This window comes from Acanthopleuribacter pedis (genome assembly GCF_017377855.1).
Classification (GTDB): Bacteria; Acidobacteriota; Holophagae; order Acanthopleuribacterales; family Acanthopleuribacteraceae; genus Acanthopleuribacter; species Acanthopleuribacter pedis.
In genome coordinates this window covers 1-50193 of record NZ_JAFREP010000052.1, presented here as the reverse complement: position 1 = coordinate 50193, position 50193 = coordinate 1, and the positions used below count along the sequence as shown (strand labels likewise).

Sequence of the window (50193 nt, the reverse complement as noted above, 5' to 3'; positions counted from 1 at the left end):
CGCGGCTTTCAGCTTCCCTATGCATTTGCCAATGAGCACGAGACCTTCAACCTAATCTAGCGTTGGCTCGTGGTTCTAGCTTAACCGAAGCGAGGGCGCGTTTTTGCCTGCTCGTTGGTAGGCTTACAATCTTCCTGGCCAATTACACCGATACCGGGATCACCATTTTGGAACTGCAACGGGCCTGCGCACCCGCGATCGAAACCCAGCCGGGTGACCTTGTCGGCTGTCTGGGCGAAACCCTGACTTTGGAAACCGTGGCAAGCGGTTCACCACTGAGTTACCAATGGTTTAAGGACGGGGTGATGATTAACGGCGCCACCCAAAGCCAGTACCAGCTTTCGTCCTTGGCGACCGGCGATGCGGGACGCTATACCTGTCTGGTTACCGGTGACTGCGGTTCGCTGGAAACCCGCGCCGCCGAGGTGACCCTGCACACGGCGGTGGCCCTGGAAAGCGAACCGGCCGGCGTGGTGTCCTGTGACGGCGGCCCCGCGCGGCTCGAGGTCACCGCGAGTGGTTCGGTTCAATCCTACCAGTGGTACAAAGGCAATGACCCGCTACCCGGCGCCACCGACGCGGTGCTCCCGTTCGAAGCCGTAACCAACGACAACAGAGGCATGTACTTCTGCCGCATCACCGGGAACTGCGATGACGTGGTGGATACCGCCTCGGTCGAGGTGCTGCTGGACCTGCCGGCTTATGACGAAATGTTGTTACCGGACTGGACCGGCCCACCCAGCCGACCCTGCACCGATCTGGACAACAACCAAGTGTTTGAAGTGCTGGATTTGGTGGGGCTGATTAATCGGGGCTGATGTTTTTTCTGTGATCGTTTGTTGCAGGGTTACGGGAATGGGAACTGAAAAAGATCAGCAGTGTTATGTGATTCTTGTAGAGGTTACCAGAGGGAATCGGTGTTTGCAGTGTTAGAAAATCTATTTAGATATTAAAACTGCATATTCGTTTTCTTCTGTTGGTTTAATGACCTTTTGGACCGAGAATGTTGGGGTATCATTATTGTCTTCATGGATAAGAGTGTGCCCCCATGTTCCTTCAAGCCATACGCGACATGGATTATCTTTAGTGATGGATTTTAAATGAAAAGGAAGGTCAATCGACATTTTCCCGGTATCCAGTGTGATTTGGGTCTTGAAATTGGGGCCGATCAGAAAAGCGTTTTTTATGCTGAGCAAGCTAATGTGGATTTCGACAGGGAGACGTATTGTTTTATTGTGTGCATTTTTGTCAAGCCAAGAGATTACGTCCTTGTCGATAGGAGGGCCTTTCCTGAAGGTTTTTGAGTTGTTGTTCTGCTTTTTCTCTTTCATAAGAGGTTCTTCCTTGGGGTTCTCTTTTCGGATCACTCTGTGCTAGGTTCCTCTGGAGGCGGTAGTGGACCAATTGAGGGCGGTGATACGTCGAGTTCTGGGTCGACCAGGTATTCGAACTTCTGGCTTGCTGTATCGCTATGATTCCAGATCCAGCCGTTACCTGAATCCACTTTGTCTTTGGTTTGATCCTCGCTGAGTGATGTTTCGGTACGTTTGGTTCCTTTTTCGTTCAGCGACAGCCCAGCTTCAAACAATTCTTTTCGATAATCTCGGTCGTCATTCTCGGCCTCTGCATGGATAATTGTATCCTCATTCTTGGCATACGCAAAATGATCTTCCCATAAAACTGGCGTGGGGTCTGTTGGCCATGCGTCTGCAACGACTAACTCCGTATGAGTTTCTGTTGAATGGTCGCCAATAATCACGAAGGCATGATCAAGTTCTTTTTTTTGTGCTATTTGGACTTTTACTTCAGGGTAATTTCTTCGGATGTAATCATAAACAACATGTGCATGCTCTCCGCAGTTTCCACCTTTTGTGAGCTCAGCTTTTGCAGCTAAAAAGGCCATCGGGTTTTCTGTCGCAATATCGACTACTTCCTCTGTAATGTTGAACATGCTGTTGTCTCTGCTTGTGGACATTCTGTAGTAGGAATTGAAATTAGTGTCGGTGAGTGCAGGCGACTGATTGCCTGCGCCAAATGAGAAAATATTTTTTGCATAGTTGATTGCCTCTTGAGCTATATCTAATCGTTTTTTTGCATTTGATGAGATGTATTTCTTTGGCAATCCCGAGTCAGATTTTGGGCAGGGCTGTACAACACCGTCTATGTCGCATACCTCATAGCCGCCATTTTCAGCATCCTCTAGTGCACGATAGATTGTCATCCATTCTTGACGGAGGGCGGTATCTGAGGGATTCATTGTGAGTAATCTTCTTTCGCCTGTAGAGGGATTGACTAATTCAGGATGTCTCGAAAAGAAAATGTCATCAGCCTGGGAAAACAAGCTGCTCATAGGGTGTTCTCCGAAAGGTTTGAAAATCTTAATTGTTCAATAATGGTGTTTAGTTTGCCTTCTGACTGGCCTTTTCTTTTGAGTATTGCAAAGATCCAGGTGGAATGTGTTTCGTTCCAGCTTGGCTTTAGCTTGTATTTTAAACTGATATAACGGATTAGGTCTTCTTCTCTGTCGATTTCGTAGAGGAGTGCTTCTGTGATTGACTCTTTAACGAAGGCTTTTAGTTCTGTATGGTCATCGCTTCTGTGTAATTTTTCTTTTAGATGTACTAGAGTAGATGTGGCTCGTGATATAAAGTGTTCTTTTTTTTGTTCTGTTACTTTTGAAAAATCTTTATCGCTTATGGTTATCAAAACTTGCCGCCTTCGACTAACTACCAAGTACCTGCTCGCTCTTTGGTTGTGCGAGGGTTCGCGCACTATAGTGCGGTTGGGTGATTTTGAGAGGCTTTTGAAGGTCTTGGGAATCCTAGCATTAAGTCTTGCGGATATAAAAGGATTTTTTTGTTTTTTTCTTTAGAAATCTCAGGATAGTGCGCTTCGTGAATTAATTGCTAGGGTGAGCGCTAAAGAAGAGAGATGTGTTGTGGTTTTTTATGCTAAGTGTTTGTAATAAATGATTTTGTATTGATGTTGCTCACTTGCGTCTGTTGCTGTCGTTGGAGGCCTCACTCACTTTTTTCAAGGGGGTTGGCATCAATTCTTTGGCTGCATTGCTTTGCACTTACTACGCCTCTATGGTTAGAAGCTAAGAATGGTCATTCAAATATAATTTGAGTTGATGTGGAGGGAAGCCTTGGTTAACCAATGCGATGGTTTGTTAAACGTTTGTATTGGGTGCAACCTAAGCGCGCTCCAGCCAGATCGGGATGAATTTTGAGGTGGGGGTGTAGCTGCGGGCCGCGTAGCTGTCGATGGGGACCAACACGTTGGTTTCCGGGAAGTAAGCGGCGGCGCAACCCCGCGGCAAATCGTAAGCCACGATTTCAAAGCCTTTTGCCACGCGTTTTTTATCGTCGTTTCCACCGCTGATGAGGTTCACCTTTTCGCCTGCTTTTAACGAACGTTCCGCCATGTCTTTTTCGTTGAGGAACACCACGAAGCGTTTGCCTTTGATGCCGCGGTAACGGTCGTCCAAACCGTAAATGGTGGTGTTGAATTGGTCGTGGGAACGCACGGTCATCAGTCGCAACTGGTTGGGTTGCAGGCTGTTCTCTGGGAGCGGGTGGACGCTGAAGCGGGCTTTGTGGGTACTGGTTTTCCAGGTGCGGTCGCGCGCGCTGTTGCCCAGGTAGAAGCCGGTTGGTTCTTTTAAGCGGTCGTTGAAATGGTCGAAGCCGGGCACGACCTCGGCGATTTTGTCGCGAATCAGATCGTAGTTGGCGACCAGGGCCTGCCAGTCCGGGCCTTTCTCTTTGAGCGCCGCCGCGGCGATGCCCGCGATGATCGCCGGCTCTGAGCGCAGTTGCGGCGAGGCCGGTTCGCGGTGCCCGCGCGAGGCGTGCACCATCGACATCGAGTCTTCTACCGTGACCTGTTGCAGCCCGCTCGCCTGGGCATCCTGTTCGGTGCGGCCGAGACAAGGCAGGATCAGCGATTCGTTGCCGATCACCAAATGGCCGCGGTTTAGTTTGGTGCTCACGTGAATGGTCAGTTCCAACTTCTCCAGCGCCGCCTCGGTGTAGGCCGTGTCCGGCGTGGCCGCCGCGAAGTTGCCGCCCATGCTCATGAACACGATGGCGCGCCCGGCGTGCATCGCTTTGATCGCCTCCACCGTGTTGTAACCCTCGCGGGTGGGTGGCTCGAAACCAAAGGTTTTGCCGAGCGCCTTGAGGAAGGCGGGCTTGGGTTTTTCAATAATGCCCATGGTGCGGTCGCCCTGCACGTTGCTGTGGCCGCGTACCGGGCAGGCGCCCGCCCCCGGCTTGCCGATGTTGCCGCGCATCAGCAGCAGGTTCACCAGGGTTTGCAGGGTGCCGACGGCTTGTTTTTGCTGCGTCAAACCCATGGCCCAGCAGGCGATCACCCGTTCCGAGGTGGCGTAAATCTGGGCGGCCTCGGCCATTTGTTCTTTGCTCAACCCGCTGTTGGCGACCAGGTCGTCCCATTTGGACAGGCGCAAGTCGTCGCGCACCGAAAGCCAACCGCTGGTTTCCTTGTCGATAAAGTCCTTGTCCAGTATGCCGCCGCGTTCTTCTTCCCATTCGATCAGGTGTTTCATGATGCCTTTGATCGCGGCCAAATCGCCGCCGACCACGGGTTGGAAATAATGGCTGCTGATGCAGGTGCTCATGCCGGTGGCCGTGGCAATCGCGTGTTGCGGGTGGGTGAAGCGCAACAGGGCCGCTTCTTTGAGCGGGTTGAAGGTCACGATGTTGCAACCGCGTTTGGCTGCTTTTTGCAGTTCGGTCAGCATGCGTGGGTGGTTGGTGCCGGGGTTTTGGCCGAATACAAAAATCGCATCGGCTTTTTCGAAGTCCTCGAGGGTGACGGTGCCTTTGCCGATCCCGATGGATTCGCCCAAGGCGACGCCCGATGATTCGTGGCACATGTTGGAGCAATCCGGGAAGTTGTTGGTGCCGAGCATGCGGCCAAACAGTTGGTAGAGGAAGGCGGCCTCGTTGCTGGTGCGGCCGGAGGTGTAAAAAATCGCCTCGTCCGGGGTGTCCAGCGTGCGCAGGATTTTGCCGATTTTGGCGAAGGCGTCGTCCCAACTGATGGGTTCGTAATGATGGGTGCGGTTGTTGTAGGCCATGGGTTCGGTTAGGCGGCCTTGTTGTTCCAGCCAGTAGTGGTCGCGTTTGCGCAGGTCTTCGACGCTGTGTTTCGCGAAAAAAGCCGCGTCGGCGCGGCGTTGGGTCGCCTCGTGGGTGATGGCCTTGACCCCGTTCTCGCAGAACTCGAAGGAGGAGCGTTTTTTGGGTTCCGGCCAAGCGCAGCCGGGGCAATCGAAGCCGTCCGCTTGGTTGGCTTTGAGGAAGGTTTGCCAGTCTTTGGCCAACCCGTGGGCGCGCGCGTGCTGGAAACTGGAGATCAACGCTCCGAGGCCGCCGGCGGCGGTGGGGGGTGACGAAACCGAGCCGTCTTGTGTCATGAAAGGAACTCCCGCGTGTGGAACCAAGAATGTCCTGAGTCTAGCAAATCCGGCGCCGGTGCGCAGCTTGGCGATCTTCGAAAATCCCACGTTTTTCAATCACATTCGGTTAGAATAAGCCGCTCGCCCAAGGTCCGTCCCTTGACCTGTTGGTGGAAGCAATGTTTCGTTTTGCGGAGGTCGATTGATGCGTGATTTTTTGCCTGAGTGTGCCGAACCGAATGTGCGTATAGCGCGTCATGGCGATGGTGCCGGCGGACCCGAGGCCGGGCCGGTTGAAACCGTGTTTATCCCGCCTTTTGCCAAGCAGCTGGACCATGTGCACGAGCAACACGGGCACCGCCGCAACGATCCTTATTTTTGGTTAAACGAACGGGAGAACCCCGAGGTCATTAAGTATCTTGAGGATGAGAACCGCTACACCGACGCCTACCTGCACGAGGAAGAGGTCGACGCCTTGTACGAGGAAATGGTGGCGCGTTTGAAGAAAGACGACCAGTCGGTGCCCTACCAAATCGACGATTACCACTATTACACCCGCTTCGAGTCAGGTAAGGAGTACGCGGTTTTTTGCCGGCGTCCCGGCGCCATGGACGGCGCGGAAGAGGTCCTTTTGGACGAAAACGTCTTGGCCGAGGGGCACGCCTATTTTAGTGTCAGCGCCCGCTCGCTGACCGCCGACCACCAGATGTTGGCTTTTGCCCAAGATACGGTTGGCCGTCGCATCTACGATATTCGCTTTAAAGATCTGCGCGACGGGCGTCTGCTGGAAGACACGCTGGTCGGTACCGGCGGGGATATTGCCTGGGCCGCCGACGGTACGTCGTTGTTTTACACCACGCAGGATGAAAATACCTTGCGCACCGACCGCGTGTACCGTCACGTGTTGGGGACACCGCAGAGCGAGGATCAGCTCGTGTTTTTCGAGGAGGACGAAACCTATTACAGCTTCGTCTACCGTTCCACTTCCAAGCAGTACATTATTATCGGCAGTTCCAGCACGCTGAGTACCGAATACCGCTTTTTGCGGGCCGACCAGCCCGAGGGTGCGTTTCAGGTGTTCCACCCGCGCGAATCAGACCACCGTTACTCGATTTTTCACGGCAACGATCACTTCTACGTTTTGAGCAATAAGGACGCCGACAACTACAAGCTGATGCGCACCGGTTTGACCGACACCGATGCGGCCCATTGGGAAACGGTGCTGGCCCACCGGGCCGAGGTCTTCCTGGAGGGCATGCAGGGCTTTGTGGATCACCTCGTGGTGCAGGAACGCGAGCAGGGTTTGACCCGCCCGCGGGTGATTGCGCTCGACGGAAGCGACGATTATTACATTGAGTTTGAGGAGCCGACCTACATCGCGGAACTGGGTTTCAACCCGATGTTGGATACCGGCACGTTGCGTTTTACCTACGAATCGCTGACCACGCCGCTTTCGGTTTTTGAATACGACATGGTCGCGAAGACGCGCACCTTGCTTAAGCGCGATCCCGTGTTGGGCGATTTTGATCCGGCTGATTACGTGACGGAACGCGTGTGGACCACCTCGGATGACGGGAAAAAGATTCCGATGTCGGTGGTGTACCATCGCGATACCCCGCGTGACGGCAGCGCGCCGCTGCTGGAATACGGGTACGGTTCCTACGGGATTAGCTGTGATCCGCATTTTAGCCCCGCGCTGCTGAGTTTGTTGAATCGGGGTTGGGTGTATGCGATTGCCCACATTCGCGGCGGCGCCGATTTGGGGCGGCCCTGGTATTTGGACGGCAAACTGCTGAAGAAATGGCATACCTTCGACGATTTCGCCGCTTGCGGCAAGTACTTGGTCAAAGCGGGTTATGCCGCGCCGGATCGTTTGTTTGCGCGCGGTGGTTCCGCCGGCGGCATGCTGATGGGCGTGATGGCCAACAAGTACAATGATTTGTATGCGGGTATTGTGGCGGTGGTGCCTTTTGTCGATTGCGTGACTACCATGTTGGACGATACCATTCCGCTGACGACGTTTGAATACGACGAGTGGGGCAACCCCAACGACAAAGAATTTTACGATTACATGCTGTCTTATTCGCCCTACGACCAGGTGGTTAAGCAATCCTACCCGGCGATGCTGGTCACCACCGGTTTGCACGATTCCCAGGTGCAGTATTGGGAGCCCGCCAAGTGGGTCGCCAAGTTGCGTACCCACAAACAAGACGGCAATTTGTTGTTGATGCACACCAACATGGATGCGGGTCACGGTGGTGCCTCCGGTCGTTTCCGGCGTTACCGCGAAACCGCTCGGGAATACCTGTTCCTGATTCAGACCGCGGAGAAAATCGCCGCGGCCAAGCAGAAGGATTAGGCGCCGTGAGCGGGGAGAGGGGCGAAGGCGCGGGGCCGCCCGTGCATCTCGCGCTGGGCGTGTTGGCCGATTACGCGCCGCTGTGGCGCGAGCCGGATCGACCGTTGCTGCATGCCTACCGGCTCGAGGCCAAGTGTTTTCAAAAAACAAGTTACTCGGCCGGTGCGGTGCTGACCTCGGCGCGCCGCGCCGCCACCGTCTTGCGGCGCTTTGGTTTGCGCGCGGGGGATCGGCAACTGCATGTGTTCGGTGCCAATCAGGCCGACGACCTCATTTTGCGGCTGGCGGCGGTGATGTGCGGCACCGTGCCGGTCACCGTGAACTGGCAGGCGGACGACGCGGCGCGCATTCGCTATAAGGCCGAGGCGGCCGGGGTTGCGCTGGTATTGGATCACCCGAGTTTTGATGGCGCGCGCCGCGCGGCTTTGGCCTGGGACGGCCCGCGTTACACCGCCTTTGATTGGGCGGGGGAGGAGCCGCTCGCTTGGGAAGCGATGACACCGGCGGCGGACCGCGGCGAGACGCGGCTGATCATTTTCACCTCGGGCACAACGGGCACGCCGAAAGGCGTGGCCTTGACCTACCAAAGTTACTTCACCAACCAGGCTACCTTTCGACGTTTTATGCAGGTCGACGACGCGGTGCAGCCGCATTTGGTCACGGTGAATCCTTTGCACCACGCCAATTCAAGCGCGGTGTGCGATTGGGGTTTGCGCGAAAGCGGCGCCCAGATTCACCTCTTGGAACGGTATTCCGGCGATTATTGGCGGGTGTTGTTCGAGGTCGCTGAAGCCAATGAGCGCGTGGTGGCGCCCGCGGTTGCACGTCACATTGATTTCCTCGCGGGTTTGGCCCAGGAGGACCGACTGCCCTGTGAACCGGCGCGATTCCGTGCCGCCTTGCAACGCTGTGATCTGTTGCTGGGTTCGGCGCCGGTTGGGCCGACCACCGTCGCGAGGGTTCGCCAATTCACCGGCCGCACGCCGCTGGTGCGTTTTGGTTCGACGGAAACCTGCTTGCAGGTGATGGGCATTCCGCGCGATCAACCGGCTACCTCCGTGGTCAAAGCCTTCGAACGCGGTTGGGACGGCATGGAAAGCCAAAGCAAGGGTTATTACATCGGCCGACCGCATCCGCCGTTTACCGAGGTCAAGGTGGTGCGTCACACCGACGGACCCGCCGCCCATTGGCCTGAATGCGAGCCGGGCGAATGTGGTTACCTGGTAACCCGCGGCGGCAACCTGATGCGCGGGTACATCGGCAACGCTGAAGCGACGGCCGCGGTTTTGGTCGACGGCTGGTACAGCGGCCTGAAAGACGTGGGTTTCTATTTACTGGACGAAGGTGGCGAGCGCGATTTTTACTGGGCGAGTCGCGCGTCGACCTTGCTGATTCGCGGCGGTGCCAACTACGCCTACGACCAAGTCGCCAACGACATCAAAACATGGCTGCTGCCCCATTTCGGTTGGGACGAACAGGCCTTGGACCTAACCGTGATCGGCCTGCGCGTCGACAGCGAACACGAGGACGCCTGCATCCTGATCCTGCACGACGCGGCGGAGCTGGACGAAGACCGGCGCGCGGCGGTGGCGGCGGAAATCCTCGCCAAAGCCAAAGCGGGTGTCCCCAAGGGTTCGGCACCGGATTATGTGTGCTGGTCGGCGATCCCCCGCAATTTCAAAGGCGCGGTCAACGTCCCCCAACTCAAAAAAGAAGCCCGCGCTTGGTTGGAAGCTCAGGGAAAACAGGTCCTCGGGTAACGGATCGGCGCGTGATCCCACGCTTTGGACAGGGCTGAGGTTGCCCGAGACGACTTGCGAAGCATGCCTTAAGGTCGCTGGTTCCGCACGGCCGGCTTTTAATAGTGCCCGTGCATAGGGTCATTTTCCCGTCAAAAGGTTTAGGTTTGAATTGACATTGAGACGGAGTCTCGATATTGTCTTGCCATTCTTTTGTCCTGGAGATGACTTCATGTTGCGTTATATCCTTGCCGTTCTTTTGGTTCTCCTTATGGTTCCCACTTTTTGGGCCCAGGAACCCCAGCAGCAAGCCGAGGCGGAACCCGACCAGGCAGACCTCGACCAAGTGCTTGAGGATCTGGTGGTTTTTGGTCCCGACGATCTCAAGCTGATTGCCGACGACGCCGCCGGCGCGCTGAAAATCGAAACCTCATTGATGGAAACCCCGCTTTCCGTTTCCGTGCTGACCGGTCAACGGTTGCGCGACTTTAACGCGCAAACCGTGCAAGACACCCTCGTGTACACCGCCGGCGTGCATGCCGGCGCCTTCGGGGTCGACCCGCGCGGCGATTGGTCCTCCATCCGCGGCGCTTCGCCCACGATTTTTGTCGACGGCATGCAATCGCTGTTCGGCAACTACAACAACACCCGACCCAACACTTTTAGCCTCAGCCAAGTGGAAATCCTCAAGGGGCCGTCCTCCGTGATCTACGGCCAAGGTTCCACCGGCGGTGTGATCAACCTGGTTTCCAAACGGCCCAAGGCCCAAACCAGCCGCGAACTCTGGGTGTCCTATGGCAGTTTTAGCCGCAAGCAGGCCAACGTGGATTTCACCGGCCCCTTAACCGAGAACGGCAAGTTGCTCTACCGCTTGGTGGCAACGGCCAAGGACAGCGATTCCCAAACCGATTACGTGCCCGACAACGCCCTGCTGGTTGCGCCTTCCATCACCTGGCTGCCAACGGAGAGCAGCGCGCTAACGGTGTTGTTGAACTACCAAGAAAACGAATCCGGGACCGGCACTCAGTTTTTGCCCTGGGAAGGCACCATCCTGCCCAGCCCCCACGGCCAAATCGATACCGGCGTGTTCCTCAGCGAGCCGGATTGGGACAGCTACGATTCCGATCAAACCGCGCTGACACTGATGTTTGACCAGAAGTTCAACGATACCTGGAAGTTCCATGCGCGTACCCGCTATGCCGACAGCGCGGCCGACTACAACTCGATGTGGCCTTCCTTCCCACCGACTTTCCTGGAAGACGGTCGTTCCGTGGTGCGTACCGCCTATGTCAGCGACGCCGCCTCCGAGGTGTTGGTCGGTGATGTTCAGCTCAAGGGCCGTTTTGAGTCGGGTTTGGTGAAAAGCAACATCCTGGTGGGTTTTGATTTTCAAGAAGCAACAACCGACAACGACTTCTTTTACGGCTACGCCCAGGGCGGCATCATCGATGTGTTTGATCCCGTGTACGGAAACGTGCCCACCAACACGCCGGTCACCGATTTTCCCGAGACCAACACGACCCAGCGCGGTTTGTACCTCAGCGGACATTTTAAATTTGATGAACGATGGATTGTGACCACCGGCTTGCGCTACGACGAAACCGATTCCGAGGTGGACGGTTCCGGCCAAAATCAAAAGGACGATGCGGTGACCGGCCGCCTCGGTTTGATGTACACCGCTTCCAACGGCGTGGCGCCTTATATGAGTTTCTCCCAATCTTTTTTGCCCGTGATCGGCGTTGGCGGCGATGGACAGCCTTACGAACCGCGCGAGGGTGATCAAATCGAGGCGGGTGTGAAGCTCCAGCCCAAAAACGGGCGTGGCCTGTTGACCGTGGCGGCGTTCTCCATCAGCGACAAAAACAACCTGACCCCCGATCTGCAAAACCCGCAACTGCGCATCCAAACCGGTGAGATCGAAATCGAAGGGTTTGAATTGGAAGGCCAGCTCTCCTGGCGACAGATGTCGTTTTTGGCGGCCTACGCTTACACGGATGCCGAAATCGCGGCGGCCAACGACGGCAGCGAGGGCAACCACGTGGCCACCATCCCCGACCAAACCGCCTCGTTGTGGACGACCTACCGGCCCAGCTTCGCGCCCGGCCTGAGTTTGGGCGGCGGTGTGCGTTATGTCGGTCCCAGTTGGGACGGCGCCGAACGTTTCCAGGCACCCAGTTACACACTGGCCGATATCCAACTCGGTTACACCTACCGTTCCATCAACCTTTCGCTGGATGTGGACAACCTGACCGACAAGGAATACCTGTCGTCGGTGTTGGCGCGCGGCGATAGCTTTTACGGTGCGCGGCGCAACATCAGCGCAAGCATCCGCTACCTGTTTTAGGAAGCGATGATGGCACTGAAAAAGAAAAACTTGTGGCGGCTCCATTCGTGGATGGGGCTGCTCGCCGGGGTGCCGATGTTGCTCATCGCGCTCACCGGTAGTTGGCTGGTATTCAAACCGGAACTGGACGCGCTCCTGTTGCCGGAGCGCCATGTGGTTGCCCCGTCGCCCGATGGGCGCTTGGCTTTTGACGAGCTGCTCGCGCGGGTTCGCCAGGCACACCCGGATCAGGTCGTTGTTGGTTGGTCGGTTTCAGAACAGGCCGCCCGCGCGGATGTGCTGTTTTTGGTGGAGCGTGGCCAGGGAATGTGGCGCAAGTTGTACCTGGATGCCCAGCAGGGACGGCTGTTAAGCGGCCCGCTGGCGCTGGAGGACGGCATCAACGATTGGTTGTTGTCGCTGCACTACACCTTGCTCGGCGGCCATCTCGGTATGTTGGTTGCCGGCGTGATTGCGCTGTTGTTGCTTGGGTTAGGGATTACCGGTTTTATGATTTATCGACGTTTTTGGCGTCGGATGCTTCAACTTAACTTCCGCCAGGCTTGGCGCGGTTTGGCGGGCGAGTTCCACAGAAAGTTGGGCGTGCTCGCCGCGCCGCTGTTCTTGATCATGGGGGTTACGGGTGCCTATTGGAACATCACCCATGCCGTGGCTGATTTGGCGGAGCACGGCCTTAGCGATGAACACGAGGTGGTGACGCGGTCCTGGCTGGGCGACAGCCTATCGTTGGATCAGCTGGTGGCGAACAGCGTGGCGGACCTCAAGGGATACCGGCCGTTCTACATTGCCTTGCCTTACCAAGAGCAAGGTGGCTTGACCTTTTACGGGCAGGTCCCGGAACGCGGTTTCTTGCGAGGTCCATACGGGATAACCTTTACCTACCATCGAGAGACCGGGGCGTTGCAAGCGAAGCAGGACATCCGCGAACAGCATGCGGCGGTGCAATTGGTTGATGCGTTCCGTCCGCTGCATTTCGGAAATTTCGGCGGTTTGCCGGTCAAAATTTTTTACTGCGTGTTCGGAATGATGCCGGCATGGTTGGCCCTATCGGGTTTTGCCGTGTTTTTCTTAAGGCGTGGCAAAAAAGGCAAAGCCTCGGTGCCGAAGCAGATCACGGAAGATCGCGCCGAGGCCGCATAGCCGGCCGCGCCGGTACCCGCGGATAAATGCTTGGATGGGGGTGATCCGGCGAACCCTGAAATGGGTTCGCACACCGCCATGCGGGGACCACAACTGATTTTAATCGTGAGCCGGAGGCGAACAACATCTGGTTACACCGAAGGTGCAACGGATTTCAGCCTGGGGTAAATGGTTGCGGAGCAACCGTTTACCCTAGCCCGCATTTCCCACAAGGAATTCTGCTACGAAGCCGAAAGCCATGCGATTACTTCGCTTACTCGGTCGAGCCGCCTTCGCCGTAGCGCTGCTACGCCTGTGCCGTCTCTCGGTCGTAACCTTCGTACTCACAAGGCTTTCTGCTTCTCGCGACGAATCCTTGTGAGAAATGCGGGCTAGGACCCATGGAGTTCCCTTTGTGTAGGCCGCCGAAGGCGCCGGCCTCACAAAAATCAACCGAAACCAAGGGTTCATCCAGGTTCAAAACGATGTGGTCGCCCCTTCGGCGTGCAAACCCTCGTGAGGGAATTCATTTGTAACCTTTGTGGTTTCGGCCCCTTCAGGGCCTCGCCATTCGTGAACTCCATAGACCCAGGGTGCGACCATTTTCAATGGTCGTACCCGGGGCTAACATACGGCATCCCTTCAGGATGCGCCCAGTGTGGCCGGGCGTGGCCCGGCGTTCATTCAAAGCATGGTCCTGAGATGGGGTGGTGCGGCCCCCGCTGGGGCGCGCCGGGTCATCACCCAAACAGGGTGACGACACGCTGTGCGGCCCCGGTTGGGGCGCGCCGAATATCGCCCACCCAAATAGGGCCGCCCACGCGTTGGTGTTTGCGAACGTGTCGCGGGTTAATGCAGCAACGACGGCAACCATTGCTTGGGTGCGCTGTAGCCCAAAATCTCCACGACGGTCGCGGCAACCTGGCCAATCCCCAGCGATTTGGATTGGGCCAGTTCGCCCTTGACCTGTTTGCTCGGATCGTAAAGCACAAAAGGGACGCGGCTTAAGGTGTGCGAGGTTTTGGGTTTGAAATGGCCGTCCTCGTCCTTGACTGGTTGTCCCTTTTTGTCGAATTCGTACATTTCGTCGCAGTTACCGTGGTCCGCGGTGATCAACGCCACCCCGCCCGCTTTTTTGACCGCGGTGAGCAAGCGGCGCAGCTCCAGGTCCAAACAGGACATACCCGTGATCGCCGCGTCCAGGTTCCCCGTGTGCCCGACCATGTCCCCGTTGGCGTAGTTCACCCGCAGGAACCGGTGTTGCCCCGATTGGATCGCCGCGGTTAAGGCGTCGGTGATTTCCGCCGCCTTCATCCACGGACGTTGATCAAAGGGAATCGTGTCGCTGGGGATTTCCTGGTAGGTCTCGATGGTTGCGTCGACCTTGCCCGAACGGTTGCCGTTCCAGAAGTAGGTCACGTGCCCGTACTTCTGGGTTTCCGAGATCGCGAACTGGGTCACCTTCTCCGGCACCAAAAACTCGGTCAGCGTGTGTTTGATGTTGGGCGGGCCCACTAAATAATGATTCGGGCTGGGTAGGTCGCCGTCGTATTGCATCATGCCCGCGTAAAATACATCCGGTTTGGTGCCGCGGTCGATGTGGGTGAAGTCGTCGCCCTCGTCGAAGGCACGCGAGATTTCGATGGCGCGGTCGCCGCGGAAGTTAAAGAAAAACACGCTGTCGCCGTCGTTGATGGCGCCGACCGGCCCGCTTTCATCGCCGATCACAAAACCCGGCAAATCCTGGTCAATCATGCCCGGTGTTTCCTCGCGGAAGGTTTCCAAGGCCTTGAGCGCCGAAGGGAAAACCCGCCCTTTGCCGTGTACGTGGTGGTCCCAGCCGCGCTGGACCATCGACCAATCGGCCTCGTAGCGGTCCATGGTCAGCACCATGCGTCCGCCGCCGCTCGCGATGCGGTAGTCATTGCCTTCTTTATTGCGTTCCGCCAAAAAGTCTTCCAACTGCTGCAGGTAGATCTGGGCGGTGGTGCCGCCGACATCGCGGCCGTCCAGTAAAACGTGCAGCCGCGCGCGGGTCACGCCTTCCTTTGCTGCTTTATCGAGCATGGCGAAGACGTGTTTGATGTGGCTGTGGACGTTGCCGTCCGATAAAAGGCCGATCAGGTGCAGGGTGCTCTTGTGTTCCTTGACGCGGCGCACCGCGGTGTTCCAGGTCTCGCCCGCGAAGATGCGCCCCGATTCGATGGCATCGTTGACCAGCTTGGCGCCCTGGTCGTAGATCTGGCCGGAGCCGAGCGCGTTGTGGCCGACCTCGGAGTTGCCCATATCGCCGTCGGAGGGTAAGCCGACCGCGGTGCCGTGGGCACGCAAGGTGGTGAAGCGTTCGGTGCGTTTGAGTGCGTGCCAAAAAGGCATGTGGGCCAGGCGTTCCGCGTTACCCAAGCTGCGGTCGACCTCGCCGACCCCGTCCAGAACGACCATCACCAACGGACCGTTTATCCCTTGTGCCATAGCGACCTCCTCATCCTGTTCTTTTATGCATCAACCAGAACCATGCTAATCGCCGTAGCCACCGTTCCATTTGGCTTCCCATACCCGCCAGGTCCCGCTTTCGTTGCGGAAGGTCACGTTAAACGAGCCTTTGTCCGTGGGGACGGGGGTTTCGCCCATCATCAATTCCAGCGTGGCTTCCTTGACGTTGGGGTTGGTGCCGTCGTAAATGGTGACGTCGATAATACTAAGATACACCTTGGGATGGCGTTTGTAGATGGTGTTGAGCATGTAGAGCATGGCCTGTTTGCCACGGTCGTTTTCGTCTTTAATATCGTCGCTCAGGTGTTTTTTGAAGGCGTCGAGTTCGTGTTTCTCGGCTGCCGCCACCATCTCTTCAAAAGCCCGATTGATTTGGGTATTCGCGTCGCCCTGATCGGCACTGGGCCAACCGACGAAAACCAGACCGGCCACAATAAACAGAAAAATGACCAGTGATTGCTTTTGCCGCGGTCCAAACAGTTCGCTTTGTTCTGCCATCCCACCATCCTTTGTACTGTGTGAAAGGACATTTTACCCTGAAACAGACACGGGAGGCATGATGCTAGCGTTTGGGCCAGGGGATCGCCAGGGAATATTCGCGGCGTTTCTCGTTGAAAAAGCTGTGGACCCAACCGTTTTGCTCCAAACGGACCAGGATCTTTTTGGCGCGGTGGGTGCCGATATTGCACGACTTGGCCAGTTGGGCACAGGTTTGACGGGGGGTCTCGTTGAGCTTGGTGAGCATGAGTTGGGCGTGGCGGTCGAGGTCCTTGAGGTTGACCTCGACCTCGACCGAGGTGGTTTTGCTCATGGTTTTGAGGCTCTTGCGATCCAGGGGCAGGTTCTCTTTATCCGAGCGGAAAAACGGCCAGGCGTCCTTCGGATTGTTGGGGTTCACCGCGTAAACCGGTTTCACCTCGGCCTCGGGAATCTCAACCACCAAAATGCGTACGTTGCGCAGCGGTTCCCAAACTTTGCACTCGGGTTCAATGGCGGGTTGGCAGTTGAAGGTGGCGACCTGGTCAACCAGTTCTTGGGTGCTCTCAATGCTGTCAACCCCGCACAAATCGCCGTTGTCGCGCACGCCGATGAACACGGTACCCCCGGCGGAATTGGAGAAAGCGGAAAAGGAGCGAGCCAGTCGTTCCAACTTGGGGATTTGCTGCTTGAACTCGACCTGAATGCTTTCGCCGGAGCGTACCAGTTTATGCCATCGTTTTGATTCCATTAAGCCTGTCCCAACTTCTGTAGATCCTCCCGCGTTTGGCGCAAGGTGTCGATTTGGCGTTCCAGTTCTTCGAAATCGCCGCGTGCTTTGGCGACGACGGCCTCGGGTGCGTTGTCGACAAATTTCTTGTTGTTGAGACGGCCGCGCAAGCCACCGATCTCTTTTTCCAGCTTGGCAAGTTTGTTGTCAATCTTACCCAATTCGGCCTCGATATCCAAGTGGCCGCGCAGATCGACGTAGGCGTTCATGCCTTCGACGACAATGGCGGTACAGCCCTCGGGTGCGTTGTCTTTGTCGAGGTAATGGTAGGTGTTGAGGCCGGCCATTTTGAACAGGATCGGCTGGATTTCCTTGAGGTAGCCCTGCTGCTGTTGGTCGACGTACAGGTAGAGGTCGAACTTGGCACTGCTGGGCAAGCCGTAGGATTTGCGGATGGCACGGCAGCCGGAAATAACGCCTTTCACCGCACCGACAAAACGTTCGACATCGGGTTGGATCAAGGACGCATCCGCCTTGGGCCAGGCTTGGTTGACCAGGAACTTGCCCGCGTTGCGGTCGTCCAGGTGGTGCCACAGTTCCTCGGTGACAAAGGGCATGAAGGGGTGGAGCAGGCGCAGGCATTGGTCGATGACGGCGCGGGTGCGGCCGAGCAAAACGGCGCGTTGCGCTTCGTCGGCTTCCTTTTGCAAGGGTTTGAGGAATTCCACGTACCAATCGCAAAAGTCGCCCCAAAAGAAGTTGTAAATGCGGACGGCGGCGTTGGCGAGACGGAACTCGGCCAAATCCTCGGTGATCTCCCCGATGGTGGTGTTGAGGCGGCTAATCATCCAGCGCGCCACCATATCGGGCTGGTGGTCGCCCCATTGATCGTCGGCGGTCACACCTTCGAAGGTCATTTGCAGGAAGCGGTTGGCGTTCCAAATTTTGGTGCAGAAGCCGCGGCCCAGTTCACAGGATTTGTCGGAGTAACGGGTGTCCTCGCCGTAGGGCGTGTTGTAGACCATGGAGAAACGCAAGGCGTCGGCGCCGTACTTTTTAATAATGTCGAGTGGGTCGGGCGAGTTGCCCAGGGTTTTCGACATTTTGCGGCCCTGCTCGTCCCGGACGATGCCGTTGAAGTAGACGTCTTTAAAAGGAACCTCGTCCATGACCTCGGTGCCGCTCATGACCATGCGCGCGACCCAGAAGAAAATGATGTCGGCGGCGGTGACCAAGGTGCTGGTGGGGTAGAAGTAATTGAGGTCTTCGGTTTTCTCGGGCCAGCCAAAGACGCTGAAGGGCCACAGCCAAGAGCTGGCCCAGGTGTCCATCACGTCGGGGTCTTGGCGGATTTCTTCCGAACCGCAGCTACCGCAAGCGGTGGCGGGATCGACCGAGCAGGTTTCGGCGCCGCAACTGTCGCAATACCACACGGGAATGCGGTGGCCCCACTTGAGCTGGCGCGAAATACACCAGTCGCGGATGTTTTCGAGCCAGTGGCGGTAGGTGTTGACCCAGCGCTCGGGGTGGAATTTGATTTCGCCGTCTTCTACCACTTTGAGGGCGCGTTTGGCCATGGGTTCCATTTTGATGAACCATTGTTCGCTGAGGTAGGGTTCGATGACGTCTTTGGTGCGGTAGCAGAGGCCGACGGAAACCTGGTGGGGCTCGGTTTTGAGCAGCAGGCCGAGTTCGTCCATGGCTTTGACCACGGCCTTGCGGCATGCGAAGCGGTCCATGCCGCGGAAGGCCTCGGGCACGTTTTCGTTCATGATGCCGCGGCGGTCCATTACCACCAGCAGCGGCAGGTCGGCGTCTTGCGCCATTTCGAAGTCTTCTTTACTGTGGGCCGGGGTGACCTTTACGCAGCCGGTCCCGAATTCGGCGTCGACCAGGCGGTGGGCAATGATGGGGATCTCGCGATCAACCAGCGGCAGCTTGAGGGTTTTGCCGATGAGGTGTTGGTAGCGTTCGTCATTGGGGTTCACGGCCACGGCGGTATCGCCCAGCATGGTTTCGGGCCGGGTGGTGGCGACGACGAGGTGGTCGCTCCCGTCGCTGAGCGGGTATTTTAGGTGCCATAAAAAGCTGTCGCGGGTTTCCCGTTCGACCTCGTCGTCGGAGAGCGCGGTTTGCAGGGCGGGGCACCAGTTCACGATGTACTTGCCGCGGTAAACCCATTCTTTGTCGTACAGGTGTTTGAAGACCTGGAGCACGGCGCGGGAAAGGCCGTCGTCCATGGTGAAGCGCTCGCGGTCCCAATCACAGGAGCAGCCCAGTTTACGCAACTGTTTAATAATGATGCCGCCGTAGTTTTCTTTCCAGTTCCACACATGCTCTAGGAATTCCTCGCGCGGGAGCAGTTTGGGATCGATCCCTTTGGCGCGCAGGCCTTCTTCTACTTTTGATTGGGTTGCGATTCCCGCGTGGTCGGTGCCGGGTACCCAGCAGGTCTCGTAACCGTCCATTTTCTTATGGCGGATCAAAATGTCCTGAATCGTGTTGTTGAGCACGTGGCCCATGTGAAGCATGCCCGTGACGTTTGGCGGAGGAATCACGACGGTGTAGGGTTCCTTTTCGCTGTTCACCTCAGCGCGGAACAACTTGTTGTTTTCCCATTCGGGATACCAGCGTGATTCGATAGCCTCGTGGTCGTAGTGCTTCTCGAGCATAACTTCTCCTTGAGCAAGTGGATTGGATGCGAGGGACGGCGGAAGGGCGGGGGCGCGCGGCGCGCCCGGAAAATCGCATTATACACGTGCTTCAAGGAGGGAGGAAGGGCGGAGCCCCCGCGCGTTCTGTGGTTTGCGAACTCGGTGGACACGGCGGTCTTGCCACACCGCCGCTCCCTTTGGTTGAGACCTTTAGTTCCAGTCGTAAAGGACTTGGCTTTCGCCACGCTCCTCAATCAGGGTGCTGATGTAGCTGATCAGGTTTTCGCGGCGTTTGTGGAAGGCGGCCAGTTGCATGGGGTTGAGGTGCCCGCGCAGCCTTTTGTTGAGTTCCTTTTTGCTGACCGATTGCAGCTTGTTCCAGAACTTACGCTCCACGATGTGCAACCGTTCCACATTGGGTAAACCGCTGTCGACCTTGAACGACCGCGAGTGGTCGATGTACCACACATACCAATTCTCATCGTAGAGGAAGTTGCCCTCGTGGCGGTCGAAGTTGTAAATCAACAAATCAAAGGCCAGCATGTGCTGTTTGTTTTTGTAATGATCGAAACCCTCGGGAAAATCGAGGTTGTCCTTGCGGCGTTTTTGTTCGGTGACCGCGTTTTCAACCCAAAGTTGCAGGGAACCGTCGCGGCCTTCGATACCGCGCGCCACAACCGGGGGCACGTGACCGATCGCCAGCGTCTGCGCAACCTGATAGGCGGCCAGTTCCAGCTTGTAGCTGTCTTGAAAAAAGCGGTGCAGTTCACCCTTCAGTTTGAGGCGTTCCTTCGTGCTGTGCACGTGGCGAAACACGCCGCGGAATCGTCGACCCTCGTAATCCAGATCGAGGCGCAGGGGTTTCGTGATGCCGCTGTCCAAAACCTTCTTTTTGGTTACGCGTGACTTTATAAGCATGGCTTCCAGCAGTTGCTGGTCATTGAGGGGCATGGCCATGCCGTCGCGGTCGACCAGGCCGGGTTGGGTCTGCCACAAGGCGTGTAGCGATTCGCCCGCGCTTTTGTTGGGCTTCAGCGTGGGACGTTCATTTTCCAATCCGATGCAGGCCCAAGCCGGCATCGCCGCGAGGACGAAGAAAAGGCAAAAAACGATGGTGCGATTCATGGTGCGAAAAAACCTCTTACGACGACCCAAAGGGGTCGCGGTGTTCACCCGGTGACATGTTTTGAAAGCGGCGGAACCTTGGCGAATGCACATGAAGAAAAAAAGAAGGCCGGCCGACGATTGGTGATGGGTTTGCGCGTTAAGGACGGGTCTCGTAGGACGAGATCGGGAACATAATGCCACTGAGGGTGTAATTTCGCTAGTTAATTTTTGTTAAAGACGTTTCTTTGTTATGTAAAACACGGCTAGCGTGTAAGAAAAATATGAGGAAGCTGATGCGGCCCTGAGCCATAGGGTGGTGCCTCGGTGTCCGGCGCCTGTTTTCCCACGGCTTGGGTTAGCCGCGTTCCTTCGGCGAAGCCGCGCGGATGTAGGTCACCGTGTGGTGGCTGAAAATACGACCGCTTTCCGAGCGACATGTCGCGGTGCCGTACACCAGTTTGCTGCCGCATTTCATGATGTGCCCGTCGCAAAAAACGGGTTCGCGGACGGCGGGGCGTAGGAAGGCGGTGTTGAGTTCGGAGGTGACCGCCATGGGTTCAAAGCCGATTTGGGTCATGAGTGCGAACCAAAAAGCGGCGTCGGCCGCGGCCATTAAGACGGGCCCGGAAATCAAACCCCCCGGCCGGTTGAACCGTTCGCGGTAGGGGAACTTGAGCGTGGCTTGGCCGAATGCCAATGCCACAATTTCCATGTCGTAACCCTGCATGAAGGGTTCGTTTTGAATGAGGTCTTCTAGTTTTTCGCGCGAGACCAAGGGTTCAGTCATGGAAACACCTTTTCCACTTGGGTGGTTTACCCTTTTTCGTTACACCGGCGGTGCAAGGGTATCGGTATTATCGGTGATTCTGGAACGTGCGGCTCAAAAAAAGCCTTAAAAATTGATCTTTACTTTGCGTTCAATCACGGTTTCCCCGCCGCTTTCTTTGTAGGCGGCGATGATGCGCAGGCGGTGTTCGCCGCGTTGGGTGAAGTTGACGACGGCGCTAAATTGACCGGCTTCGATCATGACCGCGGCCACGCCGTTGACGTTCACGGAGGCGTTGACGTCCGTTTTCCCGGAAATAATCGCCATGCCGCCAAGCACTTCAACTTCCAGGTTGCGAATGGGCGGGCCGGGTGCGTCCGATGTGGGGCCTTCTGGTGCGTCCGCTTGCGAGATGGACCCCTCGTTGGCGGTCACTTCGAACTTAAAGGTTTGCGAGAACGCGCCGGGTACACCTTGATCGGAGATGCCGCGCACGCGCCAATAATAAACACCGGGACCCAAGCTCAGCTCCACGTCGCTGCTGGTCACGCCCATCTTGTCTTCCAGCCGTGTGACGAACAGGGGTTGGTCGCTGAGCTGAAAGTGAAACGAGGGAATGTAAATTTCGGAATGCCAGCGGAAGGGAATGTCGCGTTCGCTGCCGCCGGGTGCCAGCAAGGTGTGGCGGTTTTTCGGCTGGTCCAGATTGGGTGCCACGGGAATCGGCGAGGCCGATCTTTTTCCGTCTTGCCAATGGAGCGATTGGTATTTGGTGAGGTTGCCGCTGTCGGCGCCTTCCGTCCAATCGGCCGTGCCCTGATGCAGCGCAATATGGCTGCTTTTGGTGACGGGAATATGGCTGAGTTCACCGGATGCGCCCTGGCGCATTTCGGCCTTCCAGTCGCCCAGGCCCATGGTTGCCTTGTTGGATTTATCCAATTCAAATTGAAACACGCCCTTGACCAAGGCAAAGCGGTAGCGGCCGTTGCCGACATCGTAACGGCCTAATTTGATTTCGGACTGGGAAGAAAGGAAAAAGCTGGTTTGGCTTTTGGGTGGGTTGAGTTGGAGACCCGAGCGGACGCCGGTCCGAATCACGGCGACCTTAGAGAGATCGACCAAATTGTCCATGGTTTCGAAGTTCTCGGCGCCGTGTTTTTTGATTTCGACTTTGCCAAAGGGTTGCAGGTCGAGGGTACTGCTGTTGTCGGTTTGCGATGCCTTGAGCGCTTGTAAGCGGGTGCGAATGTTGGTCAAGGCTTGGCTCGCGCGCGCGTAGTCTTCCTCGATGATCAGGTCCTCTACCCCGCGCATGTCTTCTTTGATCCGTTCCAGCTTGTTGGTGGTGTCCACATCGGTTGCGGAGATTTGCCCTTCCAACAGCTGAATTTGTTCGTTGACCTTGCTGATGCGCGTGGATAGGTCTTGCTTGCCGTCGCCGGAACCACCGCAGGCCAGCAGGAAACACCACAAGAACAGCAGTAGGAGACGGCTGAAACCGTTGCCGATGGGGAGATTCAAGCTAGGTGGTTGGGACATGAAGACCTCTTCCTTGGCGGCTGTAGGAGGCCCTACAGCCGATTGCGTGGTTGGATTAGTCGTCGTTCCGCCAAGGTTCTTTCTCGAAGTAGGTCTTGGTGGATTTCCAGACTACGCCTGATAATAGCAGCAGTGCTAATAAGTTAGGCATTGTAACGAGACTCAAGGCGACATCGCCAAAGTTCCAGATCACGTTCAGGGACGAAACCGCGCCGATGAAGTGAAATAGGATGTAGATCACCTTGAAGGGGATAATCGCCGAGGCGCCGAATACGTAGTTGGCGCAGCGGTCGCCGTAATAGCTCCAGGAAATGGCGGTACTGAGCGCGAACAACACAACGCAAAGCAGTACAACCCACTCGCCGAAGCGGCCAAGCCCCTTGCCGAAGGCCTTGGCAGTCAACGGCGCCGAGTTTTCGACGGCGTTGCCGTAGAGCGCGGTGTAGCTGGTTCCGTCGGTTGCCACGGCTTTCTTTTGGCTTGGCAGGATCTCACCGACGAAGGGGATGGTTTGCGCTTCATCGACAAAGAAACGGTCGACGCGGACGTCGTGCCAAGCCAGCACCGTGTCCTCGGTCGCGTATTGGGGTTCGCCGTCTACCACGGTGATGGTGGCGGGCGCGTCGCCGGTGATTAGGTTGTAGGAGGCGCTGGGTCGGGCGCGGCCCTCGCTGTCGAGGGGCAGGTAGGTGACGTCGCCACTGCTCAGCAGCAGTTCAGTGGGGTGTTTGTCGTTCCAAACGCCGGTGGTGATCAACACCAGGCCGGTGATGGTACAGATGATCAGGGTATCGATGAAGGGTTCGAGCAGGGCGACCACGCCCTCGGAAACCGGTTCCTCCGTTTTTGCGGCGGCGTGGGCGATGGGTGCTGAACCTTGACCGGCCTCGTTGGAGAACAAGCCGCGTTTGACACCCCACATTAAAGTACTCATGAAGACACCCGCGCCGGTTCCGGCCACACCCGCGGTGGGGTTGAAGGCTTCGGTCACGATGGTGGCGAAGGCGGCGGGGATTTCCCCGAAATTCATGGCCAGGATGATCAGGGCCGAGGCCACGTAGAGGATGGCCATGAGGGGCGCGAGGACCGAGGTTACTTTGCCGATCCGGCGAATTCCGCCGAAGATGATAATGGCCACGAAGACCGCGGACAAACCGCCGCTGATCATGGGGCTGATGCCGAAGTTGGATTCGACTTGGTCCGCGAGGGTGTTGGCTTGAATGGCGTTACCGGTCAGGAAGGAGGTCAGCATCAAACCCAGCGCGAAAAAGATCGCCAGGGGTTTCCAGAGCGCTTTGGCCGCCGGATATACCTCGCTTAGGCCGTGTTCGATGTAGTACATCGGGCCGCCCGCGACCACCCCTTGGTGGGCCGCCGCGTTTTCGTCGATTTGACGGTATTTGAGGGAGAGGGTGACCTCGGAGTATTTGACGGCCATTCCGAAGAAGGCCGTCATCCACATCCAGAAAAGGGCGCCGGGTCCGCCCCAGTGAATGGCGACCGCGACACCGGCGATGTTGCCGACACCGACCGTGGCCGAGAGCGCGGTGGTCAGCGCTTGGAAGTGAGAGACGTCGCCGGTTTCGTCGGGGTCGTCGTATTTGCCGCTGGTGACGTCGATGCCGTGTTTCAGGCGGATTAATTGGATGAAGCCGAGGCGCAGGGTTAGGAAGAGGCCGGTGCCCAGCAACGCGTAAATCAGCAGTTGAGGTGGCACAATATAACTTTCAACGAAACTTGTGATGGTTTTAATAAGGGTGGTGATGAATTCCATTTACGTACCTTTTACCGAAAGCGAATTAAATGCCGATCCTCTAGGGCGGTGCCTGGTGTCCCGATACCGTGTCAAACGACGTTTTCCCCTAAAAACCTGCCTGTAAAATGCCGCACAGCATGATCCAGGGGCCAAAATTTGGGCGAAATCCTTAATATTTTCAGGCCGTCGCGCATTAACAACCGATGGTGTGCATTCCGGCTCATCATAGGGAATCCAGTCAACCCCTGTCAAGGAAGTGGGGAGGGTGGGGCTTCGCATTGGGTGCGGTATGATCCGGCGCGCCGCACGACGGGATGGTTGGTTGATGGGCCGATAGGGGCGCTCCCGTTTTGGATGGGTGGCGACCCGGCGCGCTCTAGGCTTGGGTGGTTGCTGACCCGGCGCGCTCTAGGCTTGGGTGGTTGCTGACCCGGCGCGCCCCGAAGCGGGCCGCACCACCTCATCCTTGGACCATACTTTGAATAAATGCGAGGCAACGCCTCGCCACCCTGGACGCACCCCGGCGGGGTGCAATAATTTAGCCCCGGGTACGACCATTGAAAATGGTCGCACCCTGGGTGCCGGGGGTTCACGTAGGGGAAAACCCTGAAAGGGTTGGCACCACATGTGTTACGGGTCAATGCCCATGAGGAGGAACGCGTCAACCAACAAACCATCCATCAATGGCCGTATTGAAATGGCCGTATTGAAATGGCCGTATTGAAATGGCCGTATTGAAATGGCCGTATTGAAATGGCCGTATTGAAATGGCCGTATTGAAATGGCCGTATTGATTGGAGCGGCAACCCGTCGGGGAAGCGTCGTTTTCCGCGGCCGATGATCCAGAGGGATTCGGTTGGTTGTTGTTCGGCCGGCGCCTTCAGCGGCCTGCACGACGGGAACCCCCGGGGACCCTGGGTAAACGGTTGTTCCACAACCGTTTACCCAGGGCTGAAATCCGAAACGCCTTCAGCGTAACCAAATGTTGTTCGGCTCTGCCTCACCGTTTAAATCAATTGGGGTCCCCGCGTTGCGGTGTGCGAACCCCATTGGGGTTCGCCGGATCAACCCATGCCCAAACAGGGGTTGCACCGGATCAACCCGCGCCCACGCAGGGGTTGCACCGGATCAGCCCACGCCCACTCATGGGTTGCGCCGGATCAACCCACGCCCAAACAGGGGTTGGGTCGGATCAACCCACGCCCACGCAGGGGTTCGCCGGATCAACCCACGCCCAAACAGGGGTTAGGTCGGATCAGCCCACGCCCACACAGGGGTTGGGTCGGATCAACCCACGCCCACACAGGGGTTCGCCGGATCAACCCACGTCCAAACAGGGGTTGCGCGGGGTTAGCGCGCGCCAAGCAGACATGACACCGGATCAGCGCGATCCAAGCGGTGCATCAACCGGGTATTTTCCCTGTCGGTGTTACTCCAACCCCGACTAGGTCAGGTAGCCGCGCAGCTCTTGGATGGCGTTGTTTTTGCGCAGTTTCTTGAGCGCGACGGCTTCGATCTGGCGGATGCGCTCGCGCGAAAGATTGAGCATTTGGCCGATTTCCTTCAGGGTCATCGGTTCCTTGCCTTCCAACCCGAACCGCAGGTTGATCACCAAGGCCTCTTTTTTATCCAAATCCCGCAGAATATCCCGCACCTGGCTCTCAAAAGCTTCCTGCAACAAGTGCTCGTCGGCACCTAACTCGGTGTCTTGGCTCAATTTGTCCAGTAATTGGAAATCGCTGTTGTCGTCGAGGCTCTCGCTTAAAGAAATGTTGTCGCCGCTGACCTGCAGCAATTGCTCTACCTCGGCCACCGTGATTTCCAGTTCGGCCGCCAGCTCTTCCAGCGTCGGCTTGCGCTCCAGCTTCATGTTGAGCTGGTTGTACTTTTTGCTGAGCTGGTACATCAGATTCGCTTGTTTTTGAGGCAGGCGAAAGGCGCCGCTGTGCTTGGCCAAGGCGTGAATAATCGCCTGGCGAATCCACCACACCGCGTAGGTGATGAATTTGACCCCTTTTTCAGGGTCGAAGCGTTTGGCCGCTTCGATTAAGCCGATGTTGCCCTCGTTCATAAGGTCCAAAAAGGATAGGCCCAGGCCGCGGTACTTTTTGCAGATACTGACGACGAAACGCAGGTTCGATTCGACCATTTTTTTTAGCGCTTCTTGATCGCCCTGTTGGATGCGGTAACCCAGTTCCTTTTCCTGGTCCGGCGTGAGTTGCGGGATCTTGGAAATCTCTTGCAAGTACCAATTGAGATTTTCGGTCGAGACTTGATGGTCGTCAGACAACTCAGCCACGTGCCTACTCCTTAGGGTGGTCGGCCACCGCTTCGTCCAAGCGAATCACCTGCGTTTTGGGCGAGACGCGGACCAGAGAGTTTTTGTATTTTGTTTCACCGTCATCCAACGTTTCTATCATGACTTGGCGGAATGCGCGTAGTAATTCGTTCACATCCATCTGCATTTTTTCCATTTGTTCACGTAACTTGAACACCATGTCCACACCGGCCAGGTTCAAACCAAGATCTCGTGTCAAATTGAGAATCTGCTCCAGGCGGTCAATGTCTTCTTGCGAATAAAGCCGCGTGTTGCCCTCGGTGCGCGAGGGACAGAGCAAACCCTCGCGTTCGTACATGCGCAGGGTCTGAGGGTGAATCCCATAGGTTTTTGCAACCACACTAATTGAAAAGTAGCCGGGTTGTTGTGTTTTTCTTCCTCGCATGGAAAAAAAGCCTCACTCAATGCCGATCAATTCAGGATTTGGGCCGGCGCGGGAAACCGCCCCGGTCGGTTTCTGTTTCTGTTAACCATAACACGTCCGCCTATTGGCTGACATGGAGGTTTTCCCGCGGGTTCTCCGGGTTTAGGGTTTCAAATTCGCGCAGCAATTCCTTCGAGCGTTCGTCGCGCAAACGCGGGACTTGCACGCGCACTTCCACAAATTGGTCGCCCGTTTGCTCGCCGCGCAGGGCGGGAACGCCTTTGCCGCGAATGCGGAATTTTTGGCCGGTTTGGGTGCCGGGCGGAATTTTAATCGTGGCTGAGCCGTCGATGGTGGGAACCTGGACCTTGGCGCCCAAGGTCGCTTCCACAAAACTTATAGGTACCTGACAGTAAAGGTTTTCACCTTTGCGCTCGAAAAATTCGTGCTCATCCACCTTGGTGATGATGAACAAATCACCCTCGGGTCCGCCGAACAGCCCCGCCTCCCCCTTGCTGGGGACCCGCACCCGCGTGCCGTTGCCCACGCCGGGGGGGATGTTGACTTTGATTTTCTCCGCCAGGGGACGCCGTCCCGCGCCATCGCAATTGTCGCAGGACTTGCTGTCGAAATAACCGCGGCCGTCGCAAGAGCGACACGGCGTCTCGAACACCATATTACCCTGGCGCAACTTCTGTTTGCCGTTGCCGCCGCAATTGGTGCAGGTGGTTTTTTTGCCGGTCTTTACCTGGCGAAAGCCTTTACACGATGTACACACCATCGAGCGGTCGATTTTGAAATTCATGGTCATGCCTTTGATCGCTTCCATGAAGGTCAGGGTGATGCTGTGCTGAATGTCCTGGCCGCGTTGGGGGCCGCGCGTGGTGCTCTGTTGTTCGTTGCGGGCGCCGCGGAATAAATCGGAAAAGATTTCGCTGAAATCCTGTTTGCCGCCACCCTGGCCGCCGCCCGAGCTGAAATCGAATCCCTGGAAATTAAAATCGCCCATGCCGCCCCACTGTTTTCCGTAGGGGCCGGAGCCGCCGGGGCCGCCCGTGGGTGGGGTCGCCGAGCCGTAAAGGTCGTAATTCTTGCGCTTTTGCTCGTCGCTTAATACTTCGTAAGCTTCGGAAATGGCTTTGAATTTGGTCTCCGCTGTCTTGTTGCCCGCGTTGAAGTCGGGATGGTACTTACGGGCCAAACGCCGGTATGCTTTTTTGATTTCGGCTGCTGAAGCTCCGCGCTTCACACCCAAAACTTTGTATAAGTCCTCAGCCATATGCCACCTGAACGAAGCTGCGATACGCGCCCGCGGGCGCGTTTTAAAACCCAGGCCGCGCCTCGCGCATTGCCTCGGGTAAAGGGACCGTCGTTGCCCGCCTTGGGGCTGTCCGTCGCCGGCCACGCTTTGGGCGTGGGCGGCAGTTTGAACCTGAAGGTTCAGGTTGAAGAAAGGCGGGGACTTGCAAGGCCCATCATACCGAAATCGCTGGAATTGGAAAAGAAAACGGTGGAAGGGTGCAAGTCGGGAAATCGGCGTGGGTTTCGTTAAAACAAACCCTGCTTGGTTAACGGGTGAATCGCGTGTTTTCTTCACGCCAAAGTTGAATTTAGCCCGCATTTCTCACAAGGATTCGTCGCGAGAAGCTGAACGTCTTGTGAGTACGAAGATGACGACCTTTCGCGGGGCCGACCGCTCGGCCTAGCAGCTGAGGCGAAGGTGGCTCGACCGAGTAATGCGGAAGGCCGACCGCTCGCAATCGCATGGGTTGCCCCGTAGCAGAATTCCTAGTGAGGTATGCGGGTTAGCGCGCTTGTCACCAAAAAAGGGAGGCGGTAAAGCCTCCCCTCGGGTGTTAAACGCAAGCGTTTTTATGAATTAATCAACCACTTCCGCGTCGATCACACCGTCGTCGTCGGCTTTTTGTTGTTTGCCGCCGCCGGGAGGTGGGTTCTGGGGGCCGGCTTGACCTTGGTCACCGCCCTCTTGGCTGTAAAGCTTTTGGCTCCAGGCTTGAACGGCTGCCATCAATTTCTCGGCGGCGGCGTCCAATTCCTCGGGGTTTTCGGATTTCAGCTTCGCTTTGGCGTCTTCCAATTCTTTGGTGATCGCCTCGCGGTCGGCCGGCTCCATTTTGTCTTTGTTTTCTTCGACGTTTTTCTCCGTCTGCCATACCAAAGAGTCCAGCTTGTTGCGGCTCTCGGCCAGTGCTTTGGCTTTGGTGTCGGAGTCGGAGTTGGCTTCCGCCTCGGAAACCATGCGGTCAATTTCCTCATCGGTCAGACCGCTGGAGTCTTTGATGCGGATGTCTTGTTTTTTACCGGTGCCCTCGTCTTTGGCGGTCACGTGCAAGATGCCGTTGGCGTCGATGTCGAAGATGACCTTGATTTTGGGAACGCCGCGTGGTGCGGGCGGGATGCCCATCAAGCTGAAGGTACCGAGGATTTTGTTCTGGCGGGCCATGGGGCGCTCACCTTGGAAAACCACGATTTCAACCTGGGTTTGGTTGTCTTCCGCGGTCGAGAAAACCTCGTCCTTTTTGGTGGGGATGGTGGTGTTGCGTTCGATCAGAACCGTGGCCACGCCGCCCATGGTTTCGATACCCAGGCTCAGCGGGGTCACATCGAGCAGGAGCAGGTCCTTAACGTCGCCGGCCAAAACACCGCCCTGGATCGAGGCGCCGATGGCGACAACCTCGTCGGGGTTCACCCCTTGGTGGGGCGCTTTGCCGAAGAATTCGGTAACCTTTTCAACAACCTTGGGAATCCGAGTTGAACCACCAACCAGAACGACCTCGTCGATGTCGGATGCCTTGACGCCCGCGTCGCGCAGCGCGTTTTCGCAAGGCGTGAACAAACGTTTGACCAAATCGTCGATCAGCGCTTCAAACTTGGAGCGGCTGAGGTTCAGGTTCAAGTGCTTGGGACCGTCCGCGTCGGCCGTGATGAACGGCAGATTGATTTCGGTGCTCTGGGTGCTGGACAGTTCGATTTTGGCTTTTTCTGCCGCTTCTTTCAGGCGCTGCAGCGCCATTTTGTCCTTGGAGAGGTCGATGCCCTGATCTTTCTTGAACTCGTCGAGAATCCAGGTGATCAGGACTTCATCGATGTTGTCACCACCCAGGTGAACGTCGCCGTTGGTGGATTTAACCTCGACAACACCTTCGCCGACTTCGAGGATCGAGATATCGAAGGTACCGCCGCCGAAGTCAAAAACCGCGATGGTTTCATCAGACTTTTTGTCGAGGCCGTAGGCCAGCGCGGCCGCGGTCGGTTCGTTGATGATGCGTTTGACATCCAGGCCCGCGATTTTGCCGGCGTCCTTGGTGGCTTGACGTTCGGCGTCGTTGAAGTACGCGGGAACCGTGATCACGGCCTCGGTGACCTCTTCGCCGAGGTAGCTTTCGGCCGCTTGCTTCAATTTCTGGAGCACCATGGCTGAAATTTCGGGTGGGGACATGTCTTTTTCGGAGAGTCGGATGCGGGCGTCGCCGTTCGAGCCGGAAACCACTTCGTACGGCATGCGTTCCGCTTCACCGGAGATCTCGCTGAATTTTTTACCCATGAACCGCTTGGCTGAATAAATCGTGGCGGTGGGGTTGGTGACGGCTTGGCGTTTGGCGACTTGGCCGACCAAACGCTCACCGCTTTTTGAAAAACCGACGACGGACGGGGTGGTACGCTGCCCCTCGGCGTTGGTGATAATTTGGGGTTCTTTACCTTCCATAACAGCGACAACCGAGTTGGTTGTGCCGAGGTCGATCCCGATAATCTTACCCATAGGGTTTCCTCCCTTGCGAAAACGCGAGTTTGCTATGACAGGGGTCATTATGAGAGGTGAGTCATTTGATGTCAACTTTTTTTAACATTGCCGCTGTCAAATTTTGTGTTAGTCATTCGAGCGTTTTTTGTCGAAACAGGGAGTAGGGCGTGATTTTCCCCGCCAAAGGGGCCGGATTTTCTGGACCACCGCTTCCGCGTGGTAAGGTGGGAGGGTTTGGCGCGGGCTAGAACCGTGCCCTTTCAGCATCTTTTTTCTGTTTGAGGTCCCATGTCCCAGCCCACGTTTCGCGATATGGTCGAATTGCCCGGCCCCTTTACCTTCAAGATCATTGTGAACCCCGAGGGGATTAATCAGTCGGGGTTAACCCATGCCTTGTCCGAGGCCGCCGGTCGTACCCTCGACTTCCAGTCGATCACCCACCGCCCCAGCAAAAATGGCAAGTATTTGGCCTATACCGTGGCCGTTCACATTGAGGTTTTTGAGGAAATTGAGGCCGTTTACGCTTGGTTCTCCGCCTCCGAGCACGTCATTTACGCGGTTTAACCTAAGGGTTGAGCCGGCGCACAAAACCGCGGCGGCTGTGCCGTCTGTTTCATCCCGGGCTCGCCAAGTGTTTACCCGCCATGTAGAATTTGGCTACCTGCCACAACACCATTTCGGCTTGCGCGCGACACCGCTTGTTCGCGCCGTCGCCGGTTCAGGGGTCCGTTATGATTGATGTACCGTTTTTGCTCAATTTACTGGTCGAGCGTCATGTCATCGCCCAGGACAAGGCCGAGTTTTTGATGAAACAGGAGTCTCAGGTACGCAAGGCCCTGTTTCGCTCCAACCGCGAGAACTATGCCGGTCCCAGTGCCAACATCAACTCGATCCATCCCATTGATGTGGTCCTCAATTATCCCGAATTTCGGGACGACCCCAAAAAACGCGTGACCGACGATACCTTGGCCCAGTTTATTGCCGAGAAAAAGCAGGTGCCCTTCGTCCACCTCGATCCCCTTAACGTGGATTCCAAGCTGCTGAAGCAATACGTCTCACGGCCCTTTGCGCGCAAGTACCTGGTGATTCCCTTGCGGGTGGAGAACGAAAACGAACTGGTGACCGCCATGATCGATCCCTTCGATCTGGAACTGGCGTTTAACCTCAAGCGCAATACCGGGCTTGAGATCAAGCCGGTGGTGGCGCCGCGCAACGAAATTATTCGCATTTTGACCGAGTTTTACGGTTTCCGTCAGTCGGTCGAGCGCGCGGAAAAAGATCTCGACCCCATCGTGAACCTGGGCAACCTCGAGCAGTTGGTCAAGCTCAAAAGCGAACGGGAACTGGAAGCTTCCGACTCCCACGTGATCAAAGCGGTTGAGTATTTATTAATGTATGCCTACGACCAGCGTTCGAGTGACATTCACATCGAGCCCAAACGCGAGCATTCGGTGATTCGTTTCCGTATTGACGGTGTTTTGCACGATATTCAAACCATGACGCCCAAGGTACACGCCGCCGTAATTTCCCGTGTCAAACTGCTGGGTCGGATGGATATCGCCGAGCGCCGCAAACCCCAGGACGGCCGCATCAAAACCAAAATTAAAAACCGCGAGGTGGAGCTGCGTTGTAACATTCTGCCCGTTGCCTTCGGCGAAAAGATGGTGGTGCGGATTTTCGACCCCGAGGTCGTGATGAAGGACCTGCTCGACCTGGGTTTCCGTCAGCAGGAATTCTCCGTGTTCCAGCGGCAAATCAACGAACCCAACGGCCTGATTCTGGTCACCGGCCCCACTGGCAGCGGTAAAACTACCACGCTGTATTCGTCCCTAAAGATGCGCGCCTCGCGCGAGGTCAACGTGACCACCATCGAAGACCCGATTGAAATGGTGTACGAACCCTTCAACCAGGTCTTGGTGAACCCGTTGCTGGACCTTAGTTTCGCCGGCGCCCTGCGCACTATTTTGCGTCAGGACCCGGACATCATCATGGTGGGCGAGATCCGCGACGAAGAAACCACCACCTATGCGCTCCAGGCCGCCCTCACCGGCCACCTCGTGTTCAGTACCTTGCACACCAACGACGCCGCCGCCAGTGTCGCGCGCCTCTACGATTTGGGAGCCGAACCCTTTTTGTTGGGTTCTACGCTGCTCGGCGTTTTGGCCCAGCGGTTGGTGCGCAAGGTGTGTTTGCAGTGCGCTGAATCCGACATTTTGACCCAGGCCCAGCTCAAAGTGCTGAATATCCGCACCCGTACCGGCAAGCCGCTGAAGGTTCGCCGCGGCAAGGGTTGCCACGTTTGCCGTTACACCGGTTTGTACGGCCGCACCGGCGTTTACGAATTGCTGGATGTGGACGATACCATCCGCAAACTCATAATGGCCAAACAAGATACCCATATGCTGCGCAAGACCTGTCGTCAAAAAGGCATGGAAACGCTGAAGGAATGCGGGATTCGTAAGATGATCGCCGGCGAAACCACCTTTGACGAGGTCTTGCGTGTTTGTATGATTTGATGCCTTTTTGGCCGAACCTAAAGTGTGCGATTCTTGGCGGCGCACTTGCCCAACCTGCTGGGCTGCAAAGTGTTGTAAAAATGCTCGACGTACCTTCCAGGTACGCCTACGCTTGTTCCAACACTTTTCGCTCCATCATTTTGAGCAATTGCATCCACCCGAAACGCACACTTTAGGTTGAAGATCAGGCGCGCGACCGCTAACTTTGCGGTTGCGGCACCCTTTGATGATGTAGCGTGCTTTTGGCGTAACCCGGCGCGGCCGTGTGTGGCCACCGAATAGGGAGACCCTACCATGAGCGAAGAGACCTCGACCCCGCAAGAGAACAACGAAACGAAAAGCGTGACCACGCAAAGTGCGAAACGTCCGCCGAAACCGCCCGGCCCCTTGCGGCGTTGGTTCGTGCGGCTGGTGATTTTTGCGGTGATGGGCACCCTGGGGATTGCCGCCGGCGTCGGCTGTGCCCTGTTTATTCTCAAAAAAGGCGGCGAATTTGAGGACCTGGAAAAGTTGGCGTCCTACAAGCCTGCCCAATTTACCCGTGTTTACGCGCGTAACGGCGATTTAATCGACATCATTTCCTCCCAGCAGCGCATTATGTTGGAGTACCGCGACATCCCGCCCAACTTTGTCCACGCGTTGGTTGCTGTTGAGGATGAATATTATTTCAACCATATCGGCGTGTCGCCGCTCGGCATTTTGGCCGCGCTCAAGGATTATGTGCGGACCGGTCGCCTGCGTGGTGCCTCAACCCTGACCCAGCAGTTGGTCAAAAACATTACCAATGACCGCCGTTACTCCGGTGGGCGCAAACTCAAGGAACAGTTTTTGGCGGTTCAGTTGGAGTTGCGCTACACCAAAGAAGAAATTTTTGCGATGTACGCCAACGAGGTACCGCTCGGCAACCAGCAGTTTGGTATTGAAGCCGCGGCCCGTTATTACTTCGGCAAATCGGTCGGCGCCATGACCCTTGAAGAATTCGCCACCTTGGCCGGTTTACCCCAGGCCCCCTCGCGGTTTAACCCCTACCGCAACCCCGATTTGTGTCTGAGACGGCGCAACATCGTGCTGTACCGCATGTGGGACGAGGGTTACATCACCCGCGAAGCCTATGATCGCGCCAAAAAGAGCCCGATTGAGTTGGTCGACCGCAAACGCGCCAAAAACAAACCGGTCGCGGCCCATTTCGTCGACAAGGTACGCAAGTACCTGTTCGACAAATACGGCGAGGAGGTGGTGCGCACCTCGCGTTGGGATGTCCACACCACCCTCGACATGACCTACCAGGTCATCGCCGAGGATGCGGTGCGCGACGGCCTGAAACAGGTCGACAAGTCCATGGGGTACCGACCCCACGACTGTCCCTCGGTGTTCACGAAAGAGGATCCCAACAACATGGCGTTGGTTACAGAATACTACGATCCCAGTTGGCACCAGGTCCTGCAGCCTGGCATTTCCATTCGGGGCGTGGTGCAGGAGGTTGGTGACGATTACCTCACGGTTCGCATTGATGAGGATCGGTTTCGCGTTGATTTAGAAGGTTTGAAGTGGACCAAAGCCAAAAAAGGCAAACTCGACAAGATGTTCCAGCTCGGTGATGTGCCGCTGTTTATGGTGCTGGAAGGCGAGGCCGAGGTGGGCGACCTGATTCGCGACGCCCGCGACGAAAACGAGGATGAAGCACTGGAGGACGAAGAGGAATCGGCCGAGGATTTGCTCGCCGACCGTGACGAGGAAACCGCCGACCCCGAGCGCATGGTGTTGCGCACCGACCTCAAACTGGTGATCGACCAAGAGCCGCAAATCGAGGCGTCCTTCATGGCGGTGGATCCCCATACCGGCGACCTGTTGGCCGAGGTGGGCGGGTATGATTACGACCGCAGTAAGTTCAACCGCGCCGAGCAAGCCAAACGCCAGGTGGGTTCTGCTTTTAAACCCTTTGTGTTCGGCGCCGCCTTGGAGAAGGGTTACTCCCTCGCCGACCTGTTGTTTGACGAGCCGACCCAGTTCATCGATCCCACCAAGTTCTATTTCGACGACCAAGGGGTGCTGCAGGTGCGCGCCTCGAGGCGCAACCAACGCCGCATGAAACTGGGTTTAATACCTACGCCCAAACCTTACCAGCCCCACAACTACTACAACCGCTACCAGGGCCAGGTCACCTTGCGCAGCGCCATGGCGCAATCGCTGAACATCGTTTCGGTTAAGTTGTTGAACTCGGTGGGTTACGATCACGTGCTTGAGTACGCGGAACGCCTTGAGATTGACGAAGGCAATGACCTGCAGCCGTACCCGAGTTTGGCCCTGGGTGCGATGGAAATGACCTTGGCCGATTTGGTGCAGGCCTACGGGATTTATGCCGTGAACGGCGTGCGCCACGAGCCGCGGTTCATCCACCACATCATGGATGCCAAGGGCCGTGCGATTGAGGAGAACCCGATTCGCGGCAAGCAGGTGATTTCGCCGCAAAACGCCTTTCTGGTGACCCAGACCTTGCGCGCGGTTGTTCGTGACAAAAAAGGGACCGCGCGACGGGCGCAACGGCTCGGTTTGGAAGTGGCCGGCAAAACCGGTACCACCGATGATTACACCGACGCTTGGTTTATTGGTTACTCGCCGCAAATCGCCGCCGGCGCCTGGGTCGGCCGCGACCTTAAGGAAACCATCGCCCGCAACCGCACCGGCGGCAACACCGCCTTGCCGATTTGGCTGCGGTTCTTCGAGGGCATTAAAGCGGAACTGGACGAGGATGCTCAGTTCATCATGCCGGAAGGTTTGCGGCTAATGCCGATTGATCAGCAGACCGGGAAAAAGATGACGCGCGATTGCGATTGTCCCGAGGATGACATGATCGCCGAGGTGTTCATCCCCGGCTCCGAGCCCACCGAAATCTGTAGTTCGGCCGAGAAGAAACGGCTGGCTCTGCCTTGGTATCTGCAGAAACGTTTGTACGAATTCGACAAGCTGACTGGCCGCATCGAGCCGGAGCAAATCATGATTGACTACGCTTCCCAGCAACGGGCGCTGCGCAATCGGGAAAAAAGCGCGGAGGAAGGCCTGTAGCCTGATTGGCGGGGGCGACGGATTTTGGGGCCTTCGCTGTTTTTGAGGCAGGCGGGAACCATTAGGATGGGCGACCGCGGTTTTGCCGGCTTGGCCTTGCCAACTGCGCCGCGGCGCATACAATAAAGGAGATTTTTCCTAAAACAGGTTCACCGGCTCAGAAATAAGGAGGGCGGAGTATGAACTATTTTGACGGCCTGGTGTTTGCGGTTGCAGACGACCAGAAAGACGCTTATGTGGATTATGCGAAAAAGGTGGCGGCCCTGTTGAAACAACATGGCGCGTTGCGGGTGGTTGAAGGTTGGGGCAATGATGTGCCCGAGGGCAAGCTGACCTCGTTTCCGATGGCGGTTAAGCTTGCGGAAGGCGAGACGGCGGTGATGAGCTGGATCGAGTGGCCGTCCAAGGAAGTGCGCGATACCGGGATGGCGGCCTGCATGAAAGATCCGTTGTTCGATCCCGAGGTAACCTCGGTTCCTTTTGACGGCAAGCGCATGATCTTCGCCGGCTTCGACGTTATTTTGGATGCTTAACCCGCAATTTGCATGGGTTTCGGCTTCGTAGCAGAACTTCTTGTGAGAATTGCGGATTAAGCTTCGATCCATGCTGAAGTGATGATTGGAAGGTCCCAATAAAAAGGCCCGTTCGGTGGTGTGCCGAACGGGCTTTTTGTTAAGGGGTGGGTTGCCGGGTTAGCGGCGGTGGAGGCGGAGGGTTGCGCCGCCCGCCGTTTCCTCTTGGGTTACTTCCACGTAGATGAAGCGGCCGCGGTGGTCGGCCAGGTTCAGGCCGGTTTGGCTTGCTTCATCCGGGCCGCAGTCCGTGAGCGGTTCGAGGGCGCCGTCTTGGAGCGCGTACCAGCGCAGTGAAACCTTGGCCGCGTCGATTTCGAGCGTTCCTAACGCGTCCTGGGGCACCCACAGCGCCAGCCAGCTTTGGGCGACGGTGGTTTCGAAGCAGTCCGACCACACCGCGCCGCTTTTCAATTGGATGGCTTGGGTGCTTGTCCAATCGGTCGGCCAGTGGGCGCGGTTGATTTGCTCACCCGCTCCTTGGCGAACGACCCAGGTGGTTTGCCTTGTCGGCAACAGCTCTTCGAGGCCGAGGAAGTCCTCCAACGCCACGATTTGACCGAAATCCACGTGGTCGCTTAACAGGTTTTCCACCGTTTCTTGTTCGTAACCAAGCTCCGCCAGTTGCGCCCAATGCATGTCGCGTTTCGCCGCGTTGCCGGAACCGGGCATAAACACCAGGGTTGGATCGGTTTTCTCCGTTTTGCCGGTGTCCGGGTTGTTGATGAGCTCGACCAGCGTGTCGATGTCACGGCAGTCCAGGTCGTCGGGGAGCAGGCAGTCGATGATCGGTGGGTTCGGCCAACTCGCGATCAGTTCGATGATGCGCGCGGAGGAGAACACGGTGATCTCGCCGGTTTGATCGAGGGTGAATCCACCTGGATCGGTGATGCGGTAGTCAAAGGTGTAGACGTCGCGTTGCCCCAGAACCGGGGTGTAGACGAAGGTGCTGCCGTCAAGCACCACGGTGCCCACGGCCGGTTGGGTAAGGATCTCGAAGGTGTGCAAGCCGAGGTCGGCCGCGTCTCGATCAACGACCACCGGTGTGGCCCTGCCTTCCAGGTCGTTGTCGGCCAGGCTCATGGTGAGCGTGGCTTGGGTGGGTGGCCGGTTGACCACCACCGTGCGGGTCGCCGGGATCGGGTCGGCCAAACCCAAGGCGTTGGTCACGGTGAAGCTAATGGTGTGTTGGAGCAGCGGGTTAGCCACATCTTGGTCGAAGGTGATGCTGCCGGGATCTTCCTCCGTGCTGTTGGGCGCGGCGCCGTCGAAATCCCACAGGAAGGTCAAACCGTTTTGGTCCTGGGGATCTTCGCCGGTGCCGGTGAAGTTCAAGCTCTCGCCGAGGTTGACCAGAACCGGGCCGCCGCCGATGGGTTCTTCCGGTGTGTCGATGGTACCGTCCGGTGCCGCGCCGACCACGACCCGCACGGTGTGCAAGGTGGGATCGGTGGCGCCGCGGCTGTCGGTGATGGTCAGGGTCACGTCGAAGATACCGGGTTCAGCAAAAACCACCGCGCCGGGATCTTCCTCGGTGCTGTCGGGCGCGCCGCCGTCAAAATCCCACAGGAAATTGAGGTTGGTATCGGGATCCAAGCCGGACTCGGTGTTGGGATCCTCGGCCGAACCCGCGAAGGTCACCGATTGGCCGGCGGCGATGGTGAGGTCGCTCGTCGGTGCATCGATGCGCCCGGTTGGCGCATCGTTGACGATGATGGTGCGCGTCGGCGGGGTCTCGTCGCTGACGGCCACGTTGTTGGTGACCGTGAAGGTGATTTGGAAAACACCGGCGTCGTTGAACGCGATCAGACCGGGATCTTCTTGGGTGCTGTCGGGCGCGGCCCCGTCGAAGGTCCACAAGTAGGTGAGTGGCGTTTGGTTGTTGGGATCCGCGCCGGTGCCGGCGAATTCGACCTCACGGCCGGGGTTGATCACCGCGCTGCTGACCGGTTTGTCGATGAACCCGTTGACCTCGTTGCCGACGACCACAATCACCTCGGCCGGGGTTGGGTCGGCGATACCGAGTCCGTCGGTAACGGTGAAGCGCACCGTATACACGCCGGCCGTGTCAAATTGAACGTTGCCGGGATTGCGTTGGGTGCTGTTGGGTGCGCCGCCGTCGAAATCCCACAGAAAGGTGAGCGGGGTGTTGTTGTCGGGATCAATACCGGTCCCGGTAAAGTTCACCCGCTCTCCCGGCAACACGCCCACTACCCGTTCGGTCGGTGTGTCAATCGTCCCGTTGGGTGCCTCGGTGACGTTGACCACCACCTCGGCGGGCGTCGCATCGGCCAAGCCGAGATTGTTGGTGACGGTGAAGGTGACCCGGTAGGTTCCGACGTTTTCGAAACGGACCGGACCGGGGCTTTGCAAGCTGCTGTCGGGCGCGGCGCCGTCGAAATGCCACAGCCAGCGCAGCGGGGTGTTGCCGTTGGCGTCGTTGCCGTTGCCGATGAAGCTCACCGTGCCGCCGGCGGCGATGGTGACGGGGCCCGCGGGCTCAACAATGGTGCTCTCGGGTCGTTGCGCGACGGTTACCTGCACCGTGGCCGGGGTTGGATCGGCGATGCCGAGGCTGTCGGTCGCGGTGTAGCTCACGGTGAAAATTCCCTCGTTGGGGAAGGTAATTGCGCCTGGCGATTGCTGGGTACTGTTGGTGGCTTGTCCGTCAAAGTTCCACAAGTGGGTGATCGGGGTATGGCCGTCGGCGTCTTCCGATGTGCCGGTGAAGGTGACCGTCTCACCGGGTCCGATAAAAACGTTTTCGGCCGGGCCGGTAATGGTCCCGACGGGTGGGGTACTGACGGTGATCTGAACCGTATCGGGGCTCAGGTCGGCCAGACCAAGGGCGTCGGTCGCGGTGAAGGCGACCTGGTACACACCGGCGTTGTTGAAGGTCACCGAACCCGCGTCTTCCACGGTGATGTCGGCGCTGCCGCCGTCGAAGTCCCACAAATAACTGAACGGGGTGTTGTTGTCGCTGTCGGATACCGTGGCGGTGAAGTTCACCGCGTCGCCGGTGGCGATAATTTGGTTGGTTGCCGGCGTATCGATCACACCGTCGGGCCGGGCGCCGACTGTAATGGTGCGCGTCGGCGGGGTGGGATCGGCCAGGTCCAGTGCGTTGGTGACGATGAACCGGGTTTGGTAGATACCGATGCTGTTAAAGGTGACATCGCCCGGGTTTTGGTCGGTGCTGTTGGGGGCGCCGCCGTCGAAGTCCCACAGGTAGGTGAGCGGCAGGTTCCCGCTGGGGTCGCTGCCTTCACCAGTGAAGTTCACCGTTTCACCCACGCCGAGCACGACGTTTTCCGTTGGGGTCAGGATGGTGCCGTTGGGATCGTCGCCGACGTTGACCGTCAAGGTGGCCGGGGTGGGGTCGGCAATGCCGAGCGCATCGGTGGCGGTGAAGGTTACCGTGAAGACACCCGCGCTGTTGAAACGAATGGTGCCCGGATTTTGCGCCGTGCTGTTGGCCGCGCCGCCGCCGAAATCCCAGAGATAGGAAAACGGCCTGTGGTTGTCGGGATCGGTAACGTCGGCGGCGAAGGTGACCGTATCACCCACGTTGATGCTGACATCGCCGGAGGGCGCCGTGATGGTGCCGTTGGGCGGATCGCTGACGCGGATCTGGACCATTGCCGGGGTGGGATCGGCGATGCCGAGCGCGTCCACGGCGGTCAGCGACACCGTGTAGGTGCCGGACGTGTTGAAGGTGACGTCGCCCGGATTTTGGTCGGTGCTGTTGGTGGCGCCGCCGCCGAAGTCCCAGGTATAGGTGAGCGGGGTATTGTTGTCGGGGTCCGTGCCTTGACCGGTAAAGTTGACGCGCCCGCCGCTCGCAATGGTGGTGGTGCCCGCGGGAGTCAGGATCGTGCTGTTGGGGGGGTCGGTGACGCGGACCTGGACCGTGGCCGGGGTGGCGTCGGGAATGCCGAGCGCGTCCGTGGCCGTGAAGGTGATGGTATAGGTACCCACCGTGTTAAACGTGATGGGACCGGGATCTTCCAGCGTACTGTTGGTTGCCACGCCGTTAAAATCCCAGAGGTAGGCGAGCGGGGTGTTGCCGTCGGGATCGGTGGCTGTTCCGTTAAAGGTCACACTGCCGCCCACGGCGATGTTGATGTCGGCCGCCGGCGAATCAATCGTGGTTTCCGGTGCATCGGTGACGCGGATTTGCACCCTGTCCGGGCTTTGGTCCACCGCGCCAAGGCTGTCCGTGACCGTGAGCGCGACCGAGTAGGTGCCGGGCGTATCGAATTGGACCGCGCCCGGGTTTTGGTCGCTGCTGTTGGCGGCACCGCCGTTGAAATCCCAAGCGAAGCTGAAGGGCGTGTTGTTCTCCGCGTCGGTGGCGCTGCTGCTGAAGGTAACCTGCGAGCCCGTCGCGATCACCTGATCGCCGGTGGGCGCCGTGATGGTGCCGTTCGGTTGTTCCGTGACGATGATTTGCACCGTGGCGGGAAGGGGGTCGACCAAACCAAGGTTGTCCGTGACCGTGAAGGTCACGTCGTAAACGCCGGCGCCGGCAAAAGGCACCGCGCCCGGATCTTCCAGGCTACTGTCGGCCGCCGCGCCGTCGAAGTTCCAGCGGTAGGTGAACGGTGGGTTGCGACCCGGATCAACCACGCTACCCTGGAAACTGACCGATTGGCCTGGCGTGATGTAGACCGGGCTGCTTGCCGGGGCGTCGATTCTGCCGTCCGGCGCGCCGCTGACCACCACCGTGACCGAGGCCGGCGTGGGGTCGGCCAATCCGACGCTGTCCGTGACCGTGAACCGGATGTTAAAGGTCCCTTCACTGTTAAAGGTTAAGGTGCCGGGATCCTCCAGGGTACTGTTGGCGAAGGCGCCGTCGAAGTCCCACAGGTAGGTGAGCGGTAGGTTGTTGTCGCTGTCGGTGCCGCTCCCCGCGAAGGTGACGCTCCCGCCGAGGGGGATGGTGGTCGTGCCGACGGGGCTGTCGATGGTACTTTGCGGCGGGTTGTTGACCGTGATGGTGACGGTGTCGGGCGTTGGATCGGCCTGCCCCGTTGCATCCGTTACCGTAAACGTGATGGTGTAAACTCCTGGCGTATCAAAGGTAACGTCGCCAGGATTTTGGACGGTGCTGTTGGCGACGACCCCGTCGAAGTCCCAGAAGAAGGTGAACGGCGTATCGTCCTCCGTGTCGACCGCGGAGCCGTTAAACACCAGCGTCTGGCCGACCGTGATCGTGCGATCCACGTTGGGACTGGAGATCGTGCCTTGTGGTGGATCGTTGACCACGACTTCGATGGTGGCAGGCGTTGCGTCGCTTACCCCGAAGCTGTCCGTCGCGTTAAAGGTCACATTGTAGGTGCCCGAGGTGAGGAAGGTAATGTCGCCCGGATCCTCGTCCGTGCTGTTGTCGGCGCCGCCGTCAAAATCCCAAGCGTAGGTCAAGCTGCCTGCTTCGTCCGCGTCGGTCGCGGTACCGGTAAAGTTCAGCGTGTCGCCAACCGCGATAAGCTGGTTCGCGGTGGGGGTGTCGATGGTGGTTTCCGGGGCGAATGTGACGTTAATCGTGACCGAGGCCGGGGTCGGGTCGGCCACGCTGTTGGCGTCGGTCACGGTGAAGGTCACGGTGTATATGCCCGCCGTATTAAAGGTGACATCGCCGGGATCTTCATCGCTGCTGTTCGTGGCGCCGCCGTCGAAATCCCAAACGTAGGTGAAGGGGGTATTGTTGTCGGCGTCGGTGCCGGTACCGGTAAAGTTGACGCTTTCACCCACCAATATAGTTTGGGTGCTTGCCGGGGTGTCGATGGCGCTTTCCGGTGCGTCGGTGACCGTAATGGTGACCGTGGCCGGGGTAGCGTCGCTGATGCCGAGCGCGTCCGTTGCGCCAAAGGTCACCGTGTACACGCCGGGCGTGTTGAAGGCCACGGTGCCGGGGTCCTCGTCGGTGCTGTTGGTTGCGCCGCCGTTGAAATCCCAACTGTAGGTGAACGGCGTGCTGTTATCCGCGTCCGTGACCGTTCCCGTAAAGTTCACGCTCTCCCCGGTGGTAATGGTCTGGTTGCCTGCCGGGGTGTCGATGGTGGTGTTGGGGGCATCGGTGACCGTAATCGTGACCGAATCAGGGGTCGGGTCGGCGATGCCGAGGTTGTCGGTGGCGGTAAAGGTAACCGTGTAGACGCCGGGCGTGTTAAAGGCCACGTCGCCGGGGTCTTCGCTGGTACTGTTGGTGGCGCCGCCGTCGAAATCCCAGGCAAAGCTGAACGGCGTGGAACTGTCAGGGTCCGTGACCGTCGCGGTGAAGTTGACCGTATCGCCGGTGACGATGGTTTGGTTGCTGCTCGGGGTGTTGATCACGCCCTGCGGCGGATCGGTGACCGTGATGGTCACCGTGTCCGGGGTCAAATCGGCAAAACCGAGGTTGTCGGTCGCGGTGAAGGTGACCGTGTAGACACCGGGCGTGTTGAAGGTGACATCGCCGGGATCTTCCTGGGTGCTGTTTGAAGCGCCGCCGTCGAAATCCCAGGCATAGGTAAAAGGCGTGTTGTTGTCGCCGTCGGTGACCGTGGCGGTAAAGTTGACTGTATCCCCGGTAGCGATGGTTTGGTTGGTGGCCGGCGTGTTGATGGTGCCGACGGGGCGGTCGGTGACCGTGATTTGAATCGTGGCCGGGGTTGGGTCGGCAATGCCGAGGCTGTCGCTTGCGGTAAGGGTGACCGTGTAGACGCCGGGCGTGTTGAAGGTAACCGCGCCGGGATCTTCTTGGGTGCTGTTGGAAGCGCCGCCGTCGAAATCCCAGGCGAAGGTGAGTGGGGTATCGCCGTTCGGGTCACTGCCCGAGCCCGTGAAGTTGACACTGGTCCCTGTTTCAATCGTTTGGTTGGTGGCCGGCGTGTCGATGGTGCTCTCCGGCGGATCGGAAACCGTGATCGTCACCGAGTCCGGCGTCGCCGCGCTTAAATTGTTGCCATCGGTGGCGTCAAAGGTGACAGTATAAACGCCGGCCGTGTTGAAGGTGATGTTGCCGGGGTCTTCGCTGGTACTGTTGGTTGCCCCCCCGTCAAAGTCCCACAAGTAGTTCAAGTCCATGGCGTCGCCGTCGTCAACCACCGTCCCGGTGAAATTAACGCTGCCACCGGTCGCGATGGTGGTTGCCATGGCCGGCGTGTCAATCGTGGTCACGGGTCGATCGCTTACCGTGACCGTCACCTCGGCCGGGGTGGGATCGGGGGCGGTCAGGTTATCGCGGACCGTGAAACGAACCGTATACACACCGGCGGTGCTGAAGGTAACGTTGCCGGGATCTTCCAGATTGCTATCAACGGCCGCCCCGTCAAAGGTCCACAGATAGGTCAGCGGGTTATCCATGTCGGGGTCGCTGCCGCTACCGGTGAAGTTAAGGGTTTCCCCGGTTCCTATAGCAACCGTTGCCGCGGCAGGCGTGTCAATCGTGCCGTTGGGGAATTGGGTCACGATGATGGTGATCGGGTCGGGCGTCAGATCCGCCGCGCCCAGGCTGTCGGTGACCGTGAAGCTCGCGTTGTAGGTGCCTGGCGTACTGAAGGTAACGTCGACCGGATCCTCAACCGTTTCATTGCCGCCGTCCGCGCCGCCGTTGAAATCCCACAAAAAGGTGAGCGGGGTGTTGTTGTCGGGGTCGCTGGTATCGGCGGTAAACGAAAACATATCGCCCGGCTCAAGGTACAGTGTGCTCGTGGCGGGGCTGGTGACCGTTCCGGTCGGGGCGCCGTTTACGTCGAGCTGAATGGTGGCCGGGGTGGGATCGGCAAAACCCAGGTTGTCGGTGACCGTGAAGTTCACGTTTAAGGTACCGAAGGCGCCGTCGATGGTGACGTTGCCGGGATCCTCATCGGTGCTGTTGGTCGCGCCGCCGTCAAAATCCCATAAATAGGTGAGCGGGGTGTTGTTGTCGGGGTCCGTCCCGGTTCCCATGAAATTTACCACGTCGCCCTGGTTCAACGAAACCGGACCGGCCGCGGGCATGTCGATGGTGCCGTCGGGAGCCGCGTTAACGGTGATGGTGACCGTTGGTGGGCTTGGGTCGAGGATACCCAGGCTGTCGGCGGCGAGCAGGCTGACCGTATACACGCCGGGCACGTTAAACGTAATTGCGCCGGGATCCTCGTCCGTGCTGTTGGTCGCGCCGCCGTTAAAGTTCCAAAAGTAGGTCAGGGGCGTGTCGCCGTTGGGATCGGTGCCGGAGCCCGCGAAGGTAACCGATTCGCCCGCGTTGATCGTGGTATCCATGGCCGGCAGGTCGATGGAACCGCTGGGCGGGTCGGTGACCGTGATGGTGACCGTCGCCGCCGTGGGGTCGGGAATGCCCAAGCTGTTGGTCGCCGTCAGTGTTACCGTGTAAACGCCGACCGCGTTAAAGGTCGTTGAGCCAGGATCTTCGTCCGTGGAATTGGTCGCGCCGCCATTGAAATCCCACTGATAGCTGAGTGGCGTATTGGCGCCCGGATCGCTGCCACTTGCGTTGAAAGTGACACTGCCGCCGACCGCAATCACCGTATCCATCGCCGGCGCGTCAATCGTGCCGTTGGGTGGGTCCGCCACCGTAATCACCACCGAGGCCGGGGTGGGATCGGGCGTGGGCGTGTTGTCGGTTACCGTGAAGGTGACCGTATAGGTGCCGGGTGTCGCAAAGGTCACCGCGCCCGGGTCCTCGTCCGTGGAATTGGTCGCGCCGCCGTTGAAGTCCCAGGCATAGGTGTAGGGAGGGGTGCCGCCCGAGGGGCTTCCGGTGAAGTTGACACTGCCGCCGGTGGCAAGGGTGGTGGCCATGGCCGGGGTGTCAATCGTGCTGTCCGGCTGGGCCAACACCGTGCCGGCGCCGCAGAGCAGGGCGCAAAAAAACAATCGTGCAAAAAATTCATAGGCGGATCGCGAACCGGTCGCGCCGCGGGTGGCAATAGGGCTCTGATTCAACGAAAGGGGCATCAATGATCTCCTGGGTTGCGTGAAGCACCGCAAGCAATAAGCTTCAACTCAATGACCGATTGGGGGAATCGGATCATCTTCGACGCTGTCGGGGCCGACGTCACACCGGACCCCTGGAAAAGGCAAGGACTTCATGAAATAAAAGCAGGAACCGCGCATTTATGAGCGCGTTTCCCAAACGGCCTGTCGCCGTGGAAACAGGTTTATACCTAAAGTGCGCCGCCAAGAATCACACACTTTAGGTTATAGCAATTCCGCCGGTTTCCCTTGGAAACCTCGTTTATGCGAACCGCGCTCACCTCGGGTGGGCGCGCGGTTTTGGTGGATCACGATAGAGCGGAACGCGCGAATTATAACACGAGGGGAAAGGTCAATCACCAACGAGCATGTGGGATATCTTGCGAAAAAACCGTGAGAAATTGGGGCGGATTAACGTCTTGTTGCCCTGTTATCCTGTGCCTTTTTCGTGAATGGTGCGGGTGATGCGGCGTTCCGCGGCCCTCAATCGATTTTTTTGATCGCGATGAACGAGGCGAAGTTGTGCCACTTAAAGAAGGTCTCCACCTCCGCGAAGCCGCACTTGCACAACAACTCGCGTTGTTCGCTAACTTTGTAGGGGATCAGCACATTTTCCAACATCTCGCGTTTTTGGCTGATCTCCAAGTTGGAGTACCCCTGGCGGCGTTTGAACTGGTAGTACATGTCGATAAACAACCGGCTGATGTTGGTGCTGTCTTCCAACACCTTTTCGCTCAACACAAAGACGCCGCCCGGTTCCAGCGCTTCAAAAATGCGCCGCACCACCTGTTCGCGGTACAGCGGGCGCACGAACTGGAGCGTGTAATTCATAATCACCGCCGAGGCGCCGCTCATTCCCGCCGTGCGGAGGTCTTCGCGATGCAACACCACGCGTTCACCCCGGGGCAGGTTGGCGAACCGTTGCGCCGTTTTGTCAATCATCGCTTGGGAATCGTCGATCCCCACGATTTCCGCGAGTTCCTCAATGCCGTCCAGCAGCTTGGCCATCATCAACCCGGTGGAGCAGCCTAGATCGTAAACCCGCGTTCCCGGCTGGTAGTGATGGGCCACCAAATCGACAATGGCGTTTTGGACCTCGTCGTAAAACGGGACGGAGCGGTTCAGCATGTCGTCAAAAACCGCCGCCACCTCATCGCTAAATTGGAAATCGGTCAGGCGGGTGATCGGTTTTTTGAACAATTCGTCTTTCATGGTGCGGTGCCCTCGGTGCGCTCGTGATCCGATGAAACTAACCTGGGAAGGCGAGCCGGATTTGGGTTATCATCAAACAACCACCACTATTTGTAACACAGTGTTCAGGTGTTGACAGCCCTTGCCGCCTTTCCAAAAGCGCGCCGCGGTTGGTCGATACCGAGGGGCGTGAACCGATGAAAACCTGGTTGTGCTGCTTGCTGTTTGTTTGTGGGTGCCTGGTTTCGGCTCAATCCGACGTATCCGGTCAGGCGCCGGTGACCCTGCAGGTCGGCGTCGTGGGGTGTAACGGGCTGTGCGATTCGGTGGATGTTTTTGTCGATGTAACCGGTCTTGCCGGCAGCCAACACCCGGCCGGTCTCAACGCCTTTGTTCTGGCTTTTGATCTCAGCCGAAGCGACGTGTTCGCCTCGGCCGTTGCGGGCGGCGATCCCGAGCTGGCTTGGACTTTTACCCACACCAGTCGCGATACCGTCGACACCGGCAACCGTTTGGTGGTGGTCGGCAGCGTCGCGGCAACCACCGCGCCCAACCAAAACTACCAGGTCGCCAACATTCTCCTGTGTGGTGCGGCCGGCGCGGTCACGCTGACCTTTGTGCCGGAAGCCTCTTCGCTCGGCGCCCGGCTGATCGACGGCGACGGTCCCGGCCCGATTGCGATCCAGGCCCCGGCCGCCTTCAACACCGCGATTACCACGACCTTCCCGCTCACCTTTTTTACCGGTATCAGCGCCTGGCAAACCGAAAACAGCGACTACGATTTAGCCGCCCCCGCGGAAGTCGTCGATATCCTCGATCTGGTCCAACTCAGTAATTGCGGACAGCCTTAGCGTGGTTCCCGCTTAAATGCGTTGGGCCTTAATCAGCAGGGTGCCGCGCAATTTGCCGTGAGGTTCTTGCGCGGCCGTGGGTGAAAAGCCGATCGGAATCGAAAAGGTTTTCACATCGCCGTCGGCTTTTACCGTGGGGTTGCGCTTGCCCACGCCCGCGCCGTTTTTGCTTTGCGTGCCGTATTTGAGGTTTACCGAGCCGTCGGCCGTGAAACGCACGAAGAAATTAAACTGTTCGTTGTAAAGCGTTGCACCCTCTACATAGTCGTCGAACCAGTACTTGTAGTCGATTTCATACTCAGGCACCAGCACCCGCACGTCGACCGCAAAATTCATGGCTTGGTCGGCGACTTTTGGGGAACGGTTCTTTGAGTTGAGGAAGCCACTCATGAGAAAGATCGCATTGGCCTTCGGCCCGCTGAACGCGGTGTCTTTGCGCATGATGGCCGAGCCTTGGTCCTTGATGCGTTCGTGTAACTTGATGCGTTCGCCGCGAATGCGGGCCACGGTTTCGATGTAATACACCGCGCGAATGGTTTTGCCTTTATCGATGTGACCTTGGATGGGCTTGGGGAAGGTCACCTTGTCGACATCCAAAAACACGTCGACGCGTACATCGCCGAACAGGAAACGCCGCAGGTTTTGGTAGCCTTCCTCGGAGTTGACCAATCCGTACCAGCCGCTGTGGGCGCGGTGGGCATAGGCGCGTGGCGCGCCCTGCACCCAGGCGTTTTTGCACATCACCAGCCCGTCGCTCATGGCACCGGTGGTGCGTCGGGTAATGCCCATGGCGACGGTGTAATCTTTGTAGTTGGTGCCGATAAAGCAGAAAAAACGGTTTGGATCGAAGCTGTTGTTGAGTGAATTAACGGCCTTATTTTTTGGGGTTTTAGCCGGCAAGCTGAGGTAATCGCGCATGACCTTGCGGTTAAAAACCTTGCTTTGAAAGGTATCCAACGGACCTAGGTTGGGCACGTTAACGCCCAGCAGTTCGATGCCGTTGTGAGGCGTGCCGTAGGTGAACACCTTGGCAACCAGTGGAACGCCGCCGGTCTTGCTCAGTGCCAAGGCTTGGTTTTTCTGGTCATCGGGTTGACCCTCTTCATCTCGTGCGCCCAGGGTGCAAAGCGTTTGCAAGTAACAGCGCGCGATCAGTCCGCCCATGGAATGGGCCACCAAATGGACTTTGAAGGCGTCCTGTTGTTGGGTATCCGTGCCACACACATGGTCGCGGATGCGTAGAATCAGCGCGCGTAAGTCTTCGGCGAAGGCGCGCATGGTTTGGGGCTCACCTTCGCCCAGTTCCTCTGAGACGACCTCGTAATAGCGGGAAATCCAAATACTCCGGGCGGGGATGGATTCACCGCTTTGCGGATAATCGCCGTTGCGGTAGCAATCGTCATAGTCGTGATCTTTGATCAAACGGACGAGGGGCGATTCAAAGACATATTTCTCGGGTTTCCCCTCATAGGTCTGCCGCAATTTGGTAGCACCGAGGTTAAAACCCATGTACGGGGTTGATACGGTTTCCTCCACGGCGCTTTGGCCCCCGGCATAACCGCGCAGATAGACAATTGGATAAAAAGGTGGTTGCAGCGCCATGAGGGGACCTCCTAATAGGGAAACTGATGCCGCGGGAACAGCCGACTTTCACGCACGACGGATCGGAGGATCGCGAAGAGATCCCCCTTTGCGACACCCGCTGAACGGCGGCTTTGGTCATGGTTGTTTGAACCAACTCTAGTCGGCGCTTTCTCCGAATGCCAGGAGAAAAAAGGCTAGCGCGAGGGTTATCTCGTTTTTGATTAAACCTAAGAGGCGCTGAAGCGAGGGGTTTTGGCTAAAGATCTGGAGCGAAATGGTTTGGGAAAAGCGGGCCGGGGTCGCGCATGACGCGCACCCGCTGGGTGCGGTGAGCATTTTTACAGGCCGTTGTAGCCCAGATAGTGTGTTGTGGGTTTGAGTGCAAGGGGAAATCTCAGGTTCCACCGTTTTTGTTAGAGCCAGGCATACCCCGGCCTAGCGGCCGATGAAGCGGCCGCGTTCAGCGGGGGCATTTTTTC

The 50193-nt window shown here is 57.7% G+C and carries 29 protein-coding genes; 10 read left to right on the top strand and 19 right to left on the bottom strand.

Translation table 11 applies throughout. The features are described from left to right. Nucleotides 1-167: 167 nt before the first annotated feature. Nucleotides 168-818 carry an immunoglobulin domain-containing protein gene (locus tag J3U88_RS32355; protein WP_207863213.1) on the top strand — a complete coding sequence of 217 codons (651 nt, stop codon included), beginning with the start codon at nucleotides 168-170 and terminating at the stop codon, nucleotides 816-818. A 120-nt stretch (nucleotides 819-938) separates the two neighbouring features. On the opposite strand, the gene J3U88_RS32350 is transcribed toward J3U88_RS32355, so the two are convergent. The 4 genes from J3U88_RS32350 to J3U88_RS32335 all read right to left on the bottom strand — a co-directional run bounded on the left by J3U88_RS32350 (nucleotide 939) and on the right by J3U88_RS32335 (nucleotide 5446). Continuing rightward, nucleotides 939-1331, bottom strand: coding sequence for a hypothetical protein (locus tag J3U88_RS32350; RefSeq protein WP_207863211.1), 393 nt, complete (start codon nucleotides 1329-1331; stop codon nucleotides 939-941). Between the two features lie 32 nt (nucleotides 1332-1363). After that, the gene (locus tag J3U88_RS32345; RefSeq protein ID WP_207863209.1) at nucleotides 1364-2350 is read right to left on the bottom strand and encodes a hypothetical protein; all 987 of its coding nucleotides are present in this window, start codon (nucleotides 2348-2350) and stop codon (nucleotides 1364-1366) included. Then, nucleotides 2347-2706 carry a hypothetical protein gene (locus J3U88_RS32340; RefSeq protein WP_207863207.1) on the bottom strand — a complete coding sequence of 120 codons (360 nt, stop codon included), beginning with the start codon at nucleotides 2704-2706 and terminating at the stop codon, nucleotides 2347-2349. The genes J3U88_RS32345 and J3U88_RS32340 overlap by 4 nt, the downstream gene beginning before the upstream one ends. 490 nt (nucleotides 2707-3196) lie before the next feature. Continuing rightward, nucleotides 3197-5446 (bottom strand): FdhF/YdeP family oxidoreductase, encoded by a 2250-nt coding sequence (locus J3U88_RS32335; RefSeq protein WP_207863205.1) that lies wholly within the window; start codon nucleotides 5444-5446, stop codon nucleotides 3197-3199. A 187-nt stretch (nucleotides 5447-5633) separates the two neighbouring features. On the opposite strand from J3U88_RS32335, the gene J3U88_RS32330 reads away from it, so the two are divergent. The 4 genes from J3U88_RS32330 to J3U88_RS32315 all read left to right on the top strand — a co-directional run bounded on the left by J3U88_RS32330 (nucleotide 5634) and on the right by J3U88_RS32315 (nucleotide 13010). Further along, complete coding sequence (locus J3U88_RS32330; RefSeq protein ID WP_207863203.1) at nucleotides 5634-7787, top strand: S9 family peptidase; 2154 nt, start codon at nucleotides 5634-5636, stop codon at nucleotides 7785-7787. 5 nt (nucleotides 7788-7792) lie between these two features. Beyond that, complete coding sequence (locus J3U88_RS32325; protein ID WP_207863201.1) at nucleotides 7793-9547, top strand: AMP-binding protein; 1755 nt, start codon at nucleotides 7793-7795, stop codon at nucleotides 9545-9547. 211 nt (nucleotides 9548-9758) lie between these two features. After that, on the top strand, nucleotides 9759-11870 hold the full coding sequence (locus tag J3U88_RS32320; RefSeq protein WP_207863199.1) for a TonB-dependent siderophore receptor: 2112 nt from the start codon (nucleotides 9759-9761) through the stop codon (nucleotides 11868-11870). 9 nt (nucleotides 11871-11879) lie between these two features. Further along, nucleotides 11880-13010 carry a PepSY-associated TM helix domain-containing protein gene (locus J3U88_RS32315; RefSeq protein ID WP_207863197.1) on the top strand — a complete coding sequence of 377 codons (1131 nt, stop codon included), beginning with the start codon at nucleotides 11880-11882 and terminating at the stop codon, nucleotides 13008-13010. Between the two features lie 828 nt (nucleotides 13011-13838). Here J3U88_RS32315 and gpmI read toward each other — a convergent pair. The 12 genes from gpmI to dnaK all read right to left on the bottom strand — a co-directional run bounded on the left by gpmI (nucleotide 13839) and on the right by dnaK (nucleotide 30994). Then, nucleotides 13839-15461, bottom strand: a complete 1623-nt coding sequence (gpmI, locus tag J3U88_RS32310) for a 2,3-bisphosphoglycerate-independent phosphoglycerate mutase (protein ID WP_207863196.1) — start codon at nucleotides 15459-15461, stop codon at nucleotides 13839-13841. A gap of 45 nt (nucleotides 15462-15506) precedes the next feature. Continuing rightward, entirely contained in the window at nucleotides 15507-15980 is a 474-nt protein-coding gene (locus J3U88_RS32305; RefSeq protein ID WP_207863194.1) for a hypothetical protein, read from the bottom strand. 64 nt (nucleotides 15981-16044) lie between these two features. After that, nucleotides 16045-16710, bottom strand: coding sequence for an AlbA family DNA-binding domain-containing protein (locus J3U88_RS32300; protein WP_207863192.1), 666 nt, complete (start codon nucleotides 16708-16710; stop codon nucleotides 16045-16047). Continuing rightward, complete coding sequence (locus J3U88_RS32295) at nucleotides 16710-19361, bottom strand: valine--tRNA ligase (protein ID WP_207863190.1); 2652 nt, start codon at nucleotides 19359-19361, stop codon at nucleotides 16710-16712. Before J3U88_RS32295 ends, J3U88_RS32300 begins: the two co-directional genes overlap by 1 nt. 192 nt (nucleotides 19362-19553) lie before the next feature. Beyond that, nucleotides 19554-20468: a hypothetical protein gene (locus J3U88_RS32290; RefSeq protein WP_207863181.1), complete on the bottom strand. Its 915-nt coding sequence runs from the start codon at nucleotides 20466-20468 to the stop codon at nucleotides 19554-19556. A 337-nt stretch (nucleotides 20469-20805) separates the two neighbouring features. Next, nucleotides 20806-21237, bottom strand: a complete 432-nt coding sequence (locus tag J3U88_RS32285; RefSeq protein WP_207863179.1) for a PaaI family thioesterase — start codon at nucleotides 21235-21237, stop codon at nucleotides 20806-20808. 105 nt (nucleotides 21238-21342) lie between these two features. Continuing rightward, nucleotides 21343-22755 (bottom strand): hypothetical protein, encoded by a 1413-nt coding sequence (locus J3U88_RS32280; protein WP_207863178.1) that lies wholly within the window; start codon nucleotides 22753-22755, stop codon nucleotides 21343-21345. A 55-nt stretch (nucleotides 22756-22810) separates the two neighbouring features. After that, nucleotides 22811-24529, bottom strand: a complete 1719-nt coding sequence (locus J3U88_RS32275) for an alanine/glycine:cation symporter family protein (protein WP_207863176.1) — start codon at nucleotides 24527-24529, stop codon at nucleotides 22811-22813. Between the two features lie 1426 nt (nucleotides 24530-25955). Beyond that, complete coding sequence (locus J3U88_RS32270) at nucleotides 25956-26810, bottom strand: sigma-70 family RNA polymerase sigma factor (RefSeq protein ID WP_207863174.1); 855 nt, start codon at nucleotides 26808-26810, stop codon at nucleotides 25956-25958. Nucleotides 26811-26814: 4 nt separating this feature from the next. Next, on the bottom strand, nucleotides 26815-27234 hold the full coding sequence (locus tag J3U88_RS32265) for a heat shock protein transcriptional repressor HspR (RefSeq protein ID WP_207863172.1): 420 nt from the start codon (nucleotides 27232-27234) through the stop codon (nucleotides 26815-26817). Between the two features lie 100 nt (nucleotides 27235-27334). After that, on the bottom strand, nucleotides 27335-28492 hold the full coding sequence (gene dnaJ / locus J3U88_RS32260; protein ID WP_207863170.1) for a molecular chaperone DnaJ: 1158 nt from the start codon (nucleotides 28490-28492) through the stop codon (nucleotides 27335-27337). A 600-nt stretch (nucleotides 28493-29092) separates the two neighbouring features. Further along, nucleotides 29093-30994: a molecular chaperone DnaK gene (gene dnaK / locus J3U88_RS32255; RefSeq protein ID WP_207863168.1), complete on the bottom strand. Its 1902-nt coding sequence runs from the start codon at nucleotides 30992-30994 to the stop codon at nucleotides 29093-29095. A gap of 270 nt (nucleotides 30995-31264) precedes the next feature. On the opposite strand from dnaK, the gene J3U88_RS32250 reads away from it, so the two are divergent. The 4 genes from J3U88_RS32250 (at nucleotide 31265) to J3U88_RS32235 (ending at nucleotide 37088) form a co-directional block, all read left to right on the top strand. Further along, nucleotides 31265-31540, top strand: coding sequence for a DUF493 domain-containing protein (locus J3U88_RS32250; RefSeq protein ID WP_207863166.1), 276 nt, complete (start codon nucleotides 31265-31267; stop codon nucleotides 31538-31540). 167 nt (nucleotides 31541-31707) lie between these two features. Further along, nucleotides 31708-33492, top strand: coding sequence for a GspE/PulE family protein (locus J3U88_RS32245; protein WP_207863165.1), 1785 nt, complete (start codon nucleotides 31708-31710; stop codon nucleotides 33490-33492). Between the two features lie 294 nt (nucleotides 33493-33786). After that, nucleotides 33787-36555 carry a penicillin-binding protein 1A gene (locus J3U88_RS32240; RefSeq protein ID WP_207863163.1) on the top strand — a complete coding sequence of 923 codons (2769 nt, stop codon included), beginning with the start codon at nucleotides 33787-33789 and terminating at the stop codon, nucleotides 36553-36555. 179 nt (nucleotides 36556-36734) lie between these two features. Continuing rightward, nucleotides 36735-37088, top strand: a complete 354-nt coding sequence (locus J3U88_RS32235) for a DUF1428 domain-containing protein (RefSeq protein WP_207863161.1) — start codon at nucleotides 36735-36737, stop codon at nucleotides 37086-37088. A 159-nt stretch (nucleotides 37089-37247) separates the two neighbouring features. Here the strand turns inward: J3U88_RS32235 and J3U88_RS32230 are convergent, their stop codons facing one another. Then, nucleotides 37248-46070, bottom strand: coding sequence for a PKD domain-containing protein (locus tag J3U88_RS32230; protein WP_207863159.1), 8823 nt, complete (start codon nucleotides 46068-46070; stop codon nucleotides 37248-37250). Nucleotides 46071-46571: 501 nt separating this feature from the next. After that, complete coding sequence (cmoA, locus tag J3U88_RS32225; protein WP_207863158.1) at nucleotides 46572-47300, bottom strand: carboxy-S-adenosyl-L-methionine synthase CmoA; 729 nt, start codon at nucleotides 47298-47300, stop codon at nucleotides 46572-46574. Nucleotides 47301-47476: 176 nt separating this feature from the next. On the opposite strand from cmoA, the gene J3U88_RS32220 reads away from it, so the two are divergent. After that, nucleotides 47477-48130 carry a hypothetical protein gene (locus tag J3U88_RS32220; RefSeq protein WP_207863156.1) on the top strand — a complete coding sequence of 218 codons (654 nt, stop codon included), beginning with the start codon at nucleotides 47477-47479 and terminating at the stop codon, nucleotides 48128-48130. A 12-nt stretch (nucleotides 48131-48142) separates the two neighbouring features. Here the strand turns inward: J3U88_RS32220 and J3U88_RS32215 are convergent, their stop codons facing one another. Further along, nucleotides 48143-49732, bottom strand: coding sequence for an esterase/lipase family protein (locus tag J3U88_RS32215; RefSeq protein WP_207863155.1), 1590 nt, complete (start codon nucleotides 49730-49732; stop codon nucleotides 48143-48145). Nucleotides 49733-50193: the final 461 nt, after the last annotated feature.

Excerpts from the sequence above, each read along its gene's own strand:
- J3U88_RS32230 (WP_207863159.1), bottom strand. The coding sequence starts at position 46,070 with ATGCCCCTTTCGTTGAATCAGAGCCCTATTGCCACCCGCGGCGCGACC.
- dnaK (WP_207863168.1), bottom strand. The coding sequence starts at position 30,994 with ATGGGTAAGATTATCGGGATCGACCTCGGCACAACCAACTCGGTTGTC.
- J3U88_RS32300 (WP_207863192.1), bottom strand. The coding sequence starts at position 16,710 with ATGGAATCAAAACGATGGCATAAACTGGTACGCTCCGGCGAAAGCATT.
- J3U88_RS32330 (WP_207863203.1), top strand. The coding sequence starts at position 5,634 with ATGCGTGATTTTTTGCCTGAGTGTGCCGAACCGAATGTGCGTATAGCG.
- J3U88_RS32250 (WP_207863166.1), top strand. The coding sequence starts at position 31,265 with ATGTCCCAGCCCACGTTTCGCGATATGGTCGAATTGCCCGGCCCCTTT.
- dnaJ (WP_207863170.1), bottom strand. The coding sequence starts at position 28,492 with ATGGCTGAGGACTTATACAAAGTTTTGGGTGTGAAGCGCGGAGCTTCA.
- J3U88_RS32350 (WP_207863211.1), bottom strand. The coding sequence starts at position 1,331 with ATGAAAGAGAAAAAGCAGAACAACAACTCAAAAACCTTCAGGAAAGGC.
- J3U88_RS32280 (WP_207863178.1), bottom strand. The coding sequence starts at position 22,755 with ATGTCCCAACCACCTAGCTTGAATCTCCCCATCGGCAACGGTTTCAGC.
- J3U88_RS32220 (WP_207863156.1), top strand. The coding sequence starts at position 47,477 with ATGAAAACCTGGTTGTGCTGCTTGCTGTTTGTTTGTGGGTGCCTGGTT.
- J3U88_RS32265 (WP_207863172.1), bottom strand. The coding sequence starts at position 27,234 with ATGCGAGGAAGAAAAACACAACAACCCGGCTACTTTTCAATTAGTGTG.
- J3U88_RS32335 (WP_207863205.1), bottom strand. The coding sequence starts at position 5,446 with ATGACACAAGACGGCTCGGTTTCGTCACCCCCCACCGCCGCCGGCGGC.
- J3U88_RS32275 (WP_207863176.1), bottom strand. The coding sequence starts at position 24,529 with ATGGAATTCATCACCACCCTTATTAAAACCATCACAAGTTTCGTTGAA.
- J3U88_RS32215 (WP_207863155.1), bottom strand. The coding sequence starts at position 49,732 with ATGGCGCTGCAACCACCTTTTTATCCAATTGTCTATCTGCGCGGTTAT.
- J3U88_RS32285 (WP_207863179.1), bottom strand. The coding sequence starts at position 21,237 with ATGACTGAACCCTTGGTCTCGCGCGAAAAACTAGAAGACCTCATTCAA.
- J3U88_RS32345 (WP_207863209.1), bottom strand. The coding sequence starts at position 2,350 with ATGAGCAGCTTGTTTTCCCAGGCTGATGACATTTTCTTTTCGAGACAT.
- J3U88_RS32315 (WP_207863197.1), top strand. The coding sequence starts at position 11,880 with ATGGCACTGAAAAAGAAAAACTTGTGGCGGCTCCATTCGTGGATGGGG.
- gpmI (WP_207863196.1), bottom strand. The coding sequence starts at position 15,461 with ATGGCACAAGGGATAAACGGTCCGTTGGTGATGGTCGTTCTGGACGGG.
- cmoA (WP_207863158.1), bottom strand. The coding sequence starts at position 47,300 with ATGAAAGACGAATTGTTCAAAAAACCGATCACCCGCCTGACCGATTTC.
- J3U88_RS32240 (WP_207863163.1), top strand. The coding sequence starts at position 33,787 with ATGAGCGAAGAGACCTCGACCCCGCAAGAGAACAACGAAACGAAAAGC.
- J3U88_RS32290 (WP_207863181.1), bottom strand. The coding sequence starts at position 20,468 with ATGAATCGCACCATCGTTTTTTGCCTTTTCTTCGTCCTCGCGGCGATG.
- J3U88_RS32245 (WP_207863165.1), top strand. The coding sequence starts at position 31,708 with ATGATTGATGTACCGTTTTTGCTCAATTTACTGGTCGAGCGTCATGTC.
- J3U88_RS32235 (WP_207863161.1), top strand. The coding sequence starts at position 36,735 with ATGAACTATTTTGACGGCCTGGTGTTTGCGGTTGCAGACGACCAGAAA.
- J3U88_RS32305 (WP_207863194.1), bottom strand. The coding sequence starts at position 15,980 with ATGGCAGAACAAAGCGAACTGTTTGGACCGCGGCAAAAGCAATCACTG.
- J3U88_RS32320 (WP_207863199.1), top strand. The coding sequence starts at position 9,759 with ATGTTGCGTTATATCCTTGCCGTTCTTTTGGTTCTCCTTATGGTTCCC.
- J3U88_RS32295 (WP_207863190.1), bottom strand. The coding sequence starts at position 19,361 with ATGCTCGAGAAGCACTACGACCACGAGGCTATCGAATCACGCTGGTAT.